Here is a 56949-nt window from a genome sequence, read left to right on the forward strand (position 1 = left end):
TATCACACCTGTTTTATTGGGGAATCCTGAAAAAATTCGTATTTATCTTGAAATTGAAGGTGTGACAGAAGGTTATGAAGTCATTGATCCTCAAAATTGTTCATGCTTTGAAGAAATGGTTGCAGCTTTTGTAGAACGCCGTAAAGGAAAAATCACAGAAGACGAAGCGCGTAAATTATTGAAAGAGGACGTCAATTATTTTGGTGTCATGCTTGTTTATCTTGGTAAAGTACAAGGTATGGTTTCTGGTGCGATTCATTCTACAGCAAGCACGGTTCGTCCAGCTCTTCAAATTATCAAAACACTTCCTTGGGTTTCTCGCACATCTGGTGCCTTTCTCATGGTTCGCGGTGATGAACGCTATGTTTTCAGTGATTGTGCAATCAATATTGACCCAGATGCTAAAACATTAGCAGAAATTGCTATTAACTCTGCCTTGACCGCGCAAATCTTTGACATTGACCCTAAAGTGGCGATGCTGAGCTATTCAACTAAAGGTTCTGGATTTGGTGAAAAGGTTGATAAAGTCGTCGAAGCAACGAAACTTGCGCAAGAAATGCGACCAGATTTGGCTATTGACGGAGAATTACAATTTGATGCAGCTTTTGTGCCTAAAACGGCAGAGTTAAAAGCTCCTGGAAGCAATGTAGCTGGTCAAGCGACTGTCTTTGTATTTCCTGGTATTGAAGCTGGAAATATCAGTTATAAAATGGCAGAGCGCCTCGGTGGCTTTTCAGCAGTCGGTCCTATTTTGCAAGGATTGAACCACCCAGTAAACGACCTTTCCCGTGGATGCAATGCTGATGATGTTTATAAATTAACATTGATTACTGCCAGCCAAGCAGTTGGTCATTATTAGAAAGCCAAGACAGAATCCAGAATTCAAGTTCTGGGTTCTCTTTTTATTTTGTGTTATACTAAAGCTATGTTAGATTTGAAAAAATATGGGATTGAGATGTGGGAGGATGAAAAGATTATCTCTTTTCGCCAAAAATTATTAGCTTGGTATGATGAAAATAAGCGCGATTTACCTTGGCGGAGAAGCAGCAATCCTTATCATATCTGGATTTCAGAAATTATGCTTCAGCAAACACGGGTAGATACGGTTATTCCTTACTATGAGCGTTTTTTAGCCTGGTTTCCGACAATTAAAGATTTAGCAATGGCTTCAGAAGAACGTTTGCTTAAAGCTTGGGAGGGGCTAGGTTACTATTCGCGAGTACGCAATATGCAACAGGCTGCTCAGCAGATTATGACAGATTTTAGTGGCGAGTTTCCTCACACTTACGAGGAGATTTCTAGTCTGAAAGGAATTGGTCCTTATACAGCAGGAGCTATTGCAAGTATTGCTTTTGGCTTGCCTGAGCCAGCGGTTGATGGGAATGTTATGCGGGTCCTGAGCCGTTTATTTGAGGTGAATTTGGATATTGGTGTCCCTGCTAACCGAAAGGTTTTTCAAGCGATGATGGAAATTCTGATTGACCCCCAAAGACCGGGAGATTTCAACCAAGCTTTGATGGATTTGGGCTCAGATATTGAAGCGCCTGTCAACCCTAGACCTGAGGACAGTCCAGTAAGGGAATTTAGTGCTGCTTACTTACATGGAACAATGGATAGATACCCTATCAAAGCTCCTAAGAAAAAACCTATTCCAGTTTATTTGTATGGTTTGATTATCCAGAATAATCAAGGAGAATTTCTTTTAGAGAAAAATGAAGCAAGCAGTCTTTTATCAGGATTTTGGCACTTTCCTTTGATTGAAGTAGACGAATTTTCGGATGATGAACAGTTATCCCTTTTTGAAGTAGCAGAAAATCAAGTTGCAATTGAATTATCTCCTCAAGAAAGCTTTGAGCAGGATTATGATGTGGTAGTGAATTGGCAGGAGCAAGCTTTTCCGACAATTCAACATGTGTTCAGTCATCGCAAGTGGCAGATTCGTTTGCTTTATGGTCAGGTAGTAAATGCTACGGAAATGCCTAAACAGGAACAAGTTTTATGGTTGCATCCTGATGAATTTGACAACTATCCATTTGCTAAACCTCAGCAAAAGATGTGGCAAGCCTTTCAAAAAGGAAAATTAAAAGGAAATTAAATATTAAGAGACAGGGACGATATGATCTCTGCCTCGTTTGGTGATAGTAAAAAGTTACTGCTTAGTTAGTTTATAATATACTTTGAAGCTGGAAATTTTAATTCCAGCTTCATTTTTATAAGTTAGCGAATGACTTGATTTCCTCAGCCGTCATAGAAGAGTCACAACGGACAGCTACTTGGCTATTCTCTGTGTGTAAAAATCCTGGCACAGTTGGGATTCCATATTCGGAACGAAAAGCTTGGAGTTCTTCCAGTTCACTAGGTTCCTCACTGTTGATAAAGAAAATGTATGCTTGGGTTTCAGCGACAACACTAGCTAGCGTAGTGGCGAATTTACGACAGTAAGGGCACGTTTTACGCCCAATGAAAAAAGTTGCGTTTTCTTTATTTTCAATGGCTTGTCGGGCACGTTCTACAGTCGTGACTTCTAAATCTTTGATATCTTGCGTAAAATTATTCATAAAATAACCTCATTTCTTTTGCTCATTCTAGTATGCCACAAATAGGAAAATAATGCAGAGATTTGAAATGAAATGTAAAATATTGAAAGAGAAGTGAAACAGAACTAGAAACTGAAAATTTTAATTGTCATCCTCTTATCTCAAGACTCCGCTATAAAATGTTTCCCAGCTATTTTGTATAGTCTCCCCTGTAACGTTGAGCAAATGTTAAAAAGCGAAAAGACTTTGAGACCTACTTCGAAAGCTCTGTCCGCCATCTTAAAGCAGCGTTTGAGCAATTATCTGTCATTTGTTACAAGACAATTTCGAGTCTGAGACACTCTTGTCCCAGACTCGAAGTTTGAATATTGTAGAAGTTAGACTGAGAAATCAAAGCCTTCTTACTTTTTGCTTATTTTACAAAATCATTGATTTCTGCTTCAATTTTTGCAATTTTTGCTTGAGCGTCTTGGCTGGAATTTCCGACAACAGCAATGTAGAATTTGATTTTTGGTTCAGTTCCTGAAGGACGTACAGCAATCCATGAACCATCAGTAAGTGTGTATTTTAATACATCGCTTGGTGGAGTTGTTAATTTCGTTACATCGCCGTCAGAATCAGTAGCAGTTTGTGCTTTGAAATCTTCTGTGACTGCAACAGCAGTAGCGTTAAATTCTTTTGGTGCATTGTCACGGAACTTGCTCATAATAGCTTTGATTTGTTCCGCGCCATCAACACCAGACAGAGTAACTGAAATCGTCTTTTCAGCATAATAACCATATTCTTTGTAGATTTCTTCAATTCCGTCTGCAAGAGTTAAGCCGCGAGAACGGTAGTAGGCAGCTAATTCTGCAACAACTAATACAGCTTGGATAGCATCTTTGTCACGCACAAATGGTTTAATCAAGTAGCCAAAGCTTTCTTCAAAGCCCATCATGTAAGTGTGATTGTGTTTTTCTTCAAATTCTTGAATCTTTTCGGCGATAAATTTGAAACCAGTTAAGACATTGAACATGGTTGCGCCGTAGCTTTCAGCAATCTTGGTTACAAGATCGGTAGACACAATGGATTTGCAAAGTGCTGCATTGGCAGGAAGTGTTCCAGCAGTCTTATGCGCTTCAAGGATGTACTTAGCCATAATTGCACCGATTTGATTTCCTGAAAGATTGCGGTAGCTGCCGTCTTTTTGGAGAACTTCAACGCCCACACGGTCAGCATCTGGGTCTGTTGCGACAAGGACATCCGCACCAACTTTACGCCCTAATTCTTCAGCGAGAGAGAAAGCCGCCTGGTTTTCTGGATTTGGTGATTTGACAGTGGAGAAGTCTGGATCTGGCACGCATTGAGCTTCAACAACCTGAACAGAATCAAAACCAGCTTGGGCAAATGCTCGACGCGCTAACATTTCACCTGTACCGTGAAGCGGAGTGTAGACGATTTTCATGTCTTTTCCATATTCATCAATCAATTGTTGATTGATATTCACGTCTTTTACTTCTTTAAGGTATTCAGTATCAACGTTTTCACCGATGATTTCAATCAATCCAGATGCTTTTTCGGCTTCAACATCAGCAACTTCAATGGCAAATGGATTTTCGATGGCACGAATATAAGCTGTTAGAGCATCAGCATCATGAGGCGGCATTTGACCACCATCTTCGCCATAAACTTTATAGCCATTAAATGGAGCAGGGTTGTGGCTGGCTGTAATCATAATCCCGGCAAAAGCTTTTAAGTGACGAACTGCAAATGACAGTTCTGGTGTTGGACGGAGACTTTCAAATACATAAGATTTAATGCCATGTTTTGCTAAAACAGCAGCAGATTCAAAGGCGAATTCTGGAGAGAAGTGACGAGAGTCATAAGCGATAGCGACACCGCGTTTTTTGAAATCTTCACCTTTTTCATCAATCAAACGTGCTAAACCTTCAGTTGCCTGACGAACGACATAAATATTGATACGATTCGTACCTGCACCAATCAAGCCACGCATACCAGCAGTACCAAATTCGAGATTGGTATAAAAAGCATCTTCTTTTGTCTTTTCATCCATCGAAGCCAATTCTTTACGAAGGTAATCTGGAAGTTCTGCAAAATCAAGCCATTTTTTGAAATTATCTTGGTAAGTCATTACGAAATCTCCTTTTATAAAAATTGGAAAGTTTATGAAACATTTGAAAAAAAGCAACTAACTTCGTTTTCTTAGTAGAATGATGAAAATTATATTTTTCTCAGAATTTTAAACTTTCTTTTATTGTTTAACCGTTTTCATTATAGCATTTTTTCATAAAAAAATCACGTTTTCACGTGATTATTTTTTAACTTTTTCAAGAGCTGGAATAATGGTAACCGTCAGAAGCGCAGAAATAATCATTTCAGCAATGGAATTGGTTGAAATAACAGAAGCAAGCAGTAGTTGAATGTTTCCATTATAAACTTTAGAGAATAGTAGGAAGATTCCTCCTAAAACAAAAATAGTATTTGTCAACGAACCAACCGTCCCAGCTAAAATAAGTCCAGTCTTATTTTTAAGATATTTATAAACAAAATAAGGTGTGACTCCGATTAAAATTCGCGGAACAAGAGCAATGATGAGCGAATAAATATTGCCATTAGGGACAAATGGACTAAATAGATAACTTGTTGGCAAGAGGACAATTGTATTTGTAACTAGACTAATAATTCCCATTAAAGCACCTAAAAGTGCACCAACTTTTGGTCCATAAAGGATACTAGCAATAATAACAGGAATATGAACAATCGTTGGTTTGATCGGGACGGGAAAAAGGTTAAATATTACCGAACTTAATAGATGAATAACGAGCATAATAGCAAAAAAGATAGCAATTTGAGCAATATTAGATTGTTTTTTCATAAATCAATTCCTTTACTTTTTTTATAATTGTTTCTACAGAAGCAAGAGCACCGATTCCGTGGTCACCACAGGCTAGGACGGTTTCTCTAGGCTGAATAATGTGCCAGCCGTATTTTTCTAGTTTAGATAGATTTTCTTGAGTGATTGGATTTTCATACATTTTTGTATTCATAGCAGGAGCTAGCACTTTTTTGGCTGTTATAGGCAAAGCAAGTGCAGTGCTGGTTATCATATTGTCCGCAAAGCCATTGGCTAATTTAGCGATTGTATTGGCAGAAGCAGGTGCAACCAAGAAAAGATCTGTTTGCTTGGCAATTTCAATATGATTGACCTTGTTTGGCGCAGGCTCGTCCATGACATCTGTATGTACTAAATTTTTCGACAATACCTGCAAAGTCAAGGGGGGAATGAAATTTGTAGCTGCTTGAGACATCAGAACAGTCACCTTTTGATTGTCTTTTGTCAATTGACTGGTCAAGTCAGCAGCTTTATAGGCGGCAATGCTTCCTGTGACGGCTAAAGTAATATGTTTCATAAATTGTCCTTTGTGTGAATGTGTGTTACGAGTTGTTGAGCGATTTCCTCTTTTGTGTTGGCTTCTATGACAGAATTTTCTTTGACTAAGTAAGCATGATGTTGATTATTGGAAATATCATACAAGTCATTTGCCACAATTATTTCTGCTTTGTTTTTTATGAGACTAGCACGAGCAACTGTCAGTAATTCTTTCTTAGAAACATCAACTAAGAGTTTAAAGCCAATTAGACGGATATTAGGATTCCATTTTTTTACTTGGCTGATAATTTTCGGTGTTTGTTTGAGAAAGAGCACTTGGTATTCATCTTTTGATGAAATCTTGCCTTGATCATTGGTCTTGTTTAAAAACTCTGTTAAATCCTGTGAAGCAGTGATTTGTTCAAAACCTGTCATGTAAATAGGCGTGTAGTCAGAAACGGCCATTGAATGAATTAAAACACCATGAGTTTTGACTAAAGGCTGCATCGTTTCCAGCAAATCTTGTACATTTTCAATGATTTGAATGGTTAAATTCGGATGAGCAGCAGGCTTGACAGCACTCTGTGTAGTGACTAATGTAACTTGATCGCCTTGTGCTAAAAAACTCTCCGCAATAAGAGCACCAAGCTTTCCTGTTGAGTGATTCGTAATAGAACGAACTTGATCGATTTTTTCGCTCGTTCCGCCAGAAGTAATCAATAGTTTCATAACTAAATTTTACACAAAAAAAGTTAATTCGTAAATAGAAAAGACTTTTCCGAACGTTTTTGAGAATTTTAGCTTTGAAAGTGTTTGTTTTCTTTATTTTTTGGTATAATAATCCTATCAAAACTGGAGGATTCCAAATGAAAACGGATATAGAAATTGCTCAGAGTGTTGACTTGCAGCCGATTGCTGATGTAGTGAAGAAAGTTGGAATTGATTATGACGATTTGGAGCTTTACGGTAAATACAAGGCTAAATTGTCTTTTAATAAGATTCAGGAATTACAAAAGAAGCCAGTTGGTAAGTTGATTCTGGTAACAGCCATCAATCCAACACCGGCCGGCGAAGGAAAATCAACTATTACTATTGGCTTGGCAGATGCTCTCAGCAAAATTGGAAAGAAAACCATGATTGCGATTCGTGAACCGTCTCTTGGACCAGTTATGGGAATCAAAGGCGGAGCCGCTGGAGGTGGTTATGCACAGGTTCTACCAATGGAAGACATCAATTTGCATTTCACAGGAGATATGCATGCGATTACCACTGCCAACAATGCCCTTTCTGCTTTGATTGATAATCATTTACATCAAGGAAATGCTCTAGGAATTGACCAACGTCGCATTATCTGGAAGCGCGTGGTAGATCTGAATGACCGTGCTTTGCGGCATGTGACCGTCGGTCTGGGCAGTCCGGTTAATGGAATTCCGCGGGAAGATGGTTTTGATATTACGGTTGCATCTGAAATCATGGCTATTCTCTGTTTAGCGACAAGTATTGAAGACTTGAAAGAACGTCTAGCTAATATCGTTATTGGTTATCGTTATGATCGGACGCCTGTTTATGTTCGAGATTTGGAAGTAGAAGGGGCTCTTGCTCTCATCTTGAAAGACGCTATAAAGCCCAATCTAGTACAGACTATTTATGGAACTCCTGCATTTGTTCACGGCGGACCGTTTGCCAATATCGCCCATGGCTGTAATTCTGTTCTGGCGACAACAACAGCTCTGCATTTGGCGGACTACACAGTGACTGAAGCTGGTTTTGGTGCGGATCTAGGGGCTGAGAAATTCCTAGATATCAAAACGCCAAATCTGACGACTGCTCCAGATGTAGTGGTTATTGTTGCAACTCTTAGAGCACTGAAAATGAACGGTGGTGTTGCTAAAGAAGAGCTGACAACTGAGAATGTTGAAGCGGTTAAAGCAGGTTTTGCCAACCTCAAGCGCCACGTGGAAAATATCCGTAAATTTGGTGTTCCGGTCGTGGTGGCTATCAATGAATTTGTGACGGACACCCAAGCTGAAATTGCCGTTCTCAAGGAACTTTGCGCAGAGATTGATGTTCCTGTGGAATTGGCTAGTGTTTGGGCAGACGGAGCTGACGGTGGTCTAGCTCTTGCCGAAACTGTGGTTAAAACAATTGAAACTAGACCTGCTAACTACACTCGACTTTACGATAATAATCTGACAGTTGAAGAAAAAATTGAGAAAATTGTCAAGGAAATCTATCGCGGAACAAAAGTCAATTTTGAAAAGAAAGCAAAAACTCAAATTTCTCAAATTGTCAAGAATGGCTGGGATAAGTTGCCAATTTGTATGGCTAAGACCCAATACAGTTTTTCAGATAATCCAAATCTTCTGGGAGCGCCAGAAAACTTTGAAATCACTATCCGTGAAGTTGTTCCAAAACTAGGTGCAGGCTTTATTGTCGCCCTGACTGGTGATGTTATGACCATGCCTGGTCTGCCAAAACGCCCAGCAGCCCTCAATATGGATGTCGCACCAGATGGTACAGCTATTGGACTATTTTAAAACGAAAAAGGTTCGAGAGAGCCTTTTCTTTTTGAATTTGGTAAAATATACATGGTGATATACTTCATTTTTATGAAAGTAATAAGAAGAAAGGAACATTCGGATGAACATCAGATTAGCAAATAAAAACGACGCCGCTGTTCTTGTAGCTATTTACGCACCTTATGTGGAGAAAACAGCCATTACTTTTGAGTATGATGTTCCGTCGATGGAGGAATTTTCTGGTCGGATTGAGAAGACCTTGGAAAGGTATCCTTATCTGGTGGCTGAAGAAGAGGGAGTCATTCTGGGTTATGCTTATGCTTCGACTTATTATGGTTGAGAGGCATACAACTGGGCTGTTGAACTATCGGTCTATGTAGCTGATGAGAATCGCGGCAGAGGGATTGGGAAGCAGCTTTATGACAAATTGGAAGAAATTCTTGAACAGCAAGGTTTTGTTCATTTTCTAGCTTGTATTGCTCTGCCGAATGACGCCAGTATTTCTTTCCATAAAAAACGTGGTTATCAGCAAGTAGAGCATTTCCCAAAAATCGGATATAAATTTGACTGCTGGCATGATACAGTTTGGTTGCAGAAGAGTTTAGATAAAACAGCAAGACCAATTAAATTATTCAAAGATATGAATGTTGAAAGTGAATGGTAATATGAAAGTAGAAGATATTTTCCAAGGATTAAAAGAAGTAGCGAATCCTGAAGATGCTATTCACATGGAAGCATACATGAAAGACCAGTTTGAGTTTTTAGGAGTCAAAACACCTGTTAGACGAAAGCTTTCCAAGGTATTTTTTAAGAAAAATAGCAGCCCTGCAATTGATTGGAAATTTATCCATCAGGCTTGGGAAAATCCCTATCGTGAAATGCAATATGTGGTGCTGGATTATTTGCAATTGAAACAAAAAGCTTTGAAACCAAGCGATTTGCTAAAGATAAAGAAATTAGCACAAACAAAGCCATGGTGGGACACCATTGACTTTTTGTGCCGCTCAGTAGGCTTTCTTTGCCTGCACTATCCTGAGACAAAGAAATTTGTGTTGGAGTGGAGCAGGGATGAAGATTTTTGGCTGCGGCGCCTTGCCATTGAACACCAATTGCTTCAAAAAGAAGAAACGGATGTCCAGCTGCTGGAGCAAATCCTGATTAATAATCTTAATCAGACCGAGTTTTTCATCAATAAGGCCATTGGTTGGGCACTTCGGGACTACTCCAAGACCAATCCCGACTGGGTGCGGGAATTTATCGAAAAATACAAAGACAGGCTGAGCAAACTCAGCATTAAAGAAGGAAGCAAGTATTTGTGAGATTGATAGATGAGGAAGTTTTTCTATCGGTAGTTAAAAACTGATGAAGAGGATCGATAAATGAAATATCGCAGGCAAGTATTGATGAACTAGCAAAAACCGAACCAATTCTCTTTGTGAGCATTACCCAAGAGGATTGGTTCGGTTTTTTTCTTACTTAGCTCCTAGTTTGCTTTCGATTTTCATTAAGTGTTAGATATTTTTTTGCTCTAAGTGATGTATATGATTGTATCTAGTATAATGAATGATAATAATCGTCAAAATAGTAGTGACTGTCCAGATAGCGTATTGATGAATGAAACGTGTGAGAAATCCAGTAAAAATAGCACCGCCGATGAAACTAGTGACAATCATAGAGTAATTAGCCGCTTGCCTTCTAATAATATGTCTGCGGTCTTTAAAACGAATATACTCATACCAAGCAGTGACCATTCTCCGATAGTTTCCTGAAGTCATCATAATCATGTAGGGATAAGACTCAATTTTTGAGCCTGTATAAGTTAGCATGACCATTCCGGTAGAGGTTGCAAGCAATATCACCCAGATAAAATAATGAGAATGAAAGAAAGGAAAGAGGAAAGTCGTGAGAGTTAACGGTAAGACTCCCCAAGTACGCCAATGTGAGCTTTGCGCCCGTTCCTTAAGTAGAATACCGAGGACAAAGCCACAGGTAAAGAAGATAAGCGAAAGAATACGATAAGCAGTCTTTACGGTCGGCCCATCCCAATCGGCTACAATTAAAATAATATTCCCTGTCTGAGTGGCGATTAGTGTACTAAATTGTATATGCGAAAAAACGTCTAGGCAACCACCCACAGCTCCGAGCAAGAGAGCCATTGTTCGCCTATCTTGAGGCATGGGGACAGGCTGTTTCGTAGTATCCATAACTTTATCCTCCTAAAGATTATTTTACTCTTTTAAGGCACCAATTTCAAATATGGATAAGCTAGAAAATCTCTCATAAAAAATAGTTTGACTTTTAGGATTTTCTATAGTAGAATGCTAGATATGCGATGAGTCGATAGGTGGCGCAAACCACATATTGAGCATGGGAGGTCATATACGCAGGAGCGGACCTTGATGAGTTGTGTGAACCTGCTCATCACACGTAAGTGCCCTCAATCCCTACTTTTTAGTGGGGATTTTTTTCTTATAAGTCTTTTCAATTCTTTAGAAAAGTAGTATAATACCAGCAATACACAAATTTTTTGAAAATTCAGAGAGGTATGTTATGGGATACACAGTTGCTGTGGTAGGTGCTACAGGTGCCGTTGGAGCTCAAATGATCAAAATGCTGGAAGAATCAACTCTTCCGATTGAGAAAGTACGCTACTTGGCTTCAGCTCGTTCAGCGGGGAAAGTTTTGAAATTTAAAGACCAAGACATCACAATTGAAGAAACAACGGAGACTGCCTTTGAAGGTGTAGATATCGCTCTCTTTTCAGCAGGCGGTTCAACTTCTGCCAAGTATGCTCCGTACGCTGTCAAGGCAGGAGCTGTTGTGGTGGATAACACCTCTTATTTCCGTCAGAATCCTGATGTTCCTTTGGTTGTACCAGAGGTCAATGCACATGCACTTGATGCTCATAACGGAATTATTGCCTGCCCCAATTGCTCCACTATCCAGATGATGGTGGCGCTGGAGCCTGTTCGTCAGAAATGGGGCTTAGAGCGCATCATCGTATCAACCTATCAAGCCGTGTCTGGAGCAGGTATGGGAGCTATCCTTGAGACTCAGCGTGAACTGCGTGAGGTCTTAAATGACGGAGTCGATCCGCGTGATGTTAAGGCTGAGATTTTGCCTTCCGGCGGCGACAAGAAACACTATCCGATTGCTTTTAATGCTCTTCCTCAAATTGATGTCTTTACGGACAATGACTACACCTACGAAGAGATGAAGATGACCAATGAAACCAAGAAGATCATGGAAGATGACACGATTGCGGTTTCTGCTACTTGTGTTCGTATCCCTGTTCTTTCAGCGCACTCAGAGTCTGTCTACATCGAGACAAAAGAAGTAGCGCCTATCGCAGAGGTCAAAGTAGCTATTGCCAATTTTCCTGGAGCAGTATTAGAGGATGATGTTGCTCATCAAATCTACCCTCAAGCTGTCAATGCTGTCGGCAAAAAAGAAACATTTGTTGGTCGTATCCGCAAAGATTTGGATGCTGAAAAAGGGGTTCATATGTGGGTGGTTTCAGACAACCTGCTCAAAGGTGCGGCTTGGAATTCTGTTCAAATTGCTGAGACCTTGCATGAACGTGGCTTGGTGCATCCAACAGCAGAGGTCATTTTCGAATTGAAGTAAAATGTGAGATAATATTTGTATAGTTGTATTTTGCAAGCTAGGAGGACGAGATTTATGTCTATAGAAGATTTAAAAAAAGCAAGAATTATAACAGCACTTGTAACACCGTTTAAAGAGGACGGTAGCATTAACTTTGAAGCTCTTCCTAAGCTGATTGAGCACCTTCTAGCGCATCATACAGAAGGACTGATTATCGCAGGAACGACAGGTGAAAGCCCAACTCTGACGCATGAAGAGGAGCTAGAATTATTTGCAGAGGTTCAAAAGATTGTAAAAGGGCGAGTTCCGTTGATAGCCGGAATTGGTACGAATGATACTCGAGATTCAGTTGAATTCGCGCGTGAAGTTGACAAATTTGGTGGTTTTGCTGCCGGACTTGCAGTGACTCCTTATTACAACAAACCGACTCAAGAAGGTCTATATCAGCATTATAAAGCGATTGCGGAAGCTTCAAATCTGCCAGTCATCGTTTATAATGTTCCTAGCCGAACGGTTGCTGGTTTGACAGTAGAAACTTCCTTGCGCTTGGCGCAGTTGCCAAATATTATTGCTATCAAAGACTGTACGGGTATAGATACTCTTACTCATTTGGTTGAAAACGCGCCACAGGACTTTCTAATTTATACTGGGGAAGACGGACAAGCTTTTCATGCAAAGGCAATTGGAGCACAGGGTGTTATATCTGTTGCGGCTCATACCAATGGTGATGATTTTTATGAAATGTTTTCAGCCTTAGATGAGGGCAATCTGAAAAAAGCTGCTCAGATTCAACGTCAGCTGTCACCAAAAATAGAAGCTCTCTTTTCTGTGACAAGCCCAGCACCACTTAAAGCTGTGCTAAATTCTCAAGGATTTGAAGTCGGACCACTCCGCCTCCCGCTTGTTGCCTGTACAGAGAAAGAAAAAGCCTCTATTCTTCCATTTTTTGAAGATTGAAATAAGCATTTTAGATTTGTAAAAAGTCGTAAAGATATTGTCAAAATTTATTGTGAAGTAGTTAATTTTTTCATTACGGAGGACTTTGGCATCTAATGCCTTTGATGAGGATGAATGCTGTTATTTGTATTCCTGTAAAGGCTTATTTACCAGCGATTCTGTTGAGATTTCAGTTGGATGTCTCCATTAATTATGTTTTTCATCACCGGATATTACGAGAAAATATTAAATAAAGGGCTTGACCTGTCCGTTAGGGGCTGGGGTATTATCTAATTGAGGAGGTGGTGCATCATGTTGAGAAATGAAATTCAAAATAAAACTGGTTTGACCAGAAAAGCAATTGAGTACTACGAGGAAAAAGGATTGATTAAGCCTTTGAAATTAGAAAATGGTTATCGAGATTATAGCGAAGAAGACATGAAAATCTTGAGTAAGATATCTTTATTTAGAAAAGTTGGGCTTAGTGTATCTGAGATAAAAGAATATTTATCTTCAAATGGGAATTCATTATCTCCATACTTAGAAGAAAACAACATCAGCTGGATATTGAACAAATGAGGAGAGAGGTTATTGAGCTAATCGTTAAGAAAGAAAGCCAGACTCTTATTGATGATAAGATAGCTTTGATCGAAGCAGAAGAAAGTATTTATGAGAGATTGGAAAAAATATTTCCAGGACATTTTGGACAATTAATTTTTTCTGCATACCAGCCATTTTTGAATGAACATTTAAGAGAGGATGGAAAAGAAGCTTATAAAAAATTTGTTAACTATCTAGATAGCCTTCCTTCTTTTAACCTTAGTAAAGAAGAACAAGATTATATTGAAGAAGTAAGCTCTGCTTTTGATATGAAAGTACTAAAAGAAGTTAATGCGTCAAAAATTGAAGCAATAGAAAATGCCGAAAAGTGGCTAACAGAAAATAAGAATATTATAGCTCAATATCAAGATTATAAAAATAGCGACAATTATAAAAATAGTCCTATGAAAACAATTCAAGATAAATTACAAACATTTATGTTAGACAATAAATATTATGAAATAGCAATTCCACTAATAAGGAAATTTAGTAAGAGTTATAATCAGTATTACAAAAAAACGCTTATTACAAACGAGCAATATTTGAAGGCTAGAGATTTATAAGAGTATAAGGCATCTACTCCGAGTGAGCTGGTGCTTTTTTCAAAAATTTAATGTATCTGCTTACCCCAAAGGATAGACTTTCACTTTATTATAAAAAGATTATCAAAAACTCTTGCAATCTTTTTTTTCTTATGTTACAATCATTAATGGTTTGAAAAAACTGCCTAAGACAGTAGGGGAGCTCGACTCATAAAGATCCTACCGAGGACAAAACGGATCATGTAAAAGAAACGTATTGTACTTTCGTGTCTAGGTTTGGGCGCGTTTTTCTTTTGGAAAAATTCCCCAAGCAAAATAATTACGGAGGTGAAACACTAAATGAGTGAAGCAAGTATTGCTAAAAAAGCGGAACTAGTTGATGTAGTTGCTGAAAAAATGAAAGCAGCTGCAAGTATCGTTGTTGTGGATGCTCGTGGTCTTACAGTTGAACAAGACACAGTTCTTCGTCGTAATCTTCGTGGAAGCGAAGTTGAGTATAAAGTTATCAAAAACTCAATCTTACGTCGTGCAGCTGAAAAAGCTGGACTTGAAGGCCTTGCTGATGCTTTTGTTGGACCATCTGCTGTTGCATTTTCAAATGAAGATGTTGTAGCACCAGCAAAAATCATCAATGATTTTACTAAAGAAGCTGATGCACTTGAAATTAAAGGTGGAGCTATTGAAGGTGCTGTTGCATCTAAAGAAGAAATTGTTGCTCTTGCAACTCTTCCAAACCGCGAAGGACTTCTATCTATGCTACTATCTGTACTTCAAGCGCCAGTTCGCAACGTTGCTCTCGCAGTCAAAGCTGTTGCAGACAACAAAGAAGAAGCGGCTTAATGTTAAGTTGCGCGTAGCCTATGCTACAAACTAATAATAAATAACGAAAATATATTTGGAGGAAATAACAATGGCATTGAACATTGAAAATATTATTGCTGAAATTAAAGAAGCTTCAATCCTTGAATTGAACGACCTTGTAAAAGCTATCGAAGAAGAATTTGGTGTAACTGCAGCTGCTCCTGTAGCTGTAGCTGCTGCTGGTGCTGGTGAAGCTGCCGCTGCGAAAGATTCATTTGATGTTGAATTGACTGCAGCAGGCGACAAGAAAGTCGGCGTTATCAAAGCTGTTCGTGAAATTACAGGTCTTGGTCTTAAAGAAGCTAAAGAATTGGTTGACGGAGCACCAACTGTTGTTAAAGAAGGTGTTGCAACTGCGGAAGCAGAAGAAATCAAAGCTAAATTGGAAGAAGCTGGAGCTTCAGTTACTCTTAAATAAGAAGCACATAGCAATTTGATTGCGGAAGCCTAATAAATCAAGGTTTTAAGGTTGCTTAAGGCGATTTAAAATTAGAGGAATGATGTTATTCCCCAATGACCCTACTAAGGATTTATCTTGGTGGGGTTTTTGTTTTCTTGAGAATTCCCTTTATTCATGATAGAATAAATAGGATAATGCTAGTATTTGGAGAGAAAATGAACTATTATAATGTTGGAAAAATTGTAAATACGCAAGGTTTGCAAGGTGAAATGCGTGTACTATCGGTGACGGATTTTGCAGAGGAACGTTTTAAAAAGGGAAGTATGTTGGCCCTTTTTGATAAGAAAGATAATTTTGTCATGAATGTGGAAATTGCTAGTCATCGTAAGATGAAAAATTTTGATATTATCAAATTCAAAGGAATGTACCATATCAATGACATTGAGAAATATCGTGATTTTACTTTGAAAGTGGCTGAAGAAGATTTATCGGATTTAGATGAGGGCGAATTTTATTATCATGAAATTATTGGCTTAAATGTTTATGAACAGGATATTTTGATTGGAACCATTAAAGAAATTTTGCAGCCGGGTGCCAATGATGTCTGGGTGGTAAAGCGTAAAGGTAAGCGCGATTTACTCTTGCCTTATATTCCACCTGTTGTGCTGAATATTGATCTTGAAAATAATCGAGTAGATGTGGAAATTCCGGAAGGGCTGGATGATGAAGATTGATATTTTAACATTATTTCCGGAGATGTTTGCCCCTTTAGAGCATTCAATAGTTGGCAAGGCGCGCGAAAAAGGATTACTAGAGATTCACTATCATAACTTTCGGGAAAATGCAGAGAAATCACGACATGTTGATGATGAGCCTTATGGAGGCGGTCAAGGAATGTTGCTTAGAGCGCAACCGATTTTTGATGCTTATGATGCGATTGAAAAAAAGCAACCACGGGTTATTTTGTTAGATCCCGCTGGTCGTACTTTTGATCAAGCCTATGCGGAAGAGCTTTCCCAAGAAGAAGAATTGATTTTTATTTGTGGGCATTATGAAGGCTACGATGAGCGGATTAAAAGGTTGGTGACGGACGAAGTTTCGCTTGGAGACTATGTCTTAACAGGTGGAGAATTGGCTGCTATGACGATAATCGATGCGACAGTACGGCTGATTCCTGAAGTTCTTGGTAAGGAAGTTAGTCATACTGATGACAGTTTTTCATCAGGTCTTTTAGAATATCCTCAATATACGCGCCCTTATGATTTTCGTGGAATGGTTGTGCCAGATATTTTGATGAGTGGTCATCATGAAAATATTCGAAAATGGCGTCTGTATGAGAGTTTGAAAAAGACTTATGAACGTCGTCCAGATTTATTAGAAAAATATGAATTAACAGCCGAAGAAACTGAAATGCTGGAAGAGATTCGTAAAGAAAAAAGCGATTGGTAAGAGTAAAAGTTTTCTAATGTTATTTAGAAAGCTTTTTTATTATTGTTAAAAAACAGATAAAAAATTCTTGACAGCTAATTTCTATCATGGTATCATATTAACCAGTTAATGAACTGGTTAAATACTAGTTAAGGAGTGATATATGAAATTAAGGAAATATTTATTTTCTATTTTTGTGGTAGGATTGACTTTGTTGTTGACAGCGTGCGGTGCAGGTAGCAAAAAGCAGAGCAAGGGAATGAAAATTGTAACAAGTTTTTACCCGATTTATGCCATGGTTAAAGAAGTGTCTGGGGATTTGAATGATGTTCGGATGATTCAGTCAAGCACGGGAATTCATTCTTTTGAGCCATCGGCGAATGATGTAGCTGCTATCTATGATGCGGATGTCTTTGTTTACCATTCTCATACGTTAGAATCTTGGGCTGGAAGTTTAGATCCGAGTTTGAAAAAATCTAAAGTGAAGGTACTTGAAGCTTCAGAAGGGATGAAGCTGGAGCGTGTGCCGGGATTAGAAGATGTAGCTGCTGGTGAAGGAGTGGATGAAAAGACTCTTTACGATCCACACACGTGGTTAGACCCAGAAAAAGTGGCAGAAGAAGCACAGATTATCGCTGATAAACTTTCGAAGATTGATAGTAAAAATAAAGAAACCTATCAAAAAAACGCGAAAGAGCTGGCGGGTAAGGCAAAAGAATTGACTAAAAAATATCAACCGATTTTCAAAGCTGCAAGGCAAAAAACATTTGTGACTCAGCATACTGCCTTTTCTTATTTGGCGAAGCGATTTGGATTGAGGCAGTTGGGGATTGCCGGGATTTCTCCAGAGCAGGAACCAAGTCCGCGCCAATTGACGGAAATTGAAGAATTTGTCAAAACTTATAAAGTTAAAACCATTTTTGTGGAAAGTAATGCTTCATCAAAAGTTGCGAAAACTTTGGTCAAATCTACAGGCGTTAAACTAAAACAATTAAACCCTTTGGAAGCTGATCCGCAAAATAATCATACTTATCTTGAAAATCTAGAAGCCAATCTAGCGACATTGGCAAAAGAATTGAAAAAATGAGGAGAATCATGAAGAAAAAATATCTTATCGGTTCTGTTGCAGTTGTTGTCCTAAGTTTGTGTAGCTATGAGCTGGGGCGTCATCAGACAGTATCTAGCAAGGAAAATAACCGTGTTGCTTATGTAAATGGAAAATCTAAAGCAAACAAGGGCAAGCAAGCAGAGAATTTGTCGCCTGATGAAGTGAGCGCAAAAGAAGGAATCAATGCGGAACAGATTGTTGTCAAAATTACAGACCAAGGTTACGTAACTTCTCACGGTGATCATTATCATTATTATAATGGGAAAGTCCCTTATGATGCGATTATCAGTGAAGAGCTGATTATGCGGGATCCAAACTATACCTTGCAGCAGTCTGATATTATCAACGAAGTGAAAGATGGCTACATTATCAAGGTAAATGGGAAATATTATCTTTACTTGAAAGATCCAAATCATACCAGTAATGTTCGTACAAAAGAAGAAATTGCTCGCCAAAGGGCAGAATATAGTGGCAAAGGCCATAAGGGAGCGAAAGGTGGTGCTGTAACAACAGCTGTCAAAGAAGCTCGTGCGCAAGGACGTTATACGACGGATGATGGCTATGTTTTCAATCCGACAGATGTGATAGAAGATACTGGAGATGGCTTCATCGTACCACATGGTAATCATTTCCATTATATTCCAAAGAAAGATTTGTCTCCTAGTGAGTTAGCTGCTGCTCAGAGCTATTGGGACAATAAACACAAATCTGGCGGTACGACATCAACTCCGAGTCCAAGTCCAACGCCATCAAGACCATCAAATGGCGGAACTACACTACCTTCTATCCATTACCAACCATCAACGCCGGGAACACAGACTCATCAGGGCAATAATCATCATGCGCAGCCATCACAACCAAGTCATCAGAATACTCCATCTGCTCATCAAGAAATCATCAATCTGTTAAAACAACTGTACTTGATGCCGTTAAACCAACGTCATGTGGAATCTGATGGTTTGATATTTGACCCGGCACAGATTACTAAAAAATCTTCTAGTGGGGTGGCAGTGCCACATGGTAATCATTATCATTTCATTTACTATAGTCAAATGTCGCCACTAGAAGAAAAAATTTCGCGGATGATTGTTCCTGGTACGGACTATTCAGAAGCGAAAAAGCTAGCTGGTCAAAGTAATCAACAGACAAACCCAAGTAAACCGAACCAAGATACGGGCAAGGACCAAACACAGCCAAACAAACCTAATGATGGCAAGCAAACTGAGCCAAGCAAAGAGCCTGAAAAGCCAAAAGAAGAACCATCTGAGACAGAAGTGACGGATGAACAGATTCAAACCTTTATCAATAAGGCTGAAAGTTTGATGAGTAAGGTGACAAATGCTAGTCAAAAGGCAAGCTTTGAAGAGCAACTCGCTGGTATCAAATCTGGCTTCACTCTTGGAACAGAAGAAAAAGCAACAGTGCTTCAAAAAGTGAAAGATTTGTTGTCTGAAATCGTCAAGGCGGTTGAACCGGAAACACAAGCGGGACTGACAAAGAAAAATGCTGAAATCGTTGCTGCTTTCAAGAAAGTCTTAACACCAATTCGTCAAACGCTTGAAAGCAAAGGGGATAAAGCACAACTGGCAACGGTTGAAGACCTCATGCAACAGGCTGCCAATCCGAATGTGGATAAGCTTGCCTTATTGGATAAGGTTTTGAAATTGTCAAGTGAGGTACAGCACCCTGACCGCGCAGGCAAAGCAAATTCGCAAATTGCTTATACGGCTGATGAAGTAGCATTAGCTAAAGCTGCAGGTCGTTATGCAACATCGGACGGTTATATCTTTGATCCGCATGATGTGACAGAGGAGCAGGGAGATGGCTACACTGCGCCACACATGACACACAGCCATTATATTCCTAAGAAAGATTTGTCAGAATCTGAGCGTAAGGCGACAGAAGAATATCTGAAAACCAAAGCGCCGAATGAAAAGAAAGAAGACAAGCCTAAAACTGATCCAAAGCAACCTCAAAAAGAAAGTGCGCAATCAATCTATGAACGCGTGACACCAGCTAAAAAAGTGCCGGTTGAGGCAATGCCATATCATACAGCTTATGTTGTGGATTACAAGAATGGGCAATTGATTATTCCGCACCATGATCACTATCACAATATTTCTCTCTCTTGGTTTGACGAAGGTCTTTACAACGCGCCAGAGGGTTATAGCATGGAAGATTTCCTTGCTACGGTGAAATATTATGTGCAAAATCCAAACGATCGTCCTCACTCTGATGATGGCTTTGGTAATGACAGCAACCATGGTAAGCAAAACCAATCAGATGATGGCAAGAATTATGCACCAAATGAAGAGTCAGAGGATAAGAAAGACGACTCTGCAAGTAAAGAGGTAGATGATGAAAAGGAAAATTCAGAAGGGACTGAAAAACCAACAGTTAATGCTGAAGAAGAAGCTGAAAAGGCACGCGCAGCAAGCTATGGATTGTCTCTGCAAGATTTCCGAGCAAAAATGATTAAAATTGCTTTTAAATATGGTTTGAGCTTAGAAAAGTTTACCTATCATCCTGCAAACAAGACGGTCAGCTATACTGATTTGACAGGAACTGTCAAGTCTATCAATGTACTCACAGGAGAATTGGTTTCTTAATAATGCACCCCTCAAGAGTTGGAAATTGACTTTCCAGCTCTTTTGTTATTCTATGTTTATAAAGGGAAGTTTATCTTGTCCGCCAGACGGATAAGATAAACTAAAAGAGATTCACTCCGTCCGCCGAGCAGACAAGCCAAACCAAAAGGAATTCATTCTGTCCGCCGAGCGAATAGAACAAACCAAAACTAATTTATCCTGTCCGAGGGTCGGATTGCTTCAACCAAAAGAGATTCACTCCGTCCGAGGGTCAGATTACTTCAACCAAAAGAGATTCACTCCATCCGAGGGTCGGATTGTCTCAATTAAAACTAATTCACTTCGTCCGACCCTCGAACGACTTTTTATAAACTAACAAATCTATCATTTTTGAGGAATGACTTTATTGGTGGTATAATAGGTTATGAAAAAGAGGGAAGGGAAACACATCATGTGGGATAGACCGGATTTTACAACGATAAAGACTTATCAAGAGTTTTCTCAATATTATTGGTATCGTGCAGAATTGGCAGACATTTGCAAACGATTGGGGAAGGAGCATTCAGGGGTCAAAAAAGAGCTAGAAGCACAAATCAAACAATATTTTGCAGGGAATGTTGCTCAAAAGAAAGTCCGTTTAAAGACTAAGAAAGAGAAAGATGTAGAGCTTACTTTAGACACGCCCTTACTTACTTGTGGTTTTGCCTTTAATACCCGATTTCGGGAGTTTTTCGCTCAGCAGATGGGTAGCAGTTCATTCAAGTTTACAGCGGACATGGCGGCAGCTTGGCGAAAGGTAAAAGCAGAAAAAGATGTTGAATTCACACTGCGAGATATGATAGCGATTTATCAAGGACAATCAAGCTATGCTCAATATGATACTTCTAGCTGTCAGTGGAATCAATTTGTCAAAGATTTCTGCGCTGACACAAGCAATGCTTCTTTTCAGCCTAAACTAAAAGTTGCCGCTATTCTTTGGCAGAAAGTAAAACATTCAACCGCTCCTAAAGTCTATCACCAGCAGCTAGTAAAGAACTTTTGGGATGATATTTCTATGTATTGGAAAAGGAAATAAGAAGAATGATTTGCCCACTTGCGAAAAAACAGTCACGAGGCTGTTTTTTTTGATATAATAGAAAGTATGAATCAATCAGAAAAAATTTCAAATTATCAATTACTTTTAGCACAACTTGAAGCATTACTAGAAGGCGAAAGCAATGCGTTGGCGAATCTCTCTAACAGCTCTGCTCTGCTAAACCAAGCCTTGCCTCATTCTGTCTTTACTGGCTTTTATCTTTATGACGGAAACGAGTTGGTGTTAGGTCCTTTTCAAGGGGGCGTTTCCTGCGTGCACATTGCTTTAGGAAAAGGTGTTTGCGGTGAAGCAGCAGCCAAACGGCAGACGATGATTGTAGAAGATGTGACCCAACATGGCAATTACATTTCCTGTGATAGCAGAGCTCGCAGCGAGATTGTAGTACCAATGGTCAAAAACGACAGCCTAGTAGGGGTGTTGGATTTGGATTCTCATCTGGTGGCAGATTATGATGAGATTGACCGAGAATATCTGGAAAATTTTGTGGCTCTCTTACTAGAGAAAACAAGTTGGAATTTTGAAATGTTTGGAGACAAAGCCTAATGTATCAAGCTTTATATCGAAAATACAGAAGCCAAACCTTCGGTCAGCTAGTTGGGCAGGAGGTTGTGGCGACAACCTTGCAGCAGGCAGTTGAACAGGATAAAATCAGTCATGCCTATCTCTTTTCAGGTCCCAGAGGGACAGGAAAGACCAGCGTAGCCAAGATTTTTGCTAAGGCAATGAATTGCCCCAACCAAAAGGATGGAGAGCCTTGCAATGACTGTTATATTTGCCAAGCCATTACCGAAGGAAGCCTAGAAGATGTCATTGAGATTGACGCGGCTTCTAATAATGGTGTGGATGAAATCCGAGATATTCGTGACAAATCTACTTATGCTCCCAGTCTAGCGAAGCACAAGGTTTATATCATTGATGAGGTTCACATGCTCTCAACAGGCGCTTTTAATGCGCTTCTTAAGACTTTGGAAGAGCCGACAGAGAATGTTGTCTTTATTTTAGCAACGACAGAGCTGCATAAAATACCAGCAACCATTCTCTCGCGTGTTCAGCGCTTTGAGTTCAAGTCGATTAAGACCAAAGATATTGTAGAACACATTGAGTGGATTTTGCAGCAAGAAAATATTGACTTTGAAAATGAAGCGGTGCAGATTATCGCAAGACGAGCAGAAGGTGGGATGCGGGATGCCTTATCTATCTTGGACCAAGCCCTCAGCTTGACTCAAGACAATCAGCTGACAACGGCTATTTCTGAAGAAATCACGGGTTCTATCAGTTTAGGAGCATTAGACGCGTATGTAGCAGCTGTATTAGCGCATGATACGTCAGTGGCATTAAAAAATCTTGATGTCATATTCGACAGCGGCAAAAATATGGCTCGTTTTGTCACAGACTTGCTGCAATATCTTAGAGACTTGCTCATTGTTAAAACAGGTGGTGGAAATACGCATACGAGCGAAAGCTTTTTAGAAAACCTCAAGACTCCGCAAGAAAGATTGTTTGAGTTGATTGAGATTGCAACGAAGAGCCTTGCGGAAATCAAGAACAGCTTGCAACCCAAGATTTATACAGAAATGATGACCATTCGACTGGCAGAAGGGCAAGATAAAGCAGAATTACCCTCCAATATAGCAGGCGAGATAGAAACGCTCAAAGAAGAAATCAGCCAGCTTAAAAATCAATTGGCAAGTTTGCAGTCAAGTTCCGCACCTAGTAAGCCAGTACAGGCAACACGCTCAGCCAAAACAAGCAAGGGTTATCGAGTAGACCGCCATAAAGTGAATGCCATTCTGCAAGAAGCAGTTGAAAATCCTAGCCTGGCTCGCAGTAATTTAACCAAGTTGCAGAATGCTTGGGGAGAAATTATTGAAAGTTTAGCCGGAGCAGATAAGGCACTTTTAGTCGGCTCACAACCCGTCGCAGCTAACGAAAACCACGCTATTCTTGCATTTGAGTCAAGCTTTAATGCAGAACAGACCATGAAACGGGAAAATCTCAACACCATGTTTGGGAATTTATTAAGCAATGCTGCTGGATTTTCACCAGACATCTTAGCGGTTTCTATGACAGAATGGACAGAGATTCGGGCTGAATTTTCGGCTAAAGCGCGTGGAGAAAATGCACCACAAGCTGAAGAAAAAGAGAATACGGTCATTCCAGAAGGATTTGATTTCTTAGCGGAAAAAATTACCGTTCAAGAGGACTGAATTTAGATTTTTCTGCTGTTTCGTGCTATAATAGAATCATGACAAGACAACAATTTCTTACAACAGCTTTTTTCACAGCAATTGAAACGTATTTTTTTAACGAAGCAATGATGTCAGGACACTATTTATTTGCCGTTTTCTGGGCGCTTCTAGTGATTCGCAATTTACAGGTGAGCTATGTCATGGGTAAAATAGTGGACGAAATTGACAAACATATCAAACGTAAAAAATAACAAGAAAGGTTGGGGCGAAAATCCTCAACCTTTTCTTTTCAATTTGAAAAAATATTCTGCTTGCTGTAAAATAAAAGTGCAAAGATAAAAACACAGTTTCGGTTGGTAGTCCGAACATATTCGTGACAGGCTAGATTTGTTTTTCTAATGACAATTGAAGTAGGTCACGACTATCAGTAACCCTCCTCCTTGGTTGTCCCTTCTTTGTAATGTATTTAAGGAGGATGCTGTATGGAACATGTTTCATTAGAATTGACCATATACTTTGAAAATGGCTTTTATTATGGCCTATTTGAGCAAGAAAATGCTCAAGGTTTGTCCGTTTGTCGGGTGACATTTGGAGTTGAGCCCCAAATGAACGAGGTTTTGGAATTTGTTAATCAGAAGTTTTCACAACTACAATTTAGCCCGGCTGTTGCACTAAAGAAAAAAAGACATTGTGCAAATCCCAAACGCTTGCAGCGATTAGCAAAAAAAGAAATGAAGCGTGAAAAACGCTCAACGAAATCACAAGATGCACTAAAACTGCAACAAGAGTTAGATAAACAAGCTAAACGTTCCAGATTGAAAGCTCAAAAAGAATATATGCAAAATAGAAAATTCCAATTAAAACAGCAAAAACGCAAAGAAAAGCACAAAGGTCATTGATTTTGTGCCGAAAAAAGAAGGAGACAAGTTGATGTTTATTCAATTTATCTCCTTCTTTTATTTACCAACTTGTTAAAGAAACTTCACCGCTGTTTAGCCACATTTCTTGTCCGGTATCTAATTGGATCAATAGCTGCCCGGTATCTGATATTTCCTTGGCAACTCCTTTGTAGTCTTTGTCATTTTGGCAAAAAGTGACCGTCCGACCTAAGACAAGGGAGTGTTGTTTGTAAAGGTAAATCAGCTCGTCTGGCTCACATTCATAAAAATCTTTCCAAATTTCAGCAATGAGTTCATTGCGTGTGATCGGTTGCTTTTCGTGGAAGAGAGAGGCAGCCCTATTTTTTAACTCTTTCGGAAAATCAGAGATTGCGAAATTGATGCCCACTCCAATAATCACATCAGTGACTAAGCCCGTCTCGACAGAAGTAATAGCTTCGGTTAAAATGCCGGCTATTTTCTTGCCCTTGTAGTAAATGTCATTGACCCATTTAATGTCCATTTCCATTAAAGTGAGGTCTTTAATAGCCTTATAAATGGCTCCAGCAGTCAGGATAGTATAGGCGGGAATTTGTTGAAAAGGGAGATTGGGTTTCAGATGAAGGGACATATAAATCCCGCCTTGATCTGGAGCAAAATAATTTCTGCCAAAGCGTCCACGACCAGCTGATTGATAGGAAGCAAGATAGAGCGTATTGGCAGGCTTACCAGCTTCAATACCAGCTTTGGCATCTAACTGAGTGGATTGGCAGTTTGGATTGAAGGAAACGTGGATGGGAGCAGCTTCTTCTATTTTTTTAGTAATCAGCAAGTCACCAGAGATGAGTTTATAACCTTTATTTTTTATGGATTCAATACGAATCCCTTCTTTTTCCAAACGCTGAATAGCTTTCCAGATAGAAGTGCGTGAAATTCCTAACTCCTGTGCTAATTTTTCACCGCTGATATAGTCAGATTCTCGACTTAAAATGTCAAATAAAATTTCGTATGTTTTCATTTCTATAAGCTACTCTTTCTAAGGGTTAGGGTGGTAGCAAGTGTTACCATACGAGGAATGGTTAGTTCAGCATGTTGAAATTCCTCGTGCAGCAGTTGCAAGCCTTGTCTGCCCATTTCTTCTGTAAAGACAGTAACCGTGCTGAGTGGTGGATAGACGTACTTGGCGATAGATGTATCGTTAAAAGCAATCAAACTAACACGATCTGGTACAGGGATGTCAGCTTCTTGAAGTGCTCGAAGAGCACCAACAGCTAAGGCGTCACTTGCCATGAAAAATGCAGTTGGAAGTTGTTCACCTAAATTTTCAATCAATTCTTTCATCATAGAATAACCTGATTCAGATGAAAAGTTTCCTATTTTGACGTATTTTTCCTGATAGAGTTGCTTTTCAGTTAGATAATTTTTAAAGGTTACTAAGCGTGGGTCAGATAAGGTAGTGGTTTTGTCAGAAGTTTGTTCTTGCCCCACTAGCAGTCCAATTTGCCGGTGCCCATTTTCTAAAAAGTGATTAAGAACAGCTATAACAGAATTTTCAAAGTCTATTGTGACGCAGCTATGGCCATAGGCAAGCGTATTGCTATCAATAAAAACAAGCTGCTCTGTGTGGAGTTCCAACTCCTTTATCTTTTGAGGGCTGAATTTTCCAATCGCAACGATACCGTCAACTTGAACGAGCTGTTCTAATTCTTCATTATTGAAAAAGCGCATAACATCATAACCCAACTCTTGGGCTTTTTTCTCTACGCCGATTCGGATAGCATAGTAGTAGAGGTCGTCTAGTTCCTCCTCTTCTGTGTACCATTCCACAATCGCAATTCTGCGGTTTTGAGAATTGCGATTGCTTCCTCTTTTTGTTTTTTTGTATTCTAATTCTTCTGCAATGTCAAATATTTTTTGGCGAGTCTCGTCACTCACAGACATAGATTGGTCGTGATTTAAAACGCGCGATACAGTTGCTGGAGAGACACCAGCACTTTTTGCAATATCTTTAATCGTTGCCATGATTGTTTCCTAATTTCTTTAAAGAATATGTCTATTATATCTTAAAAATTAGTAAAATACAAAAATATTTAGTAAATTTCCTAAACTTTACTATGAAAAGTTGGTGAGTAATACTTCTTACAACTTGATTGATAAAATTCCGGTAAAAATTTACTAAAATACTTGAAATTTTACTAATGGTGTTTTATAATAAAAATGATAAAACGGTTACAAGACCTAACAAAATAAAAGGAGACTTTTTATGTCAACAACTCTTTCAACTCAACAATTGCGTTCAAACTTTGCAACAATTTTTGGAACAGAAGCAGATCATACATTCTTCTCACCAGGTCGCATTAACCTGATTGGTGAGCATACCGATTACAACGGCGGGCATGTCTTTCCTGCAGCTATTTCATTAGGAACTTATGGGGCAGCGCGCAAGCGTGACGATAATTTACTTCGTTTTTACTCAGCAAATTTTGAAGACAAGGGAATTATTGAGGTGCCGCTAGAAGATCTTCGTTTTGAAAAAGCGCATAATTGGACGAATTATCCAAAAGGTGTGCTTCATTTCTTGCAAAAAGCAGGACATGTTATTGATAAAGGGATGGATGTCTATGTTTTTGGAAATATCCCAAATGGTTCGGGTCTCTCTTCATCTGCTTCTTTAGAGCTACTGACAGGAATTATTGCAGAGAAACTGTTTGATTTAAAATTAGACCGTTTGGATTTAGTAAAAATTGGTAAACAAACAGAGAACGAATTTATCGGTGTTAATTCTGGAATCATGGATCAGTTTGCCATTGGCATGGGAGCAGATCAACGGGCAATTTACTTAGATACGAACACGCTCGAATACGAGTTAGTGCCGCTTAATCTTAAAGACAATGTGGTTGTCATCATGAATACAAACAAGCGTCGTGAACTAGCAGACTCCAAATACAATGAACGCCGTGCAGAGTGTGAAAAAGCAGTAGAGGAATTAAAGCAAAAACTCTCTATTGCAACCTTGGGTGAATTAAATGAGTGGGATTTTGATGAATACAGCTACTTAATTCAAGATGAAAATCGACTCAAACGCGCTCGTCACGCTGTGTTGGAAAATCAACGGACACTTCAAGCTCAAGCTGCATTGCAAACTGGCGATTTGGAAAAATTCGGTCGCTTAATGAATGCATCTCATGTCTCACTTGAACATGATTATGAAGTCACAGGATTAGAGTTGGATACCTTGGCTCATACTGCATGGGAGCAAGAAGGAGTGCTGGGCGCTCGCATGACAGGAGCAGGATTTGGCGGTTGTGCCATTGCTTTGGTTCGTAAAGACGCAGTGGAAGCTTTTCAAAAAAATGTTGGTCAAAAATATGAAGAAGTCGTAGGTTATGCATCGAGCTTCTATATTGCTGAAATTGCTGGTGGCAGTCGCGTATTGGATTAAGCAAGCGTTTTACATAATAGTAATGAGGGCTGACGAGAATTTCAGCCCTTTCTATAAAAGAAAGGAAAATCAATGGCACGAAATTTACTGAATGCCTTTGTAACGGAGGTCATAGCAAATAGCTCTTTTACAGAAATCGACCGGATTTATCTAGCAAATCGCGTCATGAGTCTGGTTGGAGAAGAAGCTGCAAAGCAAGAGACAGCAGCAACCAGCTTAATTGATCTCAAAGATGATTTACTAGAAGTTGCTTTAGCAGTTGGAAAAATCGGCTCAACTCTCGCAGAACAGGATATTCTTGGAGCAGAGTTGATGAATTTAGTCACGCCAGCACCCAGTCAGCTCAATCAGCAATTTTGGAAGACTTATGAACAAGATCCCAAGCGGGCTATTGCTGATTTTTATGAGCTTAGTAAGCGTAATGATTATATCAAGGTCAAAGCCATTTCTAAAAACATTGCCTATCAAACACCGACTGAATATGGTGATTTGGAGATTACAATCAATCTTTCTAAGCCAGAAAAAGATCCCAAGGAAATTGCAGCAGTTAAGAAAGCCAAGACGAGCCACTATCCAGCCTGCCAGCTTTGTTTTGAAAATGAAGGGTATCAAGGGCGACTAGATCATCCAGCGCGAGTGAATCATCGAATTATCCGCTTTGATTTAGCCGGGCGAGAATGGGGCTTTCAGTATTCGCCCTATGCATATTTTAATGAGCATTGTATCTTTTTAGATAGCAAGCATACTCCTATGACTATCAGTCGTGCTACTTTTGAGCGTCTTTTGGACATTGTAGAGACTTTTCCAGGTTATTTTGCAGGCTCCAATGCGGATCTTCCTATCGTAGGAGGCTCCATTCTCACTCACGACCATTATCAAGGTGGACGACATACTTTTCCTATGGAAAAGGCAGAGCTGGACAAAACTTTCATCTTTGCAGGTTTTGAAAATGTAGAAGCCGGTATTGTCAATTGGCCCATGTCGGTTTTAAGGTTGCAATCAACTGATAAATCCACATTGATAGATTTGGCGGATAAAATTTTACAGAAATGGCGCAGCTACTCCGATTCGACTGTTCAGATTGTAGCTGAGTCAAATGGTGAATCGCACCATACCATTACTTCAATCGCACGCCAAAAAAATGGCAAGTTTGAGTTAGATTTGGTTCTTCGGGACAATCAAACGTCAAAAGAGCATCCAGATGGTATTTATCATCCGCATAAAGATGTTCAGCATATCAAGAAAGAAAACATTGGTTTGATTGAGGTCATGGGCTTAGCGATTCTCCCACCTCGTTTGAAAAATGAGTTAAAAGAAGTTGAAGAATTTCTTTTGGGACAAAGAAAAGAAGTGGCTCCTTATCATCAAGTGTGGGCTGAGCAGTTAAAAGATAGCCATTCAGATATAACAGCAGAATCAGTCCAGACAATCGTGCGTGCTTCGGTCGGTCAGATTTTCAAACGTGTCTTGGAAGATGCAGGTGTTTACAAGCGCACAAAAGAAGGTCAAATCGCCTTTATGCGTTTCGTTGAATCAGTTGGTCTTAAGAAATAGCGCCCTTTTTATGATATAATCTAAAAAATAGGAAGGAATGGTTATGGCAATTTTAGCATTAGGAGGAGTTGGTTATATCGGCTCCCACATAGTTGATTGATTGGTTGAAGCCGGACGAAAGGTGACAAGGCACCCCATTCCACTTGAAATCGCAGATCGTCGTCCAGGAAATCCGGATACACTTGTCGCATCGTCTGACAAGGCACGTCAGGTCTTGGGTTGGCAACCGAAATTTGACAATATTGAGATGATTATCGAAACAGCTTGGAAATGGCATTCGACACATCCAAACGGTTACGCTGATTGACATTGAAATCCAGCAGGAAGCCTGTTGGATTTTTACTTTTTAGTAATTTTCAGTTGTAATCTTTTTATTTCAGCTATCATTTGAAAAACTCTCACCTTCATGTTACAATTAAGAGAACAAATTAAATATATAGAGGTAATATCGTGGCTTTTGGTGATAATGGACAACGGAAAAAAACAGGATTTGAAAAATTGACTTTGATTGTAGTTGTTATCATGTTATTGGTAACGGTTGGAGCAATCTTTGCAAGTGCACTTGGTGCTTTGAGCAATTTCTAATCCTCAAACGCTTGAAAGAGCGTTTTTTTAGAGTGGAAAACGAGAAAAGAGAAAAATATGAGTATGTTTTTGGATACAGCTAAGATAAAAGTCAAGGCTGGCAATGGCGGTGATGGCATGGTAGCTTTCCGCCGTGAAAAGTATGTCCCAAATGGAGGACCTTGGGGCGGTGACGGTGGTCGTGGCGGCAATGTTGTTTTTGTCGTAGATGAAGGGCTTCGCACTTTGATGGATTTTCGTTACAATCGTCATTTTAAGGCTCAGTCTGGTGAAAAGGGGATGACCAAGGGAATGCACGGTCGTGGAGCAGAAGACCTCATTGTTCATGTACCGCAAGGGACGACGGTTCGTGATGCTGAAACAGGGAAAATCCTGACAGATTTGATTGAAAATGGGCAAGAGTTCGTCGTAGCTCATGGAGGTCGTGGAGGTCGTGGCAATATTCGCTTTGCGACGCCTAAAAATCCAGCACCAGAAATTTCTGAAAACGGTGAACCGGGACAAGAACGTGAACTCCAGTTGGAACTGAAAATTTTGGCAGATGTTGGTTTGGTTGGGTTTCCGTCTGTTGGGAAATCCACTCTTTTGAGTGTTATCACTTCTGCTAAACCGAAAATTGGCGCTTATCATTTCACGACCATTGTACCTAATCTTGGAATGGTTCGGACACAGTCCGGTGAATCCTTTGCTGTGGCAGACCTGCCTGGCTTGATTGAAGGAGCTAGCCAAGGTGTAGGACTTGGGACACAATTTCTTCGCCATATTGAGCGAACTCGTGTCATCTTGCATGTCATTGATATGTCAGCTAGCGAAGGACGTGATCCTTACGAAGATTATCTTGCTATCAATAAGGAATTGGAATCCTACAATCTTCGCTTAATGGAACGTCCACAGATTATTGTTGCTAATAAAATGGACATGCCTGAAAGTGCAGAGAATCTAAAAGTCTTTAAAGAAAAATTAGTAGCAAATTATGATGAATTTGATGAACTGCCACAGATTTTTCCAATTTCAAGTTTGACGAAACAAGGCTTGTCAACGCTTTTGGATGCAACTGCAGAATTGCTTGATAAAACACCTGAATTTCTGCTTTATGATGAGTCTGAAATGGAAGAAGAAGCCTACTATGGCTTTGATGAAGATGCTCCAGCCTTTGAAATTTCACGCGATGATGACGCTGCCTGGGTTTTATCTGGTGATAAGTTGGAAAAACTCTTTACCATGACGAACTTTGACCGTGAGGAAGCTGTCATGAAATTTGCACGGCAACTACGTGGTATGGGGGTAGACGAAGCATTGCGGGCGCGTGGTGCTAAGGATGGTGACTTAGTTCGCATCGGCAAGTTTGAATTTGAATTTGTAGACTAAAAAGGAGTGATATCATGGGTGATAAACCAATATCCTTTCGCGATGAAAATGGCAATTTCGTTTCTGCAGCTGACGTTTGGAATGAAAAAAAGCTTGAAAAACTTTTTAACAAACTCAATCCGAACCGAAAGCTTCGCTTGGAACGTGAAAAATTAGCACAAAAGAAAAAAGAATAGGACTTGCTCATTTTTGAGCTAAGTCCTATTTTTCAGTTTGTGGTAATTTCGTTTAATAAGTCTTGGGCAGTTGTGGTTGGATTGACACGGACACGGTTGAGGGTTAGAAGTCCGTCATTAAGAGAAGCTAGTCCATTGTTGGTTGTTAACCCCATTTTATAGCCGAGGCTTTCAGCAATCTGTGTCGTTGTTTCACTATAACGTCCAGAAGGATAAGCAACCGTCGTTGTGTTTTGTGACAGGTTGCTGTCTAGATATTGCTTAGAAGCTTGCAATTCTGTCGTTTGTGTTTCTGCACTTGAAAGGGATAAATCCGGATGATTAACGGTATGATCTTCAAAAGACATTCCCTTTTGCTTCATTTCCTTGATTTGCGCAAGCGTCAGTATATCCTCGCGTCCATTTTCGACAAAACCAGTAATGACATTATTGGTTGCCCGCATTTGGTATTTTTGAAGAAGTGGGAAAGCATTGGTGTAAAAATCTCTCAAACTATCATCAAAGGTCAACCAAACGACTTTTTTATTTTTCGGAAGGACATTTTCAGTCAAAACTTTATAGGCTTCCTTTGGCGTGAGAGTATAATAGCCAGCGTCTTTTAGAGCTTTCAAATGACTTTCAAACGTTTCAGGCGAGACAATCAAACCAGCATTTGCTGCTTCAGAAGGATCCATATTGTGAATCGCATGGTACATCAAAATAGGGAATTTAACAGGCTGATCTTGCTTTATCCATTTCACTTTGCTTACTTTTTCACTAGATCCAGATGTTTCTTCAGTAGTTGCTTGAGAAGTAGAAGATTTGCTCACTTTTGAAGTGGCAGTTCTGGTATGGTTATTAGCCAGATTTGTTCCAGAGCGTTTCCACATAAATGTTCCTGCAATAACCAGAACAACCAATAAGATGAAGCTTATAATAGCACGTCGTTGTCTCCTCTTACGAATACGATTTCGTACAGAACGATTACCAGAATGTTTTCCCATTATGTGGAACTCCTTTTACTTTTAAATCACTATGTATATTTTACCATATTTCTGACTAACCGTTCACAATTTTTTAAAATAGATTTCTATTATTTTTATAAAAATCCTAAAGTCTGCTTACTAGAAAAAAACAAGTTTATTTGCTATAATAAAAAGCATAAAATCTCAAGGAGTAGTCATGTCTATTAAAATTGCTTTACTTGGTTTTGGGACAGTTGCTAGTGGTGTTCCATTTTTATTGAAAGAAAATAGTGAAAAGATTGTGCAAGCAGCTCATTCAGAAATTGAAATTGCGAAAGTATTGGTAAAAGATGATGCTGAAAAAGAATGCTTGTTAGCAGCAGGAAATCATTTTAATTTTGTCACGACGATTGATGAAATTTTAAATGATAATGAAGTAACGATTGTCGTTGAATTGATGGGGCGTATTGAACCTGCAAAAACTTTCATCACTCAAGCGCTAGAGGCAGGTAAGCATGTTATCACTGCAAATAAAGACTTGCTGGCAGTTCATGGCGCTGAGTTGCTTGAGATTGCTGCAAAACACAAGGTAGCTCTTTACTATGAAGCGGCAGTAGCGGGAGGAATTCCGATTTTACGCACGCTTGTTAATTCCCTAGCTTCTGATAAAATTACACGTATTCTTGGTGTGGTCAATGGGACATCCAACTTCATGATGACCAAAATGGTAGAAGAGGGCTGGTCTTATGAGGCGGCACTTGCTGAAGCACAACGACTTGGATTTGCAGAAAGTGACCCAACCAATGATGTGGATGGGATTGATGCTGCATATAAAATGGTTATTTTGAGTCAATTTGCCTTTGGAATGACGGTTAAATTTGAAGATGTCGCCCACCAAGGCATTCGCAATATTACACCAGAAGATGTAGCGGTTGCGCAGCAATTAGGCTATGTTGTCAAATTAGTTGGTTCTATTGAAGAAACAAAATCAGGTCTCGCTGCAGAAGTCACACCGACCTTTTTACCAAAAACTCATCCTCTTGCTAGTGTGAATGGCGTGATGAATGCAATCTTTGTAGACTCTATCGGTATTGGTGAGTCGATGTATTACGGTCCAGGTGCGGGACAAAAACCCACTGCAACAAGTGTTGTCGCAGATATTATTCGGATTGTTCGACGGATTAACGAAGGAACTGTTGGAAAAGCCTTTAATGAGTTTCAGCGTGAATTAGTTCTGGCTAAACCAGAAGATCGTAAGAGCCCGTATTACTTTTCGATATTAGCACCTGATGCGAAAGGACAAGTTTTACGCTTAGCAGAAATTTTTAATGCTGAAAATGTCTCCTTTAAGCAAATTCTGCAACAAGGAACAGACGGAAATACTGCACGTGTTGTGATTATTACCCATGCTGTCAACAAAACGCAGCTAGAAAATGTCACTCGAAAATTGCAGGCAACTTCTGATTTTAAATTATTGAACACCTTCAAAGTATTAGGAGAATAAAATGAAAATTATTGTACCTGCAACGAGCGCGAATATTGGTCCGGGATTTGACTCGGTTGGTGTAGCTGTCAGTAAATATCTAACCATTGAAGTTTTGGGAGAAAGCGACCATTGGCTGATTGAGCATGATTTGGAGCGGCGTATTCCTTCTAACGAACGGAATTTATTGATTAAAGTGGCGCGCAGAATTGCTCCAGCTATTCAACCTCATCATTTAAAAATGACAAGTGATATTCCTTTAGCGCGTGGTCTGGGTTCTTCTAGTTCCGTTATTGTTGCAGGGATTGAACTTGCAAATCAATTGGCAAATTTGCAGTTGTCAAATGCTGAAAAATTGAATTTTGCGACGAAAATTGAGGGACATCCAGATAATGTAGCACCTGCTATTTATGGTAATTTGACGATTTCTAGTTATTTAAACGAGAAAGTTTCAACTGTAGTGACGGAATTTCCAGAAGTAAGCTTTATTGCCTATGTTCCAAATTATGAATTGCGTACTAAAGACAGCCGTGGCGTTCTTCCAAAAGGTTTATCTTATCGTGAAGCTGTCACTGCAAGCTCTGTAGCGAATGTGGCTATTGCCGCTTTAATGAAGGGCGATATGGTAACAGCAGGGCGTGCTATTGAGTCCGACCGTTTCCATGAGCATTATCGCCAAGGCTTAATTAAGGAATTTCCAAAAATCAAGATGTTGGCAAAGAAAAATGGTGCGTATGCGACTTATCTATCAGGAGCAGGACCTACTGTGATGGTTCTAGCACCAAAAGAACAGTCGAATATGCTAAAAGATAAAATAGAAGAGCAACAATTTAAAGGACAAGTTTTTGAACTTCAGGTTGATTGCCAAGGCGTTCGAGTAGAAAAATGAGAAGAGTGAAGAGGAGGAGAACAGAACTAAATGAAACAAAAATTTAGTTCGTAATCTTACCCTTACAAGGTTGCTCAATAGTCTGAGCAACTATTGTGAGGGCAGATAAAGAAAACGAAGTTTTCGCCAAAAGTGGCTCTTCTGAGCTTGAAAAGTGAACCCGCTTGGAAAGCTCTATCTGCCACCTCAAGGCAGTACTTTGAGCAATCAGTCGCTGGTCGTTGATTTATTACATAGTGTACTTTTTAGGTTGGGAATTTTTGTCCTAACCTCTTTTAATATTTTTACAAAAAATCTCCTCTTGTCTATTTATTCAAATGTATGCTATAATAAATAAAGAATATATAAAGGAGCACGGTTATGAATAAACTTGATTTGCAGGCGCTTGCGGATGAGTTAGGGTTGCAGTTTGATGAGACTTCATCTGTTATTTTTGGTCAAAAAGATGGTTATACTTTCTATATTGAACAAACGAATCAAAAAAATCAATACTGTATTTGTTGTTCGGTAAAAAATGGTGAAGCATTACCGTCTTTGGAAGAATTTAAAGAATTGACGAAATCTTCTAAGGCTTTGAAAACTTATCAGGTTAATTTATATAAAGCAACTTTTTATATTAAAACTGGTATGACTAAAGGAAAAACACGTGAACATATTCGTCAAGGATTACAAGACATTATCGTGTTCTTGAAAGAAAAAAATCTTACGAATGTTTGTGAGCAGACCGGAAAAGCAGGGCAAGTAGATCTTTATCAAGTCGGAGGGAACCTTTTACTGCTTTCACCAGAAGCATTTCAAGAATTAAGTTCAAACTTGTCAATTGAAAACCAAGTTTATGACCACCAAAAGGAAAGTATCTTAGCAGGGACGGTAGGAGCCTTTCTAGGGAGCTTGATAGGGGGAATTGTTACCTTGGTGATTGCTCAACTTGGATATGTAGCTGTTGTTGCAGGGATTGTCATGGGAGTTTGTACGATTAAAGGATACGAACTGTTAGGCAAAAAGTTATCCAAAGTTGGAATTGCAATTAGTGTGCTTTTCATGCTGGTGATGATGTTGGTTGCACATCAGTTTGACTATGCTATTCAGCTTGCAAAAGCAGAAGGAGTGGATGTTTTTACAGCCTTTACTTATCTAACAGAGTATATTTTTAATGGCAATGAAGTGCATATCTCTTATTGGACAAATCTTGGTTTGCTATTATTATTCACAGGTGCCGGTGCTGTGGGAACGATTATTAGCGTTTTGTCTGCACAGTCACAAAAATATGTTACAAGAAAATTAGGGTAAAAGAATTCAAAGGTTTAGATTTTTATCTGAGCCTTTTTAGATCTGATCAAAAACATTAAAGAATAGCTATTCAAAACATTTAGCATTTAATTTTAAAGAAGCTAATTGAATCGTCATCTCAACTATGCTACAATCAAGCTATGATATTCAATAAATTAACTAGAAAAAGTCGTATAGATCAATACTTAATAAAAAAAATGATTGCCTTTCGGCAAATGAGTTTCATTAAAATTACACAAGAAACATTGGTATCGCTCTTTCCGTTTTTCTTGCTGACGACGATAACAATGGTTTTTTCTGAATCCATTTTTGGTATAAATGGCTATATCAACAATCTTTTTGCGATTCGGCATTGGTTTCCTCATTTTTCAACTATTAGCTTAGTTACGACAAATTTCACCTATCTGATAGGAGGATTGGCAGGACCATTAGCAACTTATTTTAGTGCAAAGTACACAGCTGGTTATTATGGTCGTAGTACGGGGACCGCTGGGATTACAGCCTTTATTTTTAGCTTATTAGTCAATTCACGCGAATTATTTTCGGTGGTTTTAAATGACGGCGCTTTGACGAGAATCAATCTTCCTGTCAATATCAATCTAATTGTTGCAATATTGATTGGTTATGTGGTGGGACAAATTTTTCGATTTTCAAGTCCGAATGATGATCACATTGTAGATGAGCATTTTATTTATTACCCTAAAACGTTGCGCCCTATCTTCTGCTCGTTTGCTCTTGCTGTCTTGGTTAGTTTTCTCATTAATCTGGGCAATCGATACAATGTTTTCTCAACAATTGCAAATTTTTTGTCAGGCTTAATTGTCAATCGAAACAATATCTTTGTCATTGAAATGAATACTGCCTTACGGACTTTTAGCGCTTGGATTGGAAATAGCAATCTCTTCAACAATATTCCTTTTATAAATGATTCGTTTGCATTAGATAATCTTAATTATGCTTTGAAACATCATACTACAACAGGGGTACCTTATCTCTTTTCAACGACCAATCTGTATGATGCTTATGGAACGTTTTCAGGTCTGGGCGGAGTTTTAGCTCTTCTCGTAGCCATTTTATGGAAATCACGCAGTGACAAGGATCGCGATGTCAGTTTGAAGAGTATCTTTCCTTCCTTATTTAACCACGGCGTAGCCTTTATGGTCGGGATTCCTATATTTTTCAATTTTCTATTTTTAATCCCTTTTATCCTCGTACCAATGCTGAATGTCTTTGTAGCTAGTATTTTTCTATATTTTAGAATAATGCCTCCGGCTGTCTATCCAGTTCCTAGCGGAGCGCCAAGTGTACTCTATGCTTTTATTGGGACAGGCGGAAGTTTGCGAGCATTAGCAGTAGGAATTTTCATTTTTATTATCGATGTTCTCATTTATATCCCCTTTGTGAGATTTAATGACCGGATTCATGGGGAACTCAGACAAATGGATCAGAAAGGAGGCGAACATGACTAAAAAGGTAAAAATAGTGCTACTAATTGTTCTAATTTTTTTGATAGGACTAGCAATTCCCTCTTATAGTTGGACGAGAAAAAACATTGATCAAATTGCTAAATTTTATAATGCTCGGATGTCGCCAATCATTATGATACCAGGTAGTTCTGCTACGGAGAGCCGCTTTGACGGCTTGGTTCAAAAGCTCAATCAAAGACGTCGTGGCGTGAAGCATAGCTTGCTCAAAGTTAAGGTCTGGAATGACGGACGAATTACATATAATGGCTCTATCGCAGCGAATGATAACGAGCCAATCATTGTAATTGATTTTGAAAATAATAAAGATGGCTATAGTAACATCAAAAAACAGGCCAAAATGGTTGACGCTGCCTTTGAAAATCTCCAAGGAAAATACAATTTCAATAATTTTAAAGGCTTGGGTCACTCGAATGGTGGTTTAATTTACACAGCTTTTATTGAAAATTACCTCGGCAGCTATGATGTGGAATTGAAGAAGTTGATGACAATCGGAACGCCTTATAACTTTACTGAAACCAATATCAACAACAAAACTGAGATGTTAGCTGATTTCATCAAAAATCGCGAAAATATTCCGACTACTTTAGCTATGTATTCTGTTGCAGGAACCATTACTTATGATTCAGACGAATTGGTACCAGATGCGAGCGTGAGTGCAGGGAAATATATTTATCAAGGACAAGCAGCGCACTATACTGAAACCACAGTCACAGGTGCGGATGCCCAGCACTCGGACTTGCCAACCAATGATGAGGTTGTCTCCTTAGTTCAAGAGCGCCTTATAGATAGACAAAACCAGCGAAATCAAAGAAATTGAGAAGGAGTAGGACAGACGACTAGGGCTGCTGACACAATCATGGTCATCTACCCTAATCTCCTCTTTTTGTTGTTATAAATTATGAATCGGACGATAATTGCTATTCATTTTTTGCATATTACTCTGCAATTTTGCTATTGTACTTTTTCTGAAAAGAGCGTTATACTTATGATAAAAATTGCTAAAAGAGGAAATCACATGCAAAATATAACCTTAAATAACGGTGTCGAAATTCCAATTTAAGGTTTTGGAGTGTACCGAATTGCTCCCAAAGATACCAAGAGTGCTGTACTAAATGCTGTCAAGGCAGGTTATCGTCATTTTGATATTGCTCAAGCCTATGCCAATGAAAAGGAAATAGGTGAGGCGATTCGAGAGTCTGGGATTGACCGCAAAGAGTTTTTCATCACTAGTAAAGTCTGGCTATCCAACTATGGCTACGACAAGGCTTATGCCTCGGTTTTAGAATCTCTTGACAAAATGAAGTTAGATTATCTGGATCTTATGTTGCTCCACCAACCTTTTGGTGACTATTATGGTGCCTACCGTGCTTTGGAAAAGCTTTACAAAGAAGGAAAACTTCGAGCGATTGGTGTGTCTAATTTCTATCCAGATCGTCTCAGCGACATTGTAGCTTTCAATGAGATTACACCACAAGTCAATCAAGTGGAAACTCACCCACTGAATCAACAGATATTCGCACAAGAAAATATGATAAAAAATAAGGTGCAAATTGAATCTTGGGCTACTTTTGCAGAAGGTCGTGGTGACATTTTCAACAATCCAATTCTCAAAAGTATTGCTGATAAACATGGTAAATCCACTGCACAAGTCATGGTTCGCTGGCAAGTTCAACGGGGAATCGTTTGCTTAACTAAGTCTTCATGTTTTGAGCGAATGAAGGAAAATATTGATGTTTTTGACTTTGAACTCAGTGCAGAGAATATGGTAAAGATTGCAAGCATGGACACCCAAACCAGCCTTTTCTTTAATCATCAAGAAGCCAGCACAATAGATCTCTTTTTAGGATTTCTGGGGAGAAAATGAAAACAGGATTTTTGTTTGATTTCAGAAAATAACTACGTTAGTTTTCATTCAGATAATATTTTAATAACAATTGGGTATAATTAGTTGATTTTCGTTTGAAAAAGATTATTATATATGTAAGTAATCTGATGTAAAGAATGCTTTATTATAATTTTTGAAAGGTTATCTAATGTTAACTCCAAAATTTAGTCTATTTGTTCTTGCTAGCTATTTTATCTTACCAATTATTGCATTGTTATTTCCAAACAAATATGTTAAATTAATCGTATTTGTGATATTTCTATTAGAAAATATTTTGGTGATAGGTCTGTATATAAAGGGCAAGTATTTTAACTAATCATCTTATTTTACAATACAATAGCACCAAGAAAAAAGCCTAACTTTTTATTTTGATTGAGTTGGGCTTTTTCATCTTATTCAGTTTTAATACTAGAACAGTATTTAGTTGTTTAATAATCTTATTTTATAGTGAATATATCATGTTTTTTCATAAACATAGATCATTTAGTTTTCACCAACTCCTGTAAAATAGCTTTATTCTTCTTCAAAACGGAAATGTAGAAAGTCTTGGTAGCTTCTTTGTCCGAGATAGGAATCTGGATACGTTGACTATTCACAGTGGATTCTTCAGTGTTTTGTTGAGTAATATTGGTAGAAAAAGTTGGTAATTCAGAAGCATTTACCAAATCAACAAAGGCTACCCAATCTTTTTGAACAATAAACTTTGTTTGCGTCAGTTGATTGACTAATGGCTGCCAAATGCCTAGATCCGATCCGCAGCAGCATAGTCAAATTAGCCAATTCTGCAAGTTTTATCTCTTTTCGTGTGGCATACGGGTGAGTCAAGGGAACGGATAAGTAAAGTTGCTCCATGAAAAGCCCCATGGAAAGAATATGCTCTTTTTGATAGGATAGTCTGTTACAATGAAGTGAACGTTTTCGTCATCCAGAGCTTTTTCCAATTCGTCATTCGTCTTTTGCTCAATTTGAATGTGTTGTTCCAAGCCCTTTTCTTTTATACGACTTTCCAGTTCAAAGATGGCTCCCGGCGCATTAACACCACCAAAAATAGTACTTTCTTTTAATGCAAAATGTTGTACATCATCGAGAAATTTTTGTTTTTGTTTCAGAAATTTTTTGGTTAGTTTAACTGTTTGATGACCGGTTTCCGTGAAACTTAATTTATTTTTTCTTCGCTCAAAAAGAGTAACTCCCAATTCATCTTCCAGCATTTGCATATTTCGAGTTAAGGATAGCTGAGAGATGAGTAGGACTTCGGCTGCCTTAGACAAGGTAAAACAATGAGTTGCTCCAAGTGTTGTAAATTCAGCATGATGTCTCCTTTTTGATCAATGAATTGGACAGTTTTAACTATAGGTAAAATGAATACTAATATTATCTATCGTTATTGTGCAATTTTTTATTTGTCTTGTAAAATGAAAGCAGAGAGTAGCACAAGTCATTCAAAACTATTCAAGTTCTATGCAAACCTTTTCAATTCGTAAAAAATCTGATATAATAAGAATGAAAAAAAGTTATTAGAGGAGAGTAGCATGTCTAAAAAAATTATTGGGATTGACCTAGGTGGTACATCTGTGAAGTTTGCGATTCTGACCCAAGAAGGAGAAGTTCAAGAAAAATGGTCTATTAAGACAAATATTTTAGATGAAGGCAGTCATATTGTTGATGATATGATTGAATCGATCAACCATCGCTTGAAATTATTAAACCTTTCAGCTGAAGATTTCATTGGAATTGGTATGGGTTCTCCTGGTGTCGTGGATCGTGAAAAAGGAACTGTTATCGGAGCTTACAACTTAAACTGGAAAACCCTTCAACCCGTAAAAGAAAAAATTGAAAAAGCGACTGGCATTCCTTTCTTTATTGATAATGATGCGAATGTAGCTGCGCTTGGCGAACGTTGGAAAGGTGCTGGTGAAAACCAACCAGATGTCGTCTTTATGACACTTGGGACAGGTGTCGGTGGTGGCATTGTTGCGGAAGGAAAACTACTGCATGGTGTAGCTGGAGCAGCCGGAGAATTGGGACATATCACAGTTGATTTTGACCAGCCGATTCTCTGTACTTGTGGCAAAAAAGGTTGCCTAGAAACTGTAGCTTCTGCAACGGGAATTGTCAATTTAACGCGTCGCTACGCTGATGAATATGCTGGTGATGCAGAGCTGAAAAAATTGATTGATAACGGTGAAGACGTTAATGCAAAAATTGTCTTTGATTTGGCTAAAGCTGGTGATGAACTAGCCCTCATTGTTTATCGCAATTTTGCACGTTATCTTGGTATAGCTTGTGCGAATATCGGATCTATCTTAAATCCGTCAACAATTGTCATTGGTGGTGGCGTCTCTGCAGCAGGTGAATTTTTGCTAGACGGTGTTCGTAAGGTCTATGAAGAAAATTCTTTCCCTCAAGTGCGTACATCAACAAAACTTGCACTTGCAACGCTTGGAAATGATGCAGGCGTCATTGGAGCAGCTTCATTGGTTCTTCAATAATTCGCTAAAATGGAAGAATAATCCGAATAAGGCATTTACAATTATTATAGAATTTGTTATAATATTAGTTAGTGCGCAATGGAAGCACTAGAAAACGACTAATCCGCTGTGGTCTTGAACTGCAAGATTAGTAAGATAGGAGAAGAAAAATGAATCCATTAATCCAAAGTTTGACTGAAGGTCAACTTCGTACTGATATTCCTGCATTCCGTCCTGGTGACACTGTTCGTGTTCATGCGAAAGTTGTCGAAGGAAATCGCGAACGTATCCAAATTTTCGAAGGTGTGGTTATCGCTCGTAAAGGTGCTGGTATTTCAGAAAACTATACTGTTCGTAAAATCTCTAACGGTGTAGGTGTTGAACGTATCTTCCCACTTCACACACCACGTGTTGAAAAGATTGAAGTAGTGCGTTACGGTAAAGTACGTCGTGCGAAATTGTATTACCTTCGTGCATTGCAAGGTAAAGCAGCGCGTATCAAAGAAATTCGCCGTTAATGTAGAATTAACTCTGTCACTTGGCAGAGTTTTTCTCTAGTCCCCTTAGTTCAATGGATATAACAACTCCCTCCTAAGGAGTAGTTGCTGGTTCGATTCCGGCAGGGGACATAATGTGTCCTCAAAAGTCCTTATTGTTGAAGGGCTTTTGTGTTTTTTGAGTTCAATATTTGCTTGTTATTCTCAATAAAATATAAAAGTAAACTTTGTTTTGGAAACATCTGACTGAAAGGATAAGAATATGAAGGCTTATTTTATTGGAGGACTAGGCTGCAATTGCTATTATCCCCAGGACTTTTTTAATGCACTGTCTTTTCCAGTTACTTATCTAGATATTTATGATTCTAGGTTGGAAGAGCAATTGATTTCATTACAGGCGTTGAAAGATTGGTTTATGGCACAAGTTGATATGGATGACGATATTCTGTTAATAGCCCATTCTTTGGGAGCAGATTTAGCAGTTTATCTAACAAGTGTCTATGATAAAATTACGCATCTCGTCTTATTAGATGGTGGATACATTAATATGGATAAAATTTGCCCTTTGAATGTAGAAATTGAAGATTCTCTGAATTATCTTCAAACGAGTGTTTATGAAAGCCTAAAGAAAGCTGTTATAACTGAAAAACAAAGCTCTGCTGTATGGTCAGAAGATTTGGAGAGGGCGGCAAAAGAAAGTTTTGTTTTTGATAAAGTTCAAAAACATTGGCATTTAAGCTTATCTAAAAAGTTAATGACTCATTTATTGACAATAAGACGGCAAGCTTTTAGAAATTTGTCCTTTTTGAAAAATAAAAATGCAATTTTGTTCATTCCAGAAATAAATAAGGAAACGCCAATTTGGAAAAAGAGGGCTATACAGACCATCCCGAACTTTCTAAACCTCATAGAAATGACTAGCTGTAGTCATTCATTGTATATGGAAAAACCGAAAGAATAGCAGCATTACTTGAAGATAAAATGGAAATTAGGTCACTCTTTTGAGAAAAGAGACTATGCTCTTTGCCTTTTCTAGGACAAGTTTTATGAGATAATCTTCTAAACTAAATTGGAATATTCTGATTTAGTTTTTTCTTTTTATATTTTGTGTATCATTTTACTATTTTCTCTCTTTATTTTTAGTTTCTTTTAAGAAAAAATTCAGTCACTTTTAAGAAAAAGTAGATATGATAGTTCCATTCAAAAGAAAGGACGTGATGAGATGAAAAACTCAAAGTTAAATTTGTTTGTCTGATAAATTTTGGCATCAAAGAAGTTATTGTGGCAATACTCTTTGGAATGCAATCTCTGAACGCTTAAAAATAGAAAGAAGGAATTTGACAAAAATGAAACAAGAGAACACAAGTAAGAAAGAGAAGATGATCATGGTTGAAAAAAGTACCAAATGGTGGATGACCGTTGTAGCGAGCGGATCACTCGCTGTTGGTCTTCTCGGTGGGCTAGGCATTGGTTCTTTGGCAACGAATGCTCTCAATCAGCAGGCAAAAGTACAGACAAGCACAACAACTCAGGCACAGAATAACCAGCAACAGGGGAACCAAAATCAAGGTGGTCCGGGAATGCCTCCAGGCGGACAACAAAACGGAAATAATCAAGACGATCCAAATGGAATGCCACCCCAACAAAATGGCAACCAAAGTGACAATAGTAACAGCCAAAATGGCTCAGGAAACAGTAATAACTCAAAGAAAAAGCTCCATCAAATGCTGACGGTTCGACTAAATCAGATAAGAATAGTAGTACGACAGAAAATAATGACTCAAGTACAACAAATTCTTAATATTTCAGAGAAAGTCATGATATAATAGAATCAGAATAATAGAAAGTCAGTAGATTGATTTTTGGCAAGACAATGCGAAAGCATTACTTAGTTCACGATGAAGGGAGCGGGCAGAACTGAACATTCAAAATGTTTTTTAGTTCGTGGCTTTATCCCCTTAAGCCTCAAAGTACTGTTTTGAGCAATCAGCTACTGCGCCGTTAGTTTAGTGCATAACGAATTTTGAAACTAGGAACTTTTGTTCCAGACTTGTATTTTAGAAGGAAAAGCATATGATTAAGATTCTATTAGTGGAAGACGACCTCGGTCTATCTAATTCAGTATTTGATTTTTTGGATGATTTTGCAGATGTCATGCAAGTTTTTGACGGTGAGGAAGGATTGTACGAGGCTGAGAGTGGCGTGTACGATCTTATCTTGCTTGATTTGATGTTGCCAGAAAAAGACGGTTTCCAAGTATTGAAGGAATTACGTAAAAAGGGATTTACAACACCGGTATTGATTATGACAGCTAAAGAGAGTTTGAATGATAAAGGACATGGCTTTGAGCTGGGAGCTGACGATTATTTGACCAAACCATTTTATTTGGAAGAGTTAAAAATGCGGATTCAAGCTCTTTTGAAACGATCGGGCAAGTTTAATGAAAATACTCTTTCTTATGGCGATGTCACTGTTAATTTATCAACTAACACAACACTTGTAGACGGAAATGAAGTAGAATTGCTCGGAAAAGAATTTGACTTGCTGGTGTATTTCTTGCAAAATCAAAATGTCATTTTGCCTAAGACACAGATTTTCGATCGCTTGTGGGGATTTGATAGTGATACAACGATTTCAGTCGTAGAAGTCTATGTTTCAAAAATCCGGAAAAAATTGAAAGGGACGACCTTTGCGAACAATCTTCAAACGCTTCGCAGCGTCGGATATATTTTAAAAGATGCTGAATAAACTAAAAAAAACATGGTATGCGGATGATTTTTCTTATTTCATTCGCAATTTTGGTATTTTTACTCTCATTTTCTCAGCCATGACTCTGATTATCATTCAGGTGATGCGCTCAAGCCTTTATACAACGGTCGATAATAACTTGAAAAGTCTCAGTCAGGATTCCGCTTCTGTCATCAATTTGGCGCTCGCTCGGAGAGTGGGGCTGGAACAGAAGTCAGACAACGGAGAGCCTAAAGCCGATACGGGTGACAAAGAGCTTACTGATAAACCAAATGTCAGTGCCAATACGGAAGTTATCTTATTTGATAAGGATTACAAGCCGATTATTACTAGCAATAATTTTCTGGGACTTAACAAACTTTCCTTTAATAGCAAGCAATTGGATCGCATTCGGCAAGTTCAAGTAAAAAGCAATTATGGGCGTGAAGAAACCTATCGGACGATTTTATTTAAGGTGAAATTGCCTAATTTGGAAACGAACGTTAAATACGCAGCTGTCTTTATCAATATCAGCCAATTGGAACAAACCAGTCAAAATCATGAGCATCTAATAGTCGTGGTAATGATTAGTTTCTGGGGAATTTCTTTGATTGCAAGTGTCTATCTGGCTCGGGTTAGTGTTAAACCTTTGTTGGAGAGTATTCAAAAGCAAAAGAGCTTTGTTGAAAATGCTAGCCACGAGTTGCGCACACCTCTAGCAGTTTTGCAAAATCGCTTGGAAACCTTGTTTAGAAAACCAGAAGCCACCATTATGGAATCAAGCGAAAGCATTGCTTCTAGTTTGGATGAAGTGCGAAACATGAAAATGTTGACGACAAATCTACTCAATCTAGCACGACGCGATGACGGGATTAAACCAGAAATTGGCGATGTCGAGCCAAATTTCTTTAATACGACCTTTACCAACTATGAGATGGTTGCCGCAGAAAATGGGAAAACTTTCCGATTTGACAATAGGATTCACCGCATGATTAAAACAGACAAGACCTTGCTGAAGCAATTGATGACAATTCTGTTTGATAATGCCTTGAAATATACAGATGAAGACGGTGTAATTGAGTTGACGATTTCAGCGAATGACCGGACCCTTTTTTTGAAAGTTGCAGATAATGGTCCGGGGATTAGTACGGCAGATAAGAAAAAGATTTTTGATCGTTTTTATCGTGTTGATAAAGCACGGACTCGGCAGACAGGCGGTTTTGGTCTAGGCTTGTCGCTTGCAAAGCAAATCACAGAAGCCCTTAAAGGGACTATTACGGTGAAAGATAATAAGCCGAAAGGAACCATTTTTGAGGTGAAGATTGCCATTAGAACGGACAATAGAAAGAAAAAATAAGTCAGGAATAACTTGTATCCATAGGGGGAAAGTTGTTTCGGAAGATGAGAAAAACACGAACAAAGTCAGGATCAGTTGTTGGCTATCTTGATCTGTTCGTGTTTTTATCTTGTTTAAAAGCAGAGTTGAATGGTTGAGGCTGGGATGCCAACGTTGCTTTCGTCAGCCGGGCGGACGGACTGCCTGAGTTTTAGTTTATGCTGTCAGTCGAGCGGACGAGTTGTCTAACTTTTAGTTTATGCTGTCAGCCGGGCGGACGAGTTGCCTGACTTTTAGTTTATGCTGTCAGCCGGGCGGACGGACTGCCTAAGTTTTAGTTTATACCGTCAGCTGAGCGGCGGACAAGACTCCCAACTTTCGGTTTGCTTTGTCGCCCTAATCGACAGAGAGAACGAATTTTGGTTTCAATCTTGCTGTGTTCTTTATTTTATTGCACAGACCAGACACTAACTGACTTTTCTGCAACTGGGAAATCTGCCCAGCCGTCTTTTTTGATTGTCACGATTGAAGAGCTGTTTCCTAAGCAATCTTTGAACTCCTTACCAGCCCAATTTTCACCAACATACATGCGTTTTGAATTTGCTTGGTCGTTACTTATGATGACAGCGATTGGTTGTTCGTTGTCTTTTCCTGAACGAGTCCAAGCGATACAATGCTCGTCATCAAAATAATCAGTCTGTTCTCCATAGGCTAAGTTGAGCCGAATGTCTAACAGTTTATCTAGGACTTCTTGGAAACTTTGTTGAGCGAACTCGCCCTTGATGCCATAGTAATCTCCGTAGAACACACAAGGAAGCCCAGCTTCACGAAGCAAAATAAGCGCATAAGCAGCAGGTTTAAACCATTCTTCAACAGTTGATTCTAGCGCTTGTCCACGTTGTGTGTCGTGATTATCGACAAAAGTAACAGCCGATTTAGGGTGGTTTTTGACAAGCGTTTGTTCAAAAATATTTCGCAAATCATAGTCCGCCCCAGCACGGCTAGCATCAAATAAGTTGTGGTGCAGTTTGACATCTACGAGATCAAAACGATAGTCAATACTTCCTAAATAATCGTTATTTGCAGTTTCATCACCATTCCAAAACTCTCCAAAGACATAGAAATCTTCTCCATACTTCGCCATAATGTCGCGGATAAAATTTCCCATAAAGAAAGAGTCAATATGCTTAATAGCGTCCAATCTAAAGCCATGAATGCCGGTCGTTTCGATAAACCAATCTGCCCAATCATAAAGGTTTTGAATGACTTCTGGGTGCTTAAAATCAAGGTCAGCGTACATAAGATAGTCGAAATTTCCATTTTCATTGTCCACCAAGTCATCATCAGCCCAACCTTTGTTATCCCCTTGAATGAGGTAAATCCCTGATTTATTTCGCTTAGCGTCATAATCCGTCCCTGTAAAGTGGTACCAATGCCATTCAAAATCATTGTATTTTTTATGGCGACCAGGGAATGTGAACTTAGTCCAGCCTTTTATTTCAAAAGGTTCAGAGAGGGCGACTGTACGATCGTTTGGGTCAACTTCAATAACAGTAAATCGCTCTTTGTAATCTGCTGCTGCTTTGTGATTTAAAACGATATCTGCAATAGGCTCAATCCCATTTTCTTTGAGTGCTGAGATAGCCTTCAAATAGTCTTTCTTAAAGCCATACTTTGTCCGAACGGTTCCTTTTTGGTCAAATTCGCCCAAGTCAAATAAGTCATAAATGCCGTAGCCGACATCATTAGAACTAGTTGCTTTGAAAGCAGGTGGCATCCAAACCTTGCGAATCCCTTTAGAAGCTAGATGTGGAGCGTCTGTTGCCAAACGATTCCAATGTTGCCCGTCATTTGGTAGATACCATTCAAAATATTGCATCAATGTTTGATTTTTCATACGAGATACCTCTTTCTTGTCTTGTTGGCTATTATTTTAGCAAAATAATCTTTACAACGCAAACGTTTGCGTAAATTTTATAGAGTCAAAGGATGAAAAAAAGATTGAAACGATGATTGTTGAGGTATATAATAAGGCTAGTGAGCTATTTTTATAAAAAGTTGAAGGAGCCATTGATGAAAAATAGGATTCAAGATATTTTTGACAAGAGCATGGCGATTGAGAGTTTCACGCATACGAGTTCAGAAAGAAATATTGAAAATTTTCTCAATCAATATATTGGCAGTTTGCCGTATTTTCAAGAGCATTCAGATTACTTTGGCACCTATCAGATTTCGGATGATATTTATCGACGTAATGTTAATTGGGCTTTGGTAAAACGTCATCATACAGATACAGTAATTTTGTTTCACCACCATGATACAGTTGATATCGAGGACTTTGGCAATTTAAAAGAAATTGCTTTTGACAATGCTGCTTTGAAAAAGGCTTTAGCGAGTGCTTCATTAGGTCAAGATGTACTAGAAGATATCGGTTCTAACGAATGGCAGTTTGGTCGTGGGTCATGTGATATGAAAGCTGCATTGGCTTTGCAATTGGGAGTAGTAACAGAATATGCGAGCAAAGCAGAAGGAAAAGTGAATCTTCTTTATTTATCAGTTGGAGATGAGGAATCCTATTCTCAGGGAATGCGATCTGCTGTAGGTTTGCTTGCTAATCTGAAAAAGAAATTTCATCTGAATTATATCTTGGCGATTGATTCAGAACCATTTGAAAGTCCTTCAGCTCAAGAAAAAGTATTGCATGTTGGAACAGTTGGGAAAATGATGCCTGTCGTGGTGACGCAGGGTATTCTATCCCACATGAAAGAACCTCTCAAGGGTATCAATGCTGTTTCACTCCTCGCAAAAGTAGTGGAAAAAATTGACCTTAATCCCTGCTTGTCGGATTCAATTTATGGAGAGCAAGCCCCTTTGCCTTCGTGGTCTTACATGCGTGATTTGAAGGAAAATTATGATGTGTCAACTGTTCTCAGAGCAGCAGGTTATTTTAGTGTTCTTTATTTAGATAAAAGTCCGAAAGAGCTGATGGCGACGATTCAACATCTCTGCCAAGGAGCTGTTGATGAATTTTATGAGCGTTATCAGGCTTTGCAGGTGATTTATAAAGAGGATAAAAAAGTCACAAAACCTCGTGTATTGACTTATGAAGAGTTAATCCAGTTATGTCAAAAGAAGGCTGGATTTGAAGAATTTATGCACAAGGTAAACCAATTTGCTTATAAAGCATTTCAAGCGGGCTCAAGCTATCAAGAAATAACCATTGCAACTGTTCAAAAGGTGTTAGATTTCTATGATAAAAAGGAAGCATTTGTTGTGCTGGCTATCGCACCACCTTATTATCCTTCTATGAATTGTCGGCATCTGAAAAATAGTGTGGTTGATATTGAAAAACTCATTGCATTTTATAGGAATTACTTGGTTGAACAAGGAGCTAGTCGTTTAAAAGTCGAAGAATTCTTTATGGGAATCTGTGACATTAGTTACTGTGCTTTAGAAAAATCTGTTAAAGAGTATCAGAAAATTATCGAGAGTATGGCTGTTCCTGAACATTTATATTCGATTGATTTTGAGAAAATTCAGGACATCAATGTTCCTGGCATCAATCTAGGACCCTGGGGAAAAGATTTACATCAGTTGACGGAACGCGTCTATGAAAAGGATATGTTGGAGACGATTCCTCAATTTCTGTTATATTTGCTAGAACATATTGACAGTATTAAAAAATAAAAAACAAGAGCTATCTTCTTAACTGAATTGAATATAGCTCTTGTCTTTTATGAAAATTGCTCTAAAAAGTTATCTAGTTCTTTTTGGTTATGAAGAACTATAAATTTGTAGGGATACATTTTTTGAAGTTTCTTATATCGTTTCCGAATGTTAGCAGTTCGTCCGTCATGTAAGATCCAGCGGATAAATTCCCAGTCAAACTTTTCAGGACAGCCTTGTGCCATGCTGTCTCTGACCTCACCTCTGTTCTTGGAATAACGCTTTACAGCCCGTAAAAGACAATCCCAAGGCGAGAAATTTAAAAAAATAATTTGGTCTGCTTGCTCCATTCTCTCTTCATAGCAGCAGGAGCTGTAGTTTCCGTCTATCACCCAGCTTTCTTTGGCTTCTAAAAAATCCTTAACTTGCTCTTGCATCCAGTTGCGGTCGCTCATTTCCCAATTGGGTAGAAATTGTAGCGTGTCCAAATGAAGCAGTGAGATGTCATAATGTTTTGCTAAATATTTAGCAAGTGTAGACTTTCCAGAGCCGGAGTAGCCGATAATTGCGATTTTCATATAGAGCCTTTCTTACCGATGCAACAAAAAAAGCTCCACTGAGCTCTTTTTTACGTTATGCAGATTATTTTGCAAGTTTGCTAGCAAGGCGTGCTTTGTCGCGGCTCGCTTTGTTTTTGTGGATCAAACCTTTAGTTTCTGCTTTATCGATAGCTGAGCTTGCAGCACGGAAAAGTTCTTCAGAAGGGTTTGCTTCAAATGCTTTAATTGCAGAACGCATAGCTGATTTTTGAGCTGAGTTTTTTTCGTTTTGTTTAACGTTTAATTCAGCGCGTTTGATAGCTGATTTAATATTTGCCAATGTTTTCACCTCCAATGATATACTAACTATCTAATTATATATGAAAAGTTGAGATTTGACAAGCTTTTTTATTTTTTTAAGTAAATTTCATCAATCTCATGATTTTCTGTTTTATGAAGAATAATTTCAGCTCGGTTGCGTGTGGGTTCGATATAATCCTGTAAATTGACAAGATTAATAGATTTCCAGACATTTTGAGCAAATTCCATAACTTTGTTTTCTGGCTGAGAAGTGAAAGGATGATAATAGTTATTTGGTTCTTCTTTTGCTAAAGTGAGCAATTTTTTAAAGCGGTCCAGATACCAAGTTTCGATATTTTCAACTTCTGCATCCACGTAAATCGAAAAATCAAAGAAATCCGTCATATAGAGGCGTTCATTTTGTGGATTTTGAAAAACATTGATACCTTCAACGATGACAAAATCTGCGGCTGTAACATACTGTTTTTCGTCTGGAACAATATCATAAATTTCATGAGAATAAACAGGAATTTGATAATCCTTTCCATTTTTGATATTGTCCAAAAAGTCAAGCAAGAGCCCCATATTATAGCTTTCTGGAAAGCCTTTGCGCTTGAGAAGATTTTGATCCTGCAAGTGAGCATTTGGATAAAGAAATCCGTCCGTCGTCACCAATTCAACAGTTGCATTTGAAAATGTCCGAGATAAAAGGATTTGCAAGAGCCGACTGGTAGTAGATTTTCCAACAGCAACGCTGCCAGAGACACCGATAATAAACGGTTGGCGTTTGATAGCTTTCTGTAAAAAAATCCCTTTTGAAAATGCTAAATCTTCTTTTGAGCGCTTATAAATTTGGATGAGATTGGTCAAGGGAAGATAAACATCTGTTACATCTTGAAGGCTAATCTTATCATTGAAACTTTTGATAGAATTCAATTCTTTTTGCGTCAAAGGCGGGGTTGTTTTACGATGCAGATTTTGCCAAGTTTTTCGACTAATTTTTTCAAAATGGATAAATTCGTTATTCATAGAGGACTCCTATTAATATGACCATTAGTATATCATAATTTTAAACAAATTGTAAACGGTTTACAAATAAAAGGTCTTTATGTTAAAATAGTTTTATGACTAAAATGTATTTCGCAGAAAATCCAGATGCAGAGCATGATATTCACGAATTGAAGGTTCAGCTTCTGGGTCAAAAGATGACTTTCTTGACTGATGCAGGAGTCTTTAGTAAGAAAATGATTGATTATGGCAGTCAAGCTCTTTTAAAGTGTCTTGATTTTCATAAGCAAGAAAGCGTATTAGATGTTGGTTGTGGCTATGGAACATTGGGACTGACTTTGGTCAAAGCTAAAGAAGTCGAAGCGACGCTTGTTGATATAAATCAGCGTGCTCTTGATTTGGCGCGTCAAAATGCCGAGCGTAATCAAGTTCTAGCTACGATTTTTCAATCTAATATTTATCAAAATGTAGAAGGGAGATTTCATCATATTATCAGCAATCCACCGATTCGAGCTGGGAAACAGATTGTTCATGAGGTGATTACAGGAAGTTATACGCACTTACTAGACGGTGGGGATTTAACCATTGTTATTCAAAAAAAACAAGGGGCACCAAGTGCAAAAGCTAAGATGGAAGATGTATTCGGAAACTGCGAAATTCTAAAAAAAGATAAGGGATATTATATCCTTAGAAGTAGGAAGGAAATATGAGAGCAGTTGATGTGATTCAGAAAAAGCGGGACGGCTTAGAATTAACCAGCGATGAAATCAAGTGGTTAATTGAAGGATATGTTGCCGGAACTGTGCCAGATTATCAAATGTCAGCTTTTGCAATGGCAGTATATTTTAAAGGCATGAGCACTCGCGAGATTTCTGATTTGACGATGACTATGGTAGGGACAGGTCAGCAAATTGATTTGTCAGCTATATCTGGCGTTAAGGTTGATAAGCATTCAACCGGAGGCGTAGGAGACAAGGTAACGCTTGTACTGGTGCCTTTGGTAGCTAGTTTTGGAATCCCTGTTGCTAAAATGAGCGGTCGTGGACTCGGTCACACAGGGGGAACGCTTGATAAATTAGAATCCATTAAAGGATTTCAAATTGAGCGCAGCCAAGAAGAATTTATTAAGCAAGTACAGGATATTGGACTATCCGTCATTGGTCAGTCAAATCAGTTGGTGAAAGCTGATAAGTTACTTTATGCTTTGCGTGATGTGACGGCGACAGTTGATACCATTCCTTTAATTGCAAGTTCTGTTATGAGCAAGAAAATTGCAGCTGGTGCGGATAGCATTTTGTTAGACGTGACAGTTGGGGAAGGCGCATTTATGAAAAATCTAGAAGATGCGCGTGCTCTAGCTCGTACAATGGTTGATTTAGGAAAGGCGGTTGGGCGTAGGACGACAGCAGTTATTACTGATATGAGCCAACCTCTGGGAACTAGCATTGGTAATCGTTTGGAAATCCTTGAAGCTTTGGATATCCTGCAAGGAAAAGGACGAGAAGATGTAACAGAATTTATTTGTGAATTAGGTCAAATCATGCTCAGCTTAGCAAATGTTGAAAAAACTGTAAAAGAAGTGCGGGAACATCTATTTGATGGATCGGCACTGCAAAAATTTGAAGCCATGGTTGTTGCACAAGGTGGCGATTTAGAAGATTTGTACCGCCCTTCATCAGCAAAATACGTTGTAGAAGTGACTGCAGATGAAGCGGGTTATATTTCTGAATTACCAGCGATGGAGTTTGGTTTATTTGCTATGCGGCTGGGTGCAGGTCGAGCTGTGAAATCTGATGCATTAGACTTTGAAACAGGAATTGTTTTTGAAAAGAAAGTCGGAGAATCAATCAAAATTGGTGAAATTGTCGCAAAAGTTTATGCAAATGAAAAAATTTCACAAGAACTAGTTACAGAATTCAAAAAAAATGTTAAAATAAGTAATGAGTCAAAAAAAGTTCAAGAGATTATTGAAGTAATCGCTTAACTTACAGGAGAACCGAAAATGAAGTTAAATAAATACATCGATCATACGCTTTTGAAACCAGATGCTCAACAAGAGCAAATTGAAAAATTGATTGAAGAAGCAAGAGAATATGATTTTGCAAGTGTTTGTGTTAATCCAACATGGGTCAGTTTTGCAACAGAAGGATTACGAGATACAGATGTTAAGGTTTGTACGGTTATTGGTTTCCCTTTGGGTGCAAATACACCTGCTGTAAAAGCTTTTGAGGCAAAAGATGCCATTAAGAACGGAGCAGACGAAGTGGATATGGTGATCAACATTGGTGCTTTGAAATCTCAAAATCTGGTGTTGGTAGAAGAAGATATTGCTGCTGTTGTGGAAGCAAGCGGTGACACACTTGTAAAAGTAATTATCGAAACTTGTTTGTTAACTGATGAAGAAAAAGTTGTAGCGTGTCAGTTAGCCCAAAAAGCTGGTGCAGACTTTGTAAAAACTTCAACTGGATTTTCAACTGGAGGCGCTACTGTTCATGATGTGGCGTTGATGAGAAAAGTAGTTGGTCCGGATATGGGGGTCAAAGCTTCAGGAGGCGCTCGCTCATACGAAGATGCAGTCGCATTTATTGAAGCAGGCGCAACGCGTATTGGAGCTTCTTCTGGTGTAGCCATTATGAAAGGAGAAAAAGCTAGTGGCGACTACTGAGTTGATTGATCTAGCTATTGAGACAAGTAAAAAGGCCTACGTTCCTTATTCTCATTTTCCAATCGGTGCTGTACTAGTAGCAAAAAATGGTCAGATTTTTACAGGTGTGAACATTGAAAATGCTAGTTTTGGTTTGACAAATTGCGGGGAACGCACAGCTATTTTTAAAGCGGTTTCTGAAGGTGTCACAGACTTTGAGGAGTTAATCGTCTACGGTGAAACCGAACAGCCTGTTTCTCCATGCGGAGCTTGTCGACAAGTAATGGCCGAATTTTTTTCTAAGGATTTAAAGGTAACGCTTGTTGCCAAAGATAAATCGACGGTCGTGATGACGGTCAAGGAATTACTTCCATATTCTTTTACTAACTTAGACTAGTTAGTAAAAAAGGTCATTTGACCATAGTTAATCTTGCAACGTTGTTGCACATCTTATTTAGGAGGTTCAGAGATGAACAAGAAACAATGGCTAGGCCTTGGTCTAGTAGCTGTCGCAGCAATTGGACTTGCTGCATGTGGTAACCGTGCATCTAAATCAGATAATAAAGATGCAAAGACGGATTTGAAAGCTGCAATTGTTACAGATACAGGTGGTGTAGATGATAAATCATTTAACCAATCTGCTTGGGAAGGTTTGCAAGCTTGGGGTAAAGAAAATGGATTGACAAAAGACCATGGCTTTACTTACTTCCAATCTACAAACGAATCTGAATACGCTACAAACCTTGAGCAAGCTGCTTCTAGCAATTACAAATTAGTATTTGGTATTGGATTTGCTCTTCGTAATGCAGTAGAATCTGCTGCAAAGGATCACTCTGATATTAACTATGTTATTATTGATGATGAAATTAAAGGTCAAAAGAATGTAGCTTCTGCACTCTTTGCAGATAACGAAGCTGCTTACCTTGCTGGTGTGGCTGCAGCCAAAACAACTAAAACAAAAATGATTGGTTTTGTTGGTGGTATCAAAGGTGCTGTATTAACTCGTTTTGAAAAAGGTTTTGAAGCTGGTGTGAAATCAGTAGATCCTTCTATTAAGATTGATGTGAAATACGCTGAAAGCTTTGGAGATGCTTCTAAAGGGAAGACGATTGCAGCAGCTCAATATGCAGCTGGTGCAGATGTTGTTTATCAAGTAGCCGGTGGTACTGGTGCTGGTGTATTCAACGAAGCAAAATCTATCAACGAAACTAGAAATGAATCTGACAAAGTTTGGGTTATCGGTGTTGACCGCGACCAAAACGATGAAGGTAAATACAAATCTAAAGACGGCAAAGAATCTAACTTTGTTTTGGCATCTAGCTTGAAAAAAGTTGGTGGTACTGTAAAAGATATTGCTAACAAAACAGCAAAAGATAAATTCCCAGGAGGAAAAACTACAACTTACGGTCTGAAAGACGGTGGGGTAGATTTGACAACTAAGAACTTATCAGATGATGCTAAAAAAGCTGTTGAAGATGCAAAAGCAAAAATCCTTGACGGAAGTATTAAAGTTCCTACAGAATAAATAATAACCTGATACTCAAGAAGCGACCTTCGTGGGTCGCTTTTTTGAGATTGAGACAGCTTTTGTCTCAGTAAAGCTGGCTAATCTTTTAGTGAGTTTTACTGAAATAAAATAATTTCTGAAAGGAATCAATCATATGGCACATGAGAATGTCATTGAAATGCACGAAATAACCAAGATTTTTGGTGAATTTGTCGCAAATGATAAAATCAACTTAAATCTAAGACGCGGTGAAATTCATGCACTTTTAGGAGAAAACGGAGCGGGCAAGTCTACTCTGATGAATATGTTGGCTGGCTTGCTTGAGCCAACAAGTGGTGAGATTACTGTGAATGGAAAATCAGTGACAATTGATTCTCCATCGAAATCAGCATCTTTAGGAATTGGAATGGTTCACCAGCATTTCATGCTGGTAGAGGCTTTTACGGTTGCTGAAAATATCATTTTGGGTAGTGAAACGACCAAAAATGGTGTT

Annotated in this window: 56 protein-coding genes, 1 tRNA gene, 3 pseudogenes and 1 other annotated feature (2 of these 61 running past the window's edge); of the genes and pseudogenes, 46 read left to right on the forward strand and 14 right to left on the reverse strand. The window is 38.7% G+C overall.

What is annotated here, in order from left to right; genetic code table 11:
- Positions 1–859, forward strand: the 3' portion of a protein-coding gene (pta, locus tag HMPREF3249_RS04880) for a phosphate acetyltransferase (protein WP_049533763.1). Its footprint begins 119 nt before the window's first position; 859 of the gene's 978 nt are visible here — the last part of the coding sequence; the start codon falls outside the window, past its left edge; it ends in the stop codon at positions 857–859.
- A gap of 66 nt (positions 860–925) precedes the next feature.
- Positions 926–2095 (forward strand): A/G-specific adenine glycosylase, encoded by a 1170-nt coding sequence (gene mutY / locus HMPREF3249_RS04885; RefSeq protein WP_049533764.1) that lies wholly within the window; start codon positions 926–928, stop codon positions 2093–2095.
- A 115-nt stretch (positions 2096–2210) separates the two neighbouring features.
- Here mutY and HMPREF3249_RS04890 read toward each other — a convergent pair whose 3' ends face one another.
- From HMPREF3249_RS04890 to HMPREF3249_RS04910, 5 genes are all read right to left on the reverse strand, one after another.
- A complete protein-coding gene (locus HMPREF3249_RS04890; RefSeq protein WP_059220801.1) occupies positions 2211–2558 on the reverse strand; it encodes a DUF6568 family protein in 348 nt (115 codons plus the stop codon).
- 391 nt (positions 2559–2949) lie between these two features.
- A complete protein-coding gene (locus tag HMPREF3249_RS04895; protein ID WP_070867501.1) occupies positions 2950–4668 on the reverse strand; it encodes a phospho-sugar mutase in 1719 nt (572 codons plus the stop codon).
- 180 nt (positions 4669–4848) lie between these two features.
- Positions 4849–5412 (reverse strand): ECF transporter S component, encoded by a 564-nt coding sequence (locus HMPREF3249_RS04900; RefSeq protein ID WP_070867502.1) that lies wholly within the window; start codon positions 5410–5412, stop codon positions 4849–4851.
- Positions 5396–5947 (reverse strand): phosphopantothenoylcysteine decarboxylase, encoded by a 552-nt coding sequence (gene coaC, locus HMPREF3249_RS04905; protein ID WP_070867503.1) that lies wholly within the window; start codon positions 5945–5947, stop codon positions 5396–5398. Before coaC ends, HMPREF3249_RS04900 begins: the two co-directional genes overlap by 17 nt.
- Entirely contained in the window at positions 5944–6636 is a 693-nt protein-coding gene (locus HMPREF3249_RS04910; protein WP_070867504.1) for a phosphopantothenate--cysteine ligase, read from the reverse strand. The genes coaC and HMPREF3249_RS04910 overlap by 4 nt, the downstream gene beginning before the upstream one ends.
- A gap of 137 nt (positions 6637–6773) precedes the next feature.
- Here HMPREF3249_RS04910 and HMPREF3249_RS04915 point away from each other — a divergent pair, with 137 nt between their 5' ends.
- The 3 genes and pseudogenes from HMPREF3249_RS04915 to HMPREF3249_RS04925 all read left to right on the forward strand — a co-directional run bounded on the left by HMPREF3249_RS04915 (position 6774) and on the right by HMPREF3249_RS04925 (position 9745).
- Positions 6774–8444: a formate--tetrahydrofolate ligase gene (locus HMPREF3249_RS04915; protein ID WP_049517508.1), complete on the forward strand. Its 1671-nt coding sequence runs from the start codon at positions 6774–6776 to the stop codon at positions 8442–8444.
- Positions 8445–8547: 103 nt separating this feature from the next.
- Positions 8548–9090 (forward strand): annotated as a pseudogene (locus HMPREF3249_RS04920) (N-acetyltransferase family protein).
- A 1-nt stretch (position 9091) separates the two neighbouring features.
- Positions 9092–9745 (forward strand): DNA alkylation repair protein, encoded by a 654-nt coding sequence (locus HMPREF3249_RS04925; RefSeq protein ID WP_070867509.1) that lies wholly within the window; start codon positions 9092–9094, stop codon positions 9743–9745.
- Positions 9746–9937: 192 nt separating this feature from the next.
- Here HMPREF3249_RS04925 and HMPREF3249_RS04930 read toward each other — a convergent pair whose 3' ends face one another.
- A complete protein-coding gene (locus HMPREF3249_RS04930) occupies positions 9938–10630 on the reverse strand; it encodes a YoaK family protein (RefSeq protein WP_070867505.1) in 693 nt (230 codons plus the stop codon).
- 346 nt (positions 10631–10976) lie between these two features.
- Between HMPREF3249_RS04930 and HMPREF3249_RS04935 the strand changes: the two genes are divergently transcribed.
- From HMPREF3249_RS04935 to HMPREF3249_RS05000, 15 genes are all read left to right on the forward strand, one after another.
- Complete coding sequence (locus HMPREF3249_RS04935; RefSeq protein WP_070867506.1) at positions 10977–12053, forward strand: aspartate-semialdehyde dehydrogenase; 1077 nt, start codon at positions 10977–10979, stop codon at positions 12051–12053.
- A 54-nt stretch (positions 12054–12107) separates the two neighbouring features.
- Entirely contained in the window at positions 12108–12989 is an 882-nt protein-coding gene (gene dapA / locus HMPREF3249_RS04940) for a 4-hydroxy-tetrahydrodipicolinate synthase (protein WP_070867507.1), read from the forward strand.
- 291 nt (positions 12990–13280) lie between these two features.
- On the forward strand, positions 13281–13547 hold the full coding sequence (locus HMPREF3249_RS09650; protein ID WP_257369208.1) for a MerR family transcriptional regulator: 267 nt from the start codon (positions 13281–13283) through the stop codon (positions 13545–13547).
- Positions 13544–14131 carry a hypothetical protein gene (locus tag HMPREF3249_RS04945; protein ID WP_257369209.1) on the forward strand — a complete coding sequence of 196 codons (588 nt, stop codon included), beginning with the start codon at positions 13544–13546 and terminating at the stop codon, positions 14129–14131. The genes HMPREF3249_RS09650 and HMPREF3249_RS04945 overlap by 4 nt, the downstream gene beginning before the upstream one ends.
- 145 nt (positions 14132–14276) lie before the next feature.
- Positions 14277–14411: a sequence feature (ribosomal protein L10 leader region), on the forward strand.
- A gap of 38 nt (positions 14412–14449) precedes the next feature.
- The gene (rplJ, locus tag HMPREF3249_RS04950; protein WP_003029380.1) at positions 14450–14950 is read left to right on the forward strand and encodes a 50S ribosomal protein L10; all 501 of its coding nucleotides are present in this window, start codon (positions 14450–14452) and stop codon (positions 14948–14950) included.
- A gap of 70 nt (positions 14951–15020) precedes the next feature.
- A complete protein-coding gene (gene rplL / locus HMPREF3249_RS04955) occupies positions 15021–15389 on the forward strand; it encodes a 50S ribosomal protein L7/L12 (protein WP_059220797.1) in 369 nt (122 codons plus the stop codon).
- A gap of 197 nt (positions 15390–15586) precedes the next feature.
- Positions 15587–16105 carry a ribosome maturation factor RimM gene (gene rimM / locus HMPREF3249_RS04960; RefSeq protein WP_003042729.1) on the forward strand — a complete coding sequence of 173 codons (519 nt, stop codon included), beginning with the start codon at positions 15587–15589 and terminating at the stop codon, positions 16103–16105.
- Positions 16095–16820: a tRNA (guanosine(37)-N1)-methyltransferase TrmD gene (trmD, locus tag HMPREF3249_RS04965; protein WP_049533869.1), complete on the forward strand. Its 726-nt coding sequence runs from the start codon at positions 16095–16097 to the stop codon at positions 16818–16820. The genes rimM and trmD overlap by 11 nt, the downstream gene beginning before the upstream one ends.
- A gap of 142 nt (positions 16821–16962) precedes the next feature.
- On the forward strand, positions 16963–17886 hold the full coding sequence (locus HMPREF3249_RS04970) for a metal ABC transporter solute-binding protein, Zn/Mn family (RefSeq protein ID WP_059220795.1): 924 nt from the start codon (positions 16963–16965) through the stop codon (positions 17884–17886).
- Positions 17887–17894: 8 nt separating this feature from the next.
- Positions 17895–20516: a pneumococcal-type histidine triad protein gene (locus HMPREF3249_RS04975; protein WP_049533818.1), complete on the forward strand. Its 2622-nt coding sequence runs from the start codon at positions 17895–17897 to the stop codon at positions 20514–20516.
- 430 nt (positions 20517–20946) lie between these two features.
- Positions 20947–21570 carry an SAP domain-containing protein gene (locus HMPREF3249_RS04980; RefSeq protein WP_049533870.1) on the forward strand — a complete coding sequence of 208 codons (624 nt, stop codon included), beginning with the start codon at positions 20947–20949 and terminating at the stop codon, positions 21568–21570.
- A gap of 66 nt (positions 21571–21636) precedes the next feature.
- The gene (locus HMPREF3249_RS04985) at positions 21637–22134 is read left to right on the forward strand and encodes a GAF domain-containing protein (RefSeq protein ID WP_049514024.1); all 498 of its coding nucleotides are present in this window, start codon (positions 21637–21639) and stop codon (positions 22132–22134) included.
- Complete coding sequence (dnaX, locus tag HMPREF3249_RS04990) at positions 22134–23798, forward strand: DNA polymerase III subunit gamma/tau (RefSeq protein WP_059220793.1); 1665 nt, start codon at positions 22134–22136, stop codon at positions 23796–23798. The genes HMPREF3249_RS04985 and dnaX overlap by 1 nt, the downstream gene beginning before the upstream one ends.
- A 38-nt stretch (positions 23799–23836) precedes the next feature.
- Positions 23837–24031 (forward strand): DUF3272 family protein, encoded by a 195-nt coding sequence (locus tag HMPREF3249_RS04995; protein ID WP_003024260.1) that lies wholly within the window; start codon positions 23837–23839, stop codon positions 24029–24031.
- A 231-nt stretch (positions 24032–24262) separates the two neighbouring features.
- Positions 24263–24679 (forward strand): YjdF family protein, encoded by a 417-nt coding sequence (locus tag HMPREF3249_RS05000; protein ID WP_003036787.1) that lies wholly within the window; start codon positions 24263–24265, stop codon positions 24677–24679.
- A gap of 61 nt (positions 24680–24740) precedes the next feature.
- On the opposite strand, the gene birA is transcribed toward HMPREF3249_RS05000, so the two are convergent.
- Together birA and HMPREF3249_RS05010 are read right to left on the reverse strand one after the other, a co-directional pair.
- On the reverse strand, positions 24741–25676 hold the full coding sequence (birA, locus tag HMPREF3249_RS05005) for a bifunctional biotin--[acetyl-CoA-carboxylase] ligase/biotin operon repressor BirA (protein WP_049533826.1): 936 nt from the start codon (positions 25674–25676) through the stop codon (positions 24741–24743).
- 2 nt (positions 25677–25678) lie between these two features.
- On the reverse strand, positions 25679–26680 hold the full coding sequence (locus tag HMPREF3249_RS05010) for a LacI family DNA-binding transcriptional regulator (RefSeq protein WP_059220790.1): 1002 nt from the start codon (positions 26678–26680) through the stop codon (positions 25679–25681).
- A 241-nt stretch (positions 26681–26921) separates the two neighbouring features.
- Here HMPREF3249_RS05010 and HMPREF3249_RS05015 point away from each other — a divergent pair, with 241 nt between their 5' ends.
- The 6 genes and pseudogenes from HMPREF3249_RS05015 (at position 26922) to HMPREF3249_RS09430 (ending at position 31783) form a co-directional block, all read left to right on the forward strand.
- Positions 26922–28100, forward strand: a complete 1179-nt coding sequence (locus tag HMPREF3249_RS05015; RefSeq protein ID WP_059220788.1) for a galactokinase — start codon at positions 26922–26924, stop codon at positions 28098–28100.
- Positions 28101–28172: 72 nt separating this feature from the next.
- Positions 28173–29654 carry a UDP-glucose--hexose-1-phosphate uridylyltransferase gene (gene galT / locus HMPREF3249_RS05020; RefSeq protein ID WP_059220786.1) on the forward strand — a complete coding sequence of 494 codons (1482 nt, stop codon included), beginning with the start codon at positions 28173–28175 and terminating at the stop codon, positions 29652–29654.
- 100 nt (positions 29655–29754) lie between these two features.
- Positions 29755–29961, forward strand: a pseudogene (locus tag HMPREF3249_RS05025) (hypothetical protein); the annotation flags it as partial.
- Positions 29962–30104: 143 nt separating this feature from the next.
- Positions 30105–30239, forward strand: coding sequence for a DUF4044 domain-containing protein (locus HMPREF3249_RS05030; protein ID WP_003024272.1), 135 nt, complete (start codon positions 30105–30107; stop codon positions 30237–30239).
- Between the two features lie 57 nt (positions 30240–30296).
- On the forward strand, positions 30297–31607 hold the full coding sequence (gene obgE, locus HMPREF3249_RS05035) for a GTPase ObgE (RefSeq protein WP_049533833.1): 1311 nt from the start codon (positions 30297–30299) through the stop codon (positions 31605–31607).
- Positions 31608–31621: 14 nt separating this feature from the next.
- On the forward strand, positions 31622–31783 hold the full coding sequence (locus HMPREF3249_RS09430) for a hypothetical protein (protein WP_003024275.1): 162 nt from the start codon (positions 31622–31624) through the stop codon (positions 31781–31783).
- Positions 31784–31815: 32 nt separating this feature from the next.
- Here the strand turns inward: HMPREF3249_RS09430 and HMPREF3249_RS05040 are convergent, their stop codons facing one another.
- Positions 31816–32766, reverse strand: coding sequence for a polysaccharide deacetylase family protein (locus tag HMPREF3249_RS05040; RefSeq protein ID WP_003024277.1), 951 nt, complete (start codon positions 32764–32766; stop codon positions 31816–31818).
- Positions 32767–32944: 178 nt separating this feature from the next.
- On the opposite strand from HMPREF3249_RS05040, the gene HMPREF3249_RS05045 reads away from it, so the two are divergent.
- The 6 genes from HMPREF3249_RS05045 (at position 32945) to HMPREF3249_RS05070 (ending at position 39740) form a co-directional block, all read left to right on the forward strand.
- The gene (locus HMPREF3249_RS05045) at positions 32945–34231 is read left to right on the forward strand and encodes a homoserine dehydrogenase (RefSeq protein WP_003024279.1); all 1287 of its coding nucleotides are present in this window, start codon (positions 32945–32947) and stop codon (positions 34229–34231) included.
- A gap of 1 nt (position 34232) precedes the next feature.
- On the forward strand, positions 34233–35099 hold the full coding sequence (thrB, locus tag HMPREF3249_RS05050; RefSeq protein WP_049533836.1) for a homoserine kinase: 867 nt from the start codon (positions 34233–34235) through the stop codon (positions 35097–35099).
- Positions 35100–35459: 360 nt separating this feature from the next.
- Positions 35460–36389 (forward strand): hypothetical protein, encoded by a 930-nt coding sequence (locus tag HMPREF3249_RS05055; RefSeq protein WP_049533840.1) that lies wholly within the window; start codon positions 35460–35462, stop codon positions 36387–36389.
- A 140-nt stretch (positions 36390–36529) separates the two neighbouring features.
- Positions 36530–37858 carry a PTS sugar transporter subunit IIC gene (locus HMPREF3249_RS05060; protein ID WP_049533842.1) on the forward strand — a complete coding sequence of 443 codons (1329 nt, stop codon included), beginning with the start codon at positions 36530–36532 and terminating at the stop codon, positions 37856–37858.
- Complete coding sequence (locus HMPREF3249_RS05065) at positions 37851–38693, forward strand: alpha/beta hydrolase (RefSeq protein ID WP_059220784.1); 843 nt, start codon at positions 37851–37853, stop codon at positions 38691–38693. The genes HMPREF3249_RS05060 and HMPREF3249_RS05065 overlap by 8 nt, the downstream gene beginning before the upstream one ends.
- Before the next feature lie 252 nt (positions 38694–38945).
- Positions 38946–39740: an aldo/keto reductase gene (locus HMPREF3249_RS05070; protein ID WP_224785102.1), complete on the forward strand. Its 795-nt coding sequence runs from the start codon at positions 38946–38948 to the stop codon at positions 39738–39740.
- A gap of 842 nt (positions 39741–40582) precedes the next feature.
- On the opposite strand, the gene HMPREF3249_RS09655 is transcribed toward HMPREF3249_RS05070, so the two are convergent.
- Complete coding sequence (locus HMPREF3249_RS09655) at positions 40583–40978, reverse strand: helix-turn-helix domain-containing protein (protein WP_003027902.1); 396 nt, start codon at positions 40976–40978, stop codon at positions 40583–40585.
- 315 nt (positions 40979–41293) lie between these two features.
- Here HMPREF3249_RS09655 and HMPREF3249_RS05085 point away from each other — a divergent pair, with 315 nt between their 5' ends.
- The 7 genes and pseudogenes from HMPREF3249_RS05085 to HMPREF3249_RS05115 all read left to right on the forward strand — a co-directional run bounded on the left by HMPREF3249_RS05085 (position 41294) and on the right by HMPREF3249_RS05115 (position 46813).
- A complete protein-coding gene (locus tag HMPREF3249_RS05085) occupies positions 41294–42253 on the forward strand; it encodes an ROK family glucokinase (protein ID WP_003027901.1) in 960 nt (319 codons plus the stop codon).
- A gap of 149 nt (positions 42254–42402) precedes the next feature.
- Positions 42403–42750, forward strand: a complete 348-nt coding sequence (rplS, locus tag HMPREF3249_RS05090) for a 50S ribosomal protein L19 (RefSeq protein WP_003024326.1) — start codon at positions 42403–42405, stop codon at positions 42748–42750.
- Positions 42751–42789: 39 nt separating this feature from the next.
- Positions 42790–42861, forward strand: a tRNA-Arg gene (locus HMPREF3249_RS05095).
- Between the two features lie 130 nt (positions 42862–42991).
- Positions 42992–43690: an alpha/beta fold hydrolase gene (locus tag HMPREF3249_RS05100; RefSeq protein ID WP_059220783.1), complete on the forward strand. Its 699-nt coding sequence runs from the start codon at positions 42992–42994 to the stop codon at positions 43688–43690.
- Positions 43691–44075: 385 nt separating this feature from the next.
- Positions 44076–44530, forward strand: a pseudogene (locus tag HMPREF3249_RS05105) (hypothetical protein).
- Positions 44531–44802: 272 nt separating this feature from the next.
- Positions 44803–45477, forward strand: coding sequence for a response regulator transcription factor (locus tag HMPREF3249_RS05110; protein ID WP_070867508.1), 675 nt, complete (start codon positions 44803–44805; stop codon positions 45475–45477).
- On the forward strand, positions 45467–46813 hold the full coding sequence (locus tag HMPREF3249_RS05115) for a sensor histidine kinase (protein WP_059220781.1): 1347 nt from the start codon (positions 45467–45469) through the stop codon (positions 46811–46813). The genes HMPREF3249_RS05110 and HMPREF3249_RS05115 overlap by 11 nt, the downstream gene beginning before the upstream one ends.
- Before the next feature lie 427 nt (positions 46814–47240).
- Here the strand turns inward: HMPREF3249_RS05115 and HMPREF3249_RS05120 are convergent, their stop codons facing one another.
- Complete coding sequence (locus HMPREF3249_RS05120) at positions 47241–48689, reverse strand: alpha-amylase (protein ID WP_059220779.1); 1449 nt, start codon at positions 48687–48689, stop codon at positions 47241–47243.
- A 176-nt stretch (positions 48690–48865) separates the two neighbouring features.
- Here HMPREF3249_RS05120 and HMPREF3249_RS05125 point away from each other — a divergent pair, with 176 nt between their 5' ends.
- Positions 48866–50479, forward strand: a complete 1614-nt coding sequence (locus tag HMPREF3249_RS05125) for a M20/M25/M40 family metallo-hydrolase (protein ID WP_059220777.1) — start codon at positions 48866–48868, stop codon at positions 50477–50479.
- A 47-nt stretch (positions 50480–50526) separates the two neighbouring features.
- Here HMPREF3249_RS05125 and HMPREF3249_RS05130 read toward each other — a convergent pair whose 3' ends face one another.
- From HMPREF3249_RS05130 to coaA, 3 genes are all read right to left on the reverse strand, one after another.
- Positions 50527–51036: a DNA topology modulation protein gene (locus HMPREF3249_RS05130; protein ID WP_049533159.1), complete on the reverse strand. Its 510-nt coding sequence runs from the start codon at positions 51034–51036 to the stop codon at positions 50527–50529.
- Between the two features lie 64 nt (positions 51037–51100).
- Positions 51101–51352: a 30S ribosomal protein S20 gene (rpsT, locus tag HMPREF3249_RS05135; RefSeq protein ID WP_020999623.1), complete on the reverse strand. Its 252-nt coding sequence runs from the start codon at positions 51350–51352 to the stop codon at positions 51101–51103.
- A 53-nt stretch (positions 51353–51405) separates the two neighbouring features.
- Positions 51406–52326: a type I pantothenate kinase gene (gene coaA, locus HMPREF3249_RS05140; RefSeq protein WP_003029600.1), complete on the reverse strand. Its 921-nt coding sequence runs from the start codon at positions 52324–52326 to the stop codon at positions 51406–51408.
- Positions 52327–52421: 95 nt separating this feature from the next.
- Here coaA and HMPREF3249_RS05145 point away from each other — a divergent pair, with 95 nt between their 5' ends.
- The 6 genes from HMPREF3249_RS05145 to HMPREF3249_RS05170 all read left to right on the forward strand — a co-directional run.
- Positions 52422–53015, forward strand: coding sequence for a class I SAM-dependent methyltransferase (locus HMPREF3249_RS05145; RefSeq protein WP_059220774.1), 594 nt, complete (start codon positions 52422–52424; stop codon positions 53013–53015).
- Positions 53012–54289 carry a pyrimidine-nucleoside phosphorylase gene (locus tag HMPREF3249_RS05150; RefSeq protein WP_003029604.1) on the forward strand — a complete coding sequence of 426 codons (1278 nt, stop codon included), beginning with the start codon at positions 53012–53014 and terminating at the stop codon, positions 54287–54289. Before HMPREF3249_RS05145 ends, HMPREF3249_RS05150 begins: the two co-directional genes overlap by 4 nt.
- 18 nt (positions 54290–54307) lie before the next feature.
- Positions 54308–54970, forward strand: coding sequence for a deoxyribose-phosphate aldolase (gene deoC, locus HMPREF3249_RS05155; RefSeq protein ID WP_003029607.1), 663 nt, complete (start codon positions 54308–54310; stop codon positions 54968–54970).
- Positions 54957–55346 (forward strand): cytidine deaminase, encoded by a 390-nt coding sequence (locus HMPREF3249_RS05160; RefSeq protein ID WP_003042577.1) that lies wholly within the window; start codon positions 54957–54959, stop codon positions 55344–55346. The genes deoC and HMPREF3249_RS05160 overlap by 14 nt, the downstream gene beginning before the upstream one ends.
- A 72-nt stretch (positions 55347–55418) precedes the next feature.
- The gene (locus tag HMPREF3249_RS05165; RefSeq protein WP_003024369.1) at positions 55419–56474 is read left to right on the forward strand and encodes a BMP family lipoprotein; all 1056 of its coding nucleotides are present in this window, start codon (positions 55419–55421) and stop codon (positions 56472–56474) included.
- Between the two features lie 136 nt (positions 56475–56610).
- Positions 56611–56949, forward strand: the beginning of a protein-coding gene (locus HMPREF3249_RS05170; protein ID WP_003024370.1) for an ABC transporter ATP-binding protein. Its footprint extends 1197 nt past the window's final position; only the first 339 of its 1536 coding nucleotides appear in the window; the start codon lies at positions 56611–56613; its stop codon lies off the right edge, out of view.

It is taken from the genome of Streptococcus sp. HMSC36C04 (assembly GCF_001839535.1).
Lineage (GTDB): Bacteria > Bacillota > Bacilli > Lactobacillales > Streptococcaceae > Streptococcus > Streptococcus hominis.

Coding starts and splice junctions, on each gene's coding strand:
- rimM (WP_003042729.1), top strand. CDS start 15,587: ATGAACTATTATAATGTTGGAAAAATTGTAAATACGCAAGGTTTGCAA.
- HMPREF3249_RS05060 (WP_049533842.1), top strand. CDS start 36,530: ATGATATTCAATAAATTAACTAGAAAAAGTCGTATAGATCAATACTTA.
- HMPREF3249_RS05130 (WP_049533159.1), bottom strand. CDS start 51,036: ATGAAAATCGCAATTATCGGCTACTCCGGCTCTGGAAAGTCTACACTT.
- HMPREF3249_RS04945 (WP_257369209.1), top strand. CDS start 13,544: ATGAGGAGAGAGGTTATTGAGCTAATCGTTAAGAAAGAAAGCCAGACT.
- HMPREF3249_RS04935 (WP_070867506.1), top strand. CDS start 10,977: ATGGGATACACAGTTGCTGTGGTAGGTGCTACAGGTGCCGTTGGAGCT.
- HMPREF3249_RS04930 (WP_070867505.1), bottom strand. CDS start 10,630: ATGGATACTACGAAACAGCCTGTCCCCATGCCTCAAGATAGGCGAACA.
- HMPREF3249_RS05115 (WP_059220781.1), top strand. CDS start 45,467: ATGCTGAATAAACTAAAAAAAACATGGTATGCGGATGATTTTTCTTAT.
- HMPREF3249_RS04985 (WP_049514024.1), top strand. CDS start 21,637: ATGAATCAATCAGAAAAAATTTCAAATTATCAATTACTTTTAGCACAA.
- coaC (WP_070867503.1), bottom strand. CDS start 5,947: ATGAAACATATTACTTTAGCCGTCACAGGAAGCATTGCCGCCTATAAA.
- HMPREF3249_RS04975 (WP_049533818.1), top strand. CDS start 17,895: ATGAAGAAAAAATATCTTATCGGTTCTGTTGCAGTTGTTGTCCTAAGT.
- HMPREF3249_RS04910 (WP_070867504.1), bottom strand. CDS start 6,636: ATGAAACTATTGATTACTTCTGGCGGAACGAGCGAAAAAATCGATCAA.
- obgE (WP_049533833.1), top strand. CDS start 30,297: ATGAGTATGTTTTTGGATACAGCTAAGATAAAAGTCAAGGCTGGCAAT.
- galT (WP_059220786.1), top strand. CDS start 28,173: ATGGCACGAAATTTACTGAATGCCTTTGTAACGGAGGTCATAGCAAAT.
- HMPREF3249_RS05125 (WP_059220777.1), top strand. CDS start 48,866: ATGAAAAATAGGATTCAAGATATTTTTGACAAGAGCATGGCGATTGAG.
- HMPREF3249_RS05055 (WP_049533840.1), top strand. CDS start 35,460: ATGAATAAACTTGATTTGCAGGCGCTTGCGGATGAGTTAGGGTTGCAG.
- HMPREF3249_RS04900 (WP_070867502.1), bottom strand. CDS start 5,412: ATGAAAAAACAATCTAATATTGCTCAAATTGCTATCTTTTTTGCTATT.
- HMPREF3249_RS05120 (WP_059220779.1), bottom strand. CDS start 48,689: ATGAAAAATCAAACATTGATGCAATATTTTGAATGGTATCTACCAAAT.
- HMPREF3249_RS05100 (WP_059220783.1), top strand. CDS start 42,992: ATGAAGGCTTATTTTATTGGAGGACTAGGCTGCAATTGCTATTATCCC.
- HMPREF3249_RS05085 (WP_003027901.1), top strand. CDS start 41,294: ATGTCTAAAAAAATTATTGGGATTGACCTAGGTGGTACATCTGTGAAG.
- deoC (WP_003029607.1), top strand. CDS start 54,308: ATGAAGTTAAATAAATACATCGATCATACGCTTTTGAAACCAGATGCT.
- coaA (WP_003029600.1), bottom strand. CDS start 52,326: ATGAATAACGAATTTATCCATTTTGAAAAAATTAGTCGAAAAACTTGG.
- thrB (WP_049533836.1), top strand. CDS start 34,233: ATGAAAATTATTGTACCTGCAACGAGCGCGAATATTGGTCCGGGATTT.
- HMPREF3249_RS05065 (WP_059220784.1), top strand. CDS start 37,851: ATGACTAAAAAGGTAAAAATAGTGCTACTAATTGTTCTAATTTTTTTG.
- dnaX (WP_059220793.1), top strand. CDS start 22,134: ATGTATCAAGCTTTATATCGAAAATACAGAAGCCAAACCTTCGGTCAG.
- mutY (WP_049533764.1), top strand. CDS start 926: ATGTTAGATTTGAAAAAATATGGGATTGAGATGTGGGAGGATGAAAAG.
- HMPREF3249_RS05010 (WP_059220790.1), bottom strand. CDS start 26,680: ATGGCAACGATTAAAGATATTGCAAAAAGTGCTGGTGTCTCTCCAGCA.
- trmD (WP_049533869.1), top strand. CDS start 16,095: ATGAAGATTGATATTTTAACATTATTTCCGGAGATGTTTGCCCCTTTA.
- HMPREF3249_RS09655 (WP_003027902.1), bottom strand. CDS start 40,978: ATGCAAATGCTGGAAGATGAATTGGGAGTTACTCTTTTTGAGCGAAGA.
- HMPREF3249_RS05110 (WP_070867508.1), top strand. CDS start 44,803: ATGATTAAGATTCTATTAGTGGAAGACGACCTCGGTCTATCTAATTCA.
- HMPREF3249_RS09430 (WP_003024275.1), top strand. CDS start 31,622: ATGGGTGATAAACCAATATCCTTTCGCGATGAAAATGGCAATTTCGTT.
- HMPREF3249_RS04925 (WP_070867509.1), top strand. CDS start 9,092: ATGAAAGTAGAAGATATTTTCCAAGGATTAAAAGAAGTAGCGAATCCT.
- HMPREF3249_RS05045 (WP_003024279.1), top strand. CDS start 32,945: ATGTCTATTAAAATTGCTTTACTTGGTTTTGGGACAGTTGCTAGTGGT.
- rplL (WP_059220797.1), top strand. CDS start 15,021: ATGGCATTGAACATTGAAAATATTATTGCTGAAATTAAAGAAGCTTCA.
- HMPREF3249_RS04890 (WP_059220801.1), bottom strand. CDS start 2,558: ATGAATAATTTTACGCAAGATATCAAAGATTTAGAAGTCACGACTGTA.
- HMPREF3249_RS04970 (WP_059220795.1), top strand. CDS start 16,963: ATGAAATTAAGGAAATATTTATTTTCTATTTTTGTGGTAGGATTGACT.
- HMPREF3249_RS05040 (WP_003024277.1), bottom strand. CDS start 32,766: ATGGGAAAACATTCTGGTAATCGTTCTGTACGAAATCGTATTCGTAAG.
- HMPREF3249_RS05000 (WP_003036787.1), top strand. CDS start 24,263: ATGGAACATGTTTCATTAGAATTGACCATATACTTTGAAAATGGCTTT.
- HMPREF3249_RS05015 (WP_059220788.1), top strand. CDS start 26,922: ATGTCAACAACTCTTTCAACTCAACAATTGCGTTCAAACTTTGCAACA.
- rplS (WP_003024326.1), top strand. CDS start 42,403: ATGAATCCATTAATCCAAAGTTTGACTGAAGGTCAACTTCGTACTGAT.
- HMPREF3249_RS04895 (WP_070867501.1), bottom strand. CDS start 4,668: ATGACTTACCAAGATAATTTCAAAAAATGGCTTGATTTTGCAGAACTT.
- HMPREF3249_RS09650 (WP_257369208.1), top strand. CDS start 13,281: ATGTTGAGAAATGAAATTCAAAATAAAACTGGTTTGACCAGAAAAGCA.
- HMPREF3249_RS04915 (WP_049517508.1), top strand. CDS start 6,774: ATGAAAACGGATATAGAAATTGCTCAGAGTGTTGACTTGCAGCCGATT.
- birA (WP_049533826.1), bottom strand. CDS start 25,676: ATGAAAACATACGAAATTTTATTTGACATTTTAAGTCGAGAATCTGAC.
- HMPREF3249_RS05150 (WP_003029604.1), top strand. CDS start 53,012: ATGAGAGCAGTTGATGTGATTCAGAAAAAGCGGGACGGCTTAGAATTA.
- HMPREF3249_RS05145 (WP_059220774.1), top strand. CDS start 52,422: ATGACTAAAATGTATTTCGCAGAAAATCCAGATGCAGAGCATGATATT.
- HMPREF3249_RS05165 (WP_003024369.1), top strand. CDS start 55,419: ATGAACAAGAAACAATGGCTAGGCCTTGGTCTAGTAGCTGTCGCAGCA.
- HMPREF3249_RS04995 (WP_003024260.1), top strand. CDS start 23,837: ATGACAAGACAACAATTTCTTACAACAGCTTTTTTCACAGCAATTGAA.
- HMPREF3249_RS04980 (WP_049533870.1), top strand. CDS start 20,947: ATGTGGGATAGACCGGATTTTACAACGATAAAGACTTATCAAGAGTTT.
- dapA (WP_070867507.1), top strand. CDS start 12,108: ATGTCTATAGAAGATTTAAAAAAAGCAAGAATTATAACAGCACTTGTA.
- rplJ (WP_003029380.1), top strand. CDS start 14,450: ATGAGTGAAGCAAGTATTGCTAAAAAAGCGGAACTAGTTGATGTAGTT.